At 72.1% G+C, this 54876-nt stretch carries 56 protein-coding genes and 1 pseudogene (2 of these 57 running past the window's edge); 28 read left to right on the top strand and 29 right to left on the bottom strand.

The window, feature by feature from the left end:
• Positions 1 to 174, top strand: partial view of an ABC transporter ATP-binding protein gene (locus tag FB470_RS12010; RefSeq protein WP_306991106.1) — the final stretch only. It extends 1554 nt beyond the left edge of the window; only the last 174 of its 1728 coding nucleotides appear in the window; its start codon lies off the left edge, out of view; it ends in the stop codon at positions 172 to 174.
• A 36-nt stretch (positions 175 to 210) separates the two neighbouring features.
• On the opposite strand, the gene purQ is transcribed toward FB470_RS12010, so the two are convergent.
• From purQ to FB470_RS12025, 3 genes are all read right to left on the bottom strand, one after another.
• Positions 211 to 882 carry a phosphoribosylformylglycinamidine synthase subunit PurQ gene (gene purQ / locus FB470_RS12015; RefSeq protein WP_306991108.1) on the bottom strand — a complete coding sequence of 224 codons (672 nt, stop codon included), beginning with the start codon at positions 880 to 882 and terminating at the stop codon, positions 211 to 213.
• Positions 879 to 1115 carry a phosphoribosylformylglycinamidine synthase subunit PurS gene (gene purS / locus FB470_RS12020; protein ID WP_020421402.1) on the bottom strand — a complete coding sequence of 79 codons (237 nt, stop codon included), beginning with the start codon at positions 1113 to 1115 and terminating at the stop codon, positions 879 to 881. Before purS ends, purQ begins: the two co-directional genes overlap by 4 nt.
• A 96-nt stretch (positions 1116 to 1211) precedes the next feature.
• Positions 1212 to 2531: an MFS transporter gene (locus FB470_RS12025; protein ID WP_306991112.1), complete on the bottom strand. Its 1320-nt coding sequence runs from the start codon at positions 2529 to 2531 to the stop codon at positions 1212 to 1214.
• 165 nt (positions 2532 to 2696) lie between these two features.
• Between FB470_RS12025 and FB470_RS12030 the strand changes: the two genes are divergently transcribed.
• Together FB470_RS12030 and FB470_RS12035 are read left to right on the top strand one after the other, a co-directional pair.
• Complete coding sequence (locus FB470_RS12030) at positions 2697 to 3665, top strand: U32 family peptidase (RefSeq protein ID WP_306991114.1); 969 nt, start codon at positions 2697 to 2699, stop codon at positions 3663 to 3665.
• Entirely contained in the window at positions 3665 to 4987 is a 1323-nt protein-coding gene (locus FB470_RS12035) for an aldehyde dehydrogenase (NADP(+)) (protein ID WP_306991116.1), read from the top strand. Before FB470_RS12030 ends, FB470_RS12035 begins: the two co-directional genes overlap by 1 nt.
• On the opposite strand, the gene FB470_RS12040 is transcribed toward FB470_RS12035, so the two are convergent.
• The 3 genes from FB470_RS12040 to FB470_RS12050 all read right to left on the bottom strand — a co-directional run bounded on the left by FB470_RS12040 (position 4984) and on the right by FB470_RS12050 (position 7779).
• Positions 4984 to 5760 carry an IclR family transcriptional regulator gene (locus FB470_RS12040; protein WP_306991117.1) on the bottom strand — a complete coding sequence of 259 codons (777 nt, stop codon included), beginning with the start codon at positions 5758 to 5760 and terminating at the stop codon, positions 4984 to 4986. The two genes, FB470_RS12035 and FB470_RS12040, sit on opposite strands and share 4 nt — an antisense overlap.
• Positions 5761 to 5797: 37 nt before the next feature.
• Positions 5798 to 6229 (bottom strand): L,D-transpeptidase, encoded by a 432-nt coding sequence (locus tag FB470_RS12045; protein WP_306991118.1) that lies wholly within the window; start codon positions 6227 to 6229, stop codon positions 5798 to 5800.
• 62 nt (positions 6230 to 6291) lie between these two features.
• Positions 6292 to 7779: an aldehyde dehydrogenase family protein gene (locus tag FB470_RS12050; protein WP_306991120.1), complete on the bottom strand. Its 1488-nt coding sequence runs from the start codon at positions 7777 to 7779 to the stop codon at positions 6292 to 6294.
• Between the two features lie 208 nt (positions 7780 to 7987).
• Between FB470_RS12050 and FB470_RS12055 the strand changes: the two genes are divergently transcribed.
• Complete coding sequence (locus FB470_RS12055; RefSeq protein ID WP_306991121.1) at positions 7988 to 8626, top strand: MBL fold metallo-hydrolase; 639 nt, start codon at positions 7988 to 7990, stop codon at positions 8624 to 8626.
• Here FB470_RS12055 and FB470_RS12060 read toward each other — a convergent pair.
• Complete coding sequence (locus tag FB470_RS12060; protein ID WP_306991123.1) at positions 8545 to 9291, bottom strand: DUF2334 domain-containing protein; 747 nt, start codon at positions 9289 to 9291, stop codon at positions 8545 to 8547. The two genes, FB470_RS12055 and FB470_RS12060, sit on opposite strands and share 82 nt — an antisense overlap.
• A gap of 96 nt (positions 9292 to 9387) precedes the next feature.
• Here FB470_RS12060 and FB470_RS12065 point away from each other — a divergent pair, with 96 nt between their 5' ends.
• The gene (locus FB470_RS12065) at positions 9388 to 10305 is read left to right on the top strand and encodes an SDR family oxidoreductase (RefSeq protein WP_306991125.1); all 918 of its coding nucleotides are present in this window, start codon (positions 9388 to 9390) and stop codon (positions 10303 to 10305) included.
• On the opposite strand, the gene FB470_RS12070 is transcribed toward FB470_RS12065, so the two are convergent.
• From FB470_RS12070 to FB470_RS12090, 5 genes are read right to left on the bottom strand one after another with little or no spacing between them, the layout of a single operon-like run.
• Positions 10296 to 11261 (bottom strand): helix-turn-helix transcriptional regulator, encoded by a 966-nt coding sequence (locus FB470_RS12070; RefSeq protein WP_306991127.1) that lies wholly within the window; start codon positions 11259 to 11261, stop codon positions 10296 to 10298. The genes FB470_RS12065 and FB470_RS12070 overlap by 10 nt on opposite strands.
• Positions 11262 to 11317: 56 nt before the next feature.
• The gene (gene purB, locus FB470_RS12075) at positions 11318 to 12742 is read right to left on the bottom strand and encodes an adenylosuccinate lyase (protein ID WP_306991128.1); all 1425 of its coding nucleotides are present in this window, start codon (positions 12740 to 12742) and stop codon (positions 11318 to 11320) included.
• Positions 12739 to 13329 carry a TetR/AcrR family transcriptional regulator gene (locus tag FB470_RS12080; protein ID WP_306991130.1) on the bottom strand — a complete coding sequence of 197 codons (591 nt, stop codon included), beginning with the start codon at positions 13327 to 13329 and terminating at the stop codon, positions 12739 to 12741. Before FB470_RS12080 ends, purB begins: the two co-directional genes overlap by 4 nt.
• Positions 13330 to 13347: 18 nt before the next feature.
• Positions 13348 to 14031 carry a hypothetical protein gene (locus FB470_RS12085; RefSeq protein ID WP_306991132.1) on the bottom strand — a complete coding sequence of 228 codons (684 nt, stop codon included), beginning with the start codon at positions 14029 to 14031 and terminating at the stop codon, positions 13348 to 13350.
• Complete coding sequence (locus FB470_RS12090) at positions 14024 to 14533, bottom strand: SigE family RNA polymerase sigma factor (RefSeq protein ID WP_306991134.1); 510 nt, start codon at positions 14531 to 14533, stop codon at positions 14024 to 14026. The genes FB470_RS12085 and FB470_RS12090 overlap by 8 nt, the downstream gene beginning before the upstream one ends.
• A 126-nt stretch (positions 14534 to 14659) precedes the next feature.
• Here FB470_RS12090 and FB470_RS12095 point away from each other — a divergent pair, with 126 nt between their 5' ends.
• Positions 14660 to 15673: a threonine aldolase family protein gene (locus FB470_RS12095; protein WP_306999219.1), complete on the top strand. Its 1014-nt coding sequence runs from the start codon at positions 14660 to 14662 to the stop codon at positions 15671 to 15673.
• Entirely contained in the window at positions 15670 to 16248 is a 579-nt protein-coding gene (locus FB470_RS12100) for an HAD family hydrolase (protein WP_306991136.1), read from the top strand. Before FB470_RS12095 ends, FB470_RS12100 begins: the two co-directional genes overlap by 4 nt.
• Here FB470_RS12100 and FB470_RS12105 read toward each other — a convergent pair.
• The 8 genes from FB470_RS12105 to purD all read right to left on the bottom strand — a co-directional run bounded on the left by FB470_RS12105 (position 16245) and on the right by purD (position 23512).
• A complete protein-coding gene (locus FB470_RS12105; protein WP_306991138.1) occupies positions 16245 to 16430 on the bottom strand; it encodes a hypothetical protein in 186 nt (61 codons plus the stop codon). The genes FB470_RS12100 and FB470_RS12105 overlap by 4 nt on opposite strands.
• 95 nt (positions 16431 to 16525) lie before the next feature.
• Entirely contained in the window at positions 16526 to 17713 is a 1188-nt protein-coding gene (locus FB470_RS12110; protein WP_306991139.1) for an aminotransferase class I/II-fold pyridoxal phosphate-dependent enzyme, read from the bottom strand.
• A gap of 59 nt (positions 17714 to 17772) precedes the next feature.
• The gene (locus FB470_RS12115) at positions 17773 to 18882 is read right to left on the bottom strand and encodes a transglycosylase SLT domain-containing protein (protein ID WP_306991141.1); all 1110 of its coding nucleotides are present in this window, start codon (positions 18880 to 18882) and stop codon (positions 17773 to 17775) included.
• Positions 18882 to 19226: a hypothetical protein gene (locus FB470_RS12120; RefSeq protein ID WP_306991143.1), complete on the bottom strand. Its 345-nt coding sequence runs from the start codon at positions 19224 to 19226 to the stop codon at positions 18882 to 18884. The genes FB470_RS12115 and FB470_RS12120 overlap by 1 nt, the downstream gene beginning before the upstream one ends.
• A 67-nt stretch (positions 19227 to 19293) precedes the next feature.
• A complete protein-coding gene (locus tag FB470_RS12125; protein ID WP_306991146.1) occupies positions 19294 to 20025 on the bottom strand; it encodes an ESX secretion-associated protein EspG in 732 nt (243 codons plus the stop codon).
• Complete coding sequence (locus FB470_RS12130; protein WP_306991148.1) at positions 20022 to 21707, bottom strand: PPE domain-containing protein; 1686 nt, start codon at positions 21705 to 21707, stop codon at positions 20022 to 20024. Before FB470_RS12130 ends, FB470_RS12125 begins: the two co-directional genes overlap by 4 nt.
• Positions 21708 to 21730: 23 nt before the next feature.
• Positions 21731 to 22162 carry a hypothetical protein gene (locus tag FB470_RS12135; RefSeq protein ID WP_306991151.1) on the bottom strand — a complete coding sequence of 144 codons (432 nt, stop codon included), beginning with the start codon at positions 22160 to 22162 and terminating at the stop codon, positions 21731 to 21733.
• A 66-nt stretch (positions 22163 to 22228) separates the two neighbouring features.
• Complete coding sequence (gene purD, locus FB470_RS12140) at positions 22229 to 23512, bottom strand: phosphoribosylamine--glycine ligase (protein ID WP_306991153.1); 1284 nt, start codon at positions 23510 to 23512, stop codon at positions 22229 to 22231.
• A gap of 139 nt (positions 23513 to 23651) precedes the next feature.
• Here purD and FB470_RS12145 point away from each other — a divergent pair, with 139 nt between their 5' ends.
• From FB470_RS12145 to FB470_RS12170, 6 genes are all read left to right on the top strand, one after another.
• Positions 23652 to 24746, top strand: coding sequence for a glycerophosphodiester phosphodiesterase (locus FB470_RS12145; RefSeq protein WP_306991154.1), 1095 nt, complete (start codon positions 23652 to 23654; stop codon positions 24744 to 24746).
• 206 nt (positions 24747 to 24952) lie between these two features.
• Positions 24953 to 26488, top strand: coding sequence for a DHA2 family efflux MFS transporter permease subunit (locus tag FB470_RS12150; RefSeq protein WP_306991155.1), 1536 nt, complete (start codon positions 24953 to 24955; stop codon positions 26486 to 26488).
• 98 nt (positions 26489 to 26586) lie between these two features.
• Positions 26587 to 27006 carry a YciI family protein gene (locus tag FB470_RS12155; protein ID WP_306991156.1) on the top strand — a complete coding sequence of 140 codons (420 nt, stop codon included), beginning with the start codon at positions 26587 to 26589 and terminating at the stop codon, positions 27004 to 27006.
• A 1-nt stretch (position 27007) separates the two neighbouring features.
• A complete protein-coding gene (locus tag FB470_RS12160; protein ID WP_306991157.1) occupies positions 27008 to 28243 on the top strand; it encodes an RNA polymerase sigma factor in 1236 nt (411 codons plus the stop codon).
• A gap of 34 nt (positions 28244 to 28277) precedes the next feature.
• Positions 28278 to 28916, top strand: coding sequence for a hypothetical protein (locus FB470_RS12165; RefSeq protein WP_306991159.1), 639 nt, complete (start codon positions 28278 to 28280; stop codon positions 28914 to 28916).
• Complete coding sequence (locus FB470_RS12170; protein WP_306991161.1) at positions 28898 to 30550, top strand: Na+/H+ antiporter; 1653 nt, start codon at positions 28898 to 28900, stop codon at positions 30548 to 30550. Before FB470_RS12165 ends, FB470_RS12170 begins: the two co-directional genes overlap by 19 nt.
• Before the next feature lie 31 nt (positions 30551 to 30581).
• On the opposite strand, the gene FB470_RS12175 is transcribed toward FB470_RS12170, so the two are convergent.
• Positions 30582 to 31511: a TIGR03564 family F420-dependent LLM class oxidoreductase gene (locus FB470_RS12175; protein WP_306991163.1), complete on the bottom strand. Its 930-nt coding sequence runs from the start codon at positions 31509 to 31511 to the stop codon at positions 30582 to 30584.
• On the opposite strand from FB470_RS12175, the gene FB470_RS12180 reads away from it, so the two are divergent.
• Positions 31510 to 32145: a transposase gene (locus tag FB470_RS12180; protein WP_306991165.1), complete on the top strand. Its 636-nt coding sequence runs from the start codon at positions 31510 to 31512 to the stop codon at positions 32143 to 32145. The two genes, FB470_RS12175 and FB470_RS12180, sit on opposite strands and share 2 nt — an antisense overlap.
• Here FB470_RS12180 and FB470_RS12185 read toward each other — a convergent pair.
• Complete coding sequence (locus FB470_RS12185; protein ID WP_306991167.1) at positions 32046 to 33332, bottom strand: adenylosuccinate synthase; 1287 nt, start codon at positions 33330 to 33332, stop codon at positions 32046 to 32048. The genes FB470_RS12180 and FB470_RS12185 overlap by 100 nt on opposite strands.
• A 138-nt stretch (positions 33333 to 33470) precedes the next feature.
• On the opposite strand from FB470_RS12185, the gene FB470_RS12190 reads away from it, so the two are divergent.
• The 6 genes and pseudogenes from FB470_RS12190 to FB470_RS12215 all read left to right on the top strand — a co-directional run bounded on the left by FB470_RS12190 (position 33471) and on the right by FB470_RS12215 (position 39799).
• The gene (locus FB470_RS12190) at positions 33471 to 34055 is read left to right on the top strand and encodes a hypothetical protein (protein ID WP_306991169.1); all 585 of its coding nucleotides are present in this window, start codon (positions 33471 to 33473) and stop codon (positions 34053 to 34055) included.
• A gap of 95 nt (positions 34056 to 34150) precedes the next feature.
• Positions 34151 to 34783, top strand: a complete 633-nt coding sequence (locus FB470_RS12195; RefSeq protein WP_306991171.1) for an HNH endonuclease family protein — start codon at positions 34151 to 34153, stop codon at positions 34781 to 34783.
• A 76-nt stretch (positions 34784 to 34859) separates the two neighbouring features.
• The gene (locus FB470_RS12200; protein WP_306991172.1) at positions 34860 to 36470 is read left to right on the top strand and encodes an ABC transporter substrate-binding protein; all 1611 of its coding nucleotides are present in this window, start codon (positions 34860 to 34862) and stop codon (positions 36468 to 36470) included.
• Positions 36467 to 37415, top strand: a pseudogene (locus FB470_RS12205) (ABC transporter permease). Before FB470_RS12200 ends, FB470_RS12205 begins: the two are co-directional and overlap by 4 nt.
• The gene (locus tag FB470_RS12210; protein WP_306991174.1) at positions 37408 to 38244 is read left to right on the top strand and encodes an ABC transporter permease; all 837 of its coding nucleotides are present in this window, start codon (positions 37408 to 37410) and stop codon (positions 38242 to 38244) included. The pseudogene FB470_RS12205 and the gene FB470_RS12210 overlap by 8 nt, the downstream one beginning before the upstream one ends.
• Positions 38237 to 39799 (top strand): dipeptide ABC transporter ATP-binding protein, encoded by a 1563-nt coding sequence (locus FB470_RS12215; RefSeq protein WP_306991176.1) that lies wholly within the window; start codon positions 38237 to 38239, stop codon positions 39797 to 39799. The genes FB470_RS12210 and FB470_RS12215 overlap by 8 nt, the downstream gene beginning before the upstream one ends.
• Before the next feature lie 899 nt (positions 39800 to 40698).
• Here FB470_RS12215 and FB470_RS12220 read toward each other — a convergent pair.
• Positions 40699 to 42537: an FAD/NAD(P)-binding protein gene (locus FB470_RS12220; protein ID WP_306991178.1), complete on the bottom strand. Its 1839-nt coding sequence runs from the start codon at positions 42535 to 42537 to the stop codon at positions 40699 to 40701.
• Positions 42538 to 42594: 57 nt separating this feature from the next.
• Complete coding sequence (locus FB470_RS12225) at positions 42595 to 43245, bottom strand: TetR/AcrR family transcriptional regulator (protein WP_306991180.1); 651 nt, start codon at positions 43243 to 43245, stop codon at positions 42595 to 42597.
• 67 nt (positions 43246 to 43312) lie between these two features.
• Here FB470_RS12225 and FB470_RS12230 point away from each other — a divergent pair, with 67 nt between their 5' ends.
• Positions 43313 to 44521: a lipase family protein gene (locus tag FB470_RS12230; RefSeq protein ID WP_306991182.1), complete on the top strand. Its 1209-nt coding sequence runs from the start codon at positions 43313 to 43315 to the stop codon at positions 44519 to 44521.
• A gap of 73 nt (positions 44522 to 44594) precedes the next feature.
• Here the strand turns inward: FB470_RS12230 and FB470_RS12235 are convergent, their stop codons facing one another.
• Entirely contained in the window at positions 44595 to 45002 is a 408-nt protein-coding gene (locus tag FB470_RS12235) for a DUF3151 domain-containing protein (protein WP_306991184.1), read from the bottom strand.
• Between the two features lie 222 nt (positions 45003 to 45224).
• Between FB470_RS12235 and FB470_RS12240 the strand changes: the two genes are divergently transcribed.
• Complete coding sequence (locus FB470_RS12240) at positions 45225 to 46403, top strand: hypothetical protein (protein ID WP_306991186.1); 1179 nt, start codon at positions 45225 to 45227, stop codon at positions 46401 to 46403.
• Here FB470_RS12240 and fbaA read toward each other — a convergent pair.
• Both fbaA and FB470_RS12250 read right to left on the bottom strand, forming a co-directional pair.
• Positions 46396 to 47427: a class II fructose-bisphosphate aldolase gene (gene fbaA, locus FB470_RS12245; RefSeq protein ID WP_306991188.1), complete on the bottom strand. Its 1032-nt coding sequence runs from the start codon at positions 47425 to 47427 to the stop codon at positions 46396 to 46398. The two genes, FB470_RS12240 and fbaA, sit on opposite strands and share 8 nt — an antisense overlap.
• 158 nt (positions 47428 to 47585) lie before the next feature.
• Positions 47586 to 48413 (bottom strand): LLM class F420-dependent oxidoreductase, encoded by an 828-nt coding sequence (locus tag FB470_RS12250; protein ID WP_306991190.1) that lies wholly within the window; start codon positions 48411 to 48413, stop codon positions 47586 to 47588.
• Between the two features lie 50 nt (positions 48414 to 48463).
• On the opposite strand from FB470_RS12250, the gene FB470_RS12255 reads away from it, so the two are divergent.
• The 3 genes from FB470_RS12255 to FB470_RS12265 all read left to right on the top strand — a co-directional run bounded on the left by FB470_RS12255 (position 48464) and on the right by FB470_RS12265 (position 51895).
• On the top strand, positions 48464 to 49396 hold the full coding sequence (locus tag FB470_RS12255; RefSeq protein ID WP_306991191.1) for an aldo/keto reductase: 933 nt from the start codon (positions 48464 to 48466) through the stop codon (positions 49394 to 49396).
• Between the two features lie 1158 nt (positions 49397 to 50554).
• Entirely contained in the window at positions 50555 to 51433 is an 879-nt protein-coding gene (locus FB470_RS12260) for an SDR family oxidoreductase (RefSeq protein ID WP_306991192.1), read from the top strand.
• 9 nt (positions 51434 to 51442) lie between these two features.
• The gene (locus tag FB470_RS12265) at positions 51443 to 51895 is read left to right on the top strand and encodes a pyridoxamine 5'-phosphate oxidase family protein (protein ID WP_306991194.1); all 453 of its coding nucleotides are present in this window, start codon (positions 51443 to 51445) and stop codon (positions 51893 to 51895) included.
• Here the strand turns inward: FB470_RS12265 and FB470_RS12270 are convergent.
• Positions 51889 to 52164, bottom strand: a complete 276-nt coding sequence (locus FB470_RS12270; protein WP_306991196.1) for a YciI family protein — start codon at positions 52162 to 52164, stop codon at positions 51889 to 51891. The two genes, FB470_RS12265 and FB470_RS12270, sit on opposite strands and share 7 nt — an antisense overlap.
• A gap of 119 nt (positions 52165 to 52283) precedes the next feature.
• Here FB470_RS12270 and FB470_RS12275 point away from each other — a divergent pair, with 119 nt between their 5' ends.
• Together FB470_RS12275 and nagA are read left to right on the top strand one after the other, a co-directional pair.
• On the top strand, positions 52284 to 52856 hold the full coding sequence (locus FB470_RS12275; protein ID WP_306991198.1) for a SigE family RNA polymerase sigma factor: 573 nt from the start codon (positions 52284 to 52286) through the stop codon (positions 52854 to 52856).
• Between the two features lie 40 nt (positions 52857 to 52896).
• Positions 52897 to 54021: an N-acetylglucosamine-6-phosphate deacetylase gene (gene nagA, locus FB470_RS12280; RefSeq protein WP_306999221.1), complete on the top strand. Its 1125-nt coding sequence runs from the start codon at positions 52897 to 52899 to the stop codon at positions 54019 to 54021.
• Here the strand turns inward: nagA and FB470_RS12285 are convergent, their stop codons facing one another.
• Complete coding sequence (locus tag FB470_RS12285) at positions 54022 to 54696, bottom strand: SAVMC3_10250 family protein (protein WP_306991199.1); 675 nt, start codon at positions 54694 to 54696, stop codon at positions 54022 to 54024.
• A gap of 62 nt (positions 54697 to 54758) precedes the next feature.
• On the opposite strand from FB470_RS12285, the gene FB470_RS12290 reads away from it, so the two are divergent.
• Positions 54759 to 54876 carry the 5' end (the start) of a hypothetical protein gene (locus tag FB470_RS12290; protein ID WP_306991201.1) on the top strand. Its footprint extends 191 nt past the window's final position, so the window shows 118 of its 309 coding nt (coding positions 1-118); the start codon lies at positions 54759 to 54761; its stop codon lies off the right edge, out of view.

Raw genomic sequence — 54876 nt, forward strand, 5'->3', positions numbered from 1 at the left:
GTGCTCGAGGGCCGGACGGTGATCGCGATCGCGCACCGGCTGCACACCGCGGCGTCCGCCGACCGGGTCGCGGTGCTGGAGTCCGGGCGGATCACCGAGCTGGGCACGCACGCCGAACTGCTCGCCGCGAACGGTCCCTACTCGCGGCTGGTCACCGCGGCGCAGGTGGGGTGACGGTCCTCCGGGGTGCCCCCGGAGGACCCGCGAAGGTCAGGCGCTGACCAGGCTGTCCACCACGCTGAAGAACAGGCCCAGCCCGTCGTCGCTCGGGCCGGTCAGCGCGTCGATCGCGTGCTCGGGGTGCGGCATCAGGCCCACGACGCGGCCGTTGGCGCTGCAGATGCCGGCGATGTCGTCGCGCGAGCCGTTCGGGTTCTCGCCGACGTAGCGGAACACCACGCGGCCCTCGCCCTCCAGCTCGTCCAAAGTGGACTGGTCGGCGACGTAGCCGCCCTCACCGGACTTCAGCGGGATCAGCACCTCGGCGCCGGCCTCGAAGCGGGTCGTCCACGCCGTGGTGTTGTTCTCCACGCGCAGCCACTGGTCGCGGCACACGAAGTGCAGCTTCTTGTTCCGCACCAGCGCGCCCGGCAGCAGCCCGGCCTCGCACAGGATCTGGAAGCCGTTGCAGATGCCGAGCACCGGCATCCCGCCCTTGGCCGCGTCGATGACCGACGACATGACCGGGGCGAAGCGGGCGATCGCGCCGCAGCGCAGGTAGTCGCCGTAGGAGAAGCCGCCGGGCACGATCACCGCGTCGACGCCGTGCAGGTCTTCGTCGGCGTGCCACAGCGACACCGCCTCGGCGTCGGCGTAGCGGGCGGCGCGGATCGCGTCGACGTCGTCGAGCGTGCCGGGGAAGGTGATGACACCGATCTTCACGAGAGCCTCCGCACGGTCCATTCCTCGATCACCGGGTTGGCGAGGAAGCCCTCGGCGATCTTGGCGAGCGTCTCGTCGTCGACCGAGTCGTCGACCTCGAGCTCGAAGTGCTTGCCCTGGCGCACCGAGGTGACCCCGGTGAAGCCGAGCCGCGGCAGCGCCCCGGCGACGGCCTGACCTTGCGGGTCGAGGATCTCGGGCTTGGGCATGACGTCAACCACCACACGGGCCACGGCGGGTCGCTCCAGTAATCGCAGGTAGGCGGTACCCCCCGAGTCTAGCTGTGATGCGCGGCCACCCCGTCGAGGGTGGTGACGGGTGTGACCTGGCTACCTCTGGTGCGTGACCGGTGCCGGTGACTGCGCGGTGGCTGCCCGGCGGCGCAGCACCCGGCGCAGTCCGTACGTGCCGGCCAGGCCGAGCACGGACACCGCGATCAGGAAGTACAGCCCGGTGACGGCCGAGCCGGTGGCGTCGACGATCGCCGCGATGCCCATCGGGCCGAAGCCGCCGCCGAGGTTGCCGATGCCGTTGATCGCCGCGATCCCGGCGGCCGCGGTCGCCCCGGCGAGGAACTTCGGCACCAGGCCCCACATCACCGGCTGGGCCGCGTAGCCGCCCACCGAGGCGACGCACAGGCCGACCATCTGCAGCCACGGCGCGGCCGCGGTGGCGGCGAGCAGGAACCCGGCGATGGACAACACGAGCATCAGCGCGAGCCAGCCGAACGGCGCCTCGCGCCGGTTCGCCAGCCGCGGCACCACGAGGAGACCGGCCATGACGCAGACGTACGGGATCGCCGACACGGCACCGACGCCGAACCCGGACAGGTCGCCGAAGCCTTTGACGATCGTCGGCAGCCAGAACGCCAGACCGTAGGTGGCCAGCGGGAAGCACAGGAAGAACAGGGCCATCGACAGCACCCGCCGGTCCTTGAGCACGGCCCACGGGCTGTGCGGCTGGGTGCCCGCGGCCTCGGCCTCGCGGCGCAGCTCGCCGGTCAGCCACGTGCGCTCGTCGTCGGTCAGCCAACGGGCGGTCTCGGGCGTCTTCGGCAGGACCCACAGCACGACCGGCGTGAGCAGCACGGCCGGCACCCCGGTCGCCACGAAGATCCACTGCCAGCCCTCCAGGCCGAGGACGCCGTGCAGGTCGCCCAGCGCGCCCATCGCCGGGTTGCCGATGATGAACGACACCGGCCCGGCCAGCATGAACAGCCCGATCGCCCGGCTGCGGGAGCTCTCCGGGAACCAGCGGGTCAGGTAGTAGATGACGCCGGGGAAGAACCCGGCCTCGGCCGCGCCGAGCGCGAAGCGGGCCAGGTAGAACTGCCAGGTCGTGGACACCAGCGCGGTCGCGATCGTGACCAGGCCCCAGGTGAGCATGATCCGCGCGATCCAGCGGTTCGCGCCGTAGCGGTGCAGCGCGAGGTTGCTCGGCACCTCCAGCAGCGCGTAGGCGACGAAGAAGAACACCTGGCCGAGCGTGTAGACGGTGGCCGACAGCCCGAGCTCGGACTGCAGGGTCAGCTTCGCGAACCCGACGTTCGACCGGTCGACGTAGGCGATCACGTACAGCAGCCCGAGGAAGGGCAGCAGGCGCAGGGTGATCTTGCGCAGGGCGATCTTGCGGAGGGTGGCTTGGGGCACGGGTGAACTCCGTTGTCCTGTCCGAGATTTCGGAAACCGTTCGGCCCTCCGAACCTAAAGTCGACCTTCGGGCGGTGTCAACCGTCTTGACCACGCTCCGGCGAGTCCCTAACGTCGTCCGGGATTACGACAGACGTCCGAAATTTCGAACAACGGTGGTGAACCGTGGACAGAACCCGCGACTTCCTGCGCACCCTGGGCCTGCCGCCCGGCGACCCCGCCGAGCTGCCGTCGAGCACCAAGCGGTTCCCCGACGGCGCCCAGTACCGGGTGGAGATCCCGAGCGTCGAGGGACCGGAGGCGCTGGAAGCCGTCTACTCCGAGGCCGACGCGCGTGGTGTCGTCGTGCACCGGGTGTCGCAGGGCAGCGGCGGGATGCTGCTCACGCGGGCCGAGCTCGGTGCGATGGCCGGGTTCGCGCGCAGCCGCGGCGTCGAGGTGAGCCTGTTCGCCCGGCCGGTCGCCGCGTGGGACACCGGTGCCGCGGCGGTCGCGTCCGGCGGCGGTCCCTTCGCCGCGCAGGCACGCGGCGCCGAGCAGCTGGTCCACGTGCTGGAGGACATCCGGCGCACCGCCGAGGCCGGCATCCGCAGTGTGCTGATCACCGACCTGGGGGTGCTGACCGTCGCCGACCGGATGCGCGCCGCCGGTGAGCTGCCGGTGGATCTGCGGTTCAAGATCAGCGTGCAGATGGGCCTGGCCAACCCCGCGTCGATCCGGCTGGCCGAGCAGGCCGGCGCCACGACCTACAACGTGCCCACCGACCTGACCCTCGCGCAGCTCGCGGCGATCCGGGCGGCCGTCGACCTGCCGCTGGACGTCTACGTCGAGGCGCCCGACGACCTCGGCGGGTTCGTCCGGCACTTCGAGATCGCCGAGATCGTGCGCGTCGCCGCGCCGGTCTACCTCAAGTTCGGGCTGCGCAACGCGCCGAACATCTACCCCAGCGGCACGCACCTCACGCCGACCGCCGTCGCGCTGGTGCGCGAGCGGGTCCGCCGCGCTGAAATCGGCCTCGAGCTGCTGCACCGCCACGCGCCGGAATCCGTAGGCTCGACGCTGCCGGTCGCGGATCTCGCGGTGCCCGCCCCGCCGACCGTCTCCGCCTCGTCGACCGCCAAGGAGCTGACCTGATGTCGTTGGACGACACACTCGACGCCGCCGCACGAGTGGCCCGTTCGTGGGCCCGCGCTGACCGGGCCACCGCGCTGGAGAAGATCGCGGACGGGATCGACGCGGCCGCCGACGAGCTGGTGCCGCTGGCGCACGAGGAAACCCACATCCCGGAGGTCCGGTTGCGCGGCGAGGTCGTGCGCACCACGTTCCAGCTCCGGTTGCTGGCCAAGGAGGCCCGGCCGCGCACGGTGGTCGACGAGGCGGATCCGGCGTGGCCGCCCGCGCCGCGGCCGAAGCTGGTGCTGGCGCGCCGCCCGATCGGCCCGGTGCTGGTGTTCGCGGCGTCCAACTTCCCGTTCGCGTTCTCGGTCGCGGGTGGTGACACGGCTTCGGCGCTCGCCGCGGGGTGCCCGGTCGTGCTCAAGGCGCACCCGGGTCACCCGCGGCTGTCCGACGCGACGGGCGAGATCGTGCGGGCCGCGCTGCCCGAGGGCGTGTTCGCCGTCATCCACAGCGAGGAGGACGGGCGCGCCGCGCTGACCGACCCGCGGATCAGGGCCGCGGCCTTCACCGGATCGCCGGTGGCCGGGCGCGCCCTGTTCGACCTGGCCACCTCGCGCCCGGACCCGATCCCGTTCTACGGCGAGCTGGGCAGCGTGAACCCGGTGTTCGTGACCGAGGCGGCCGCGAAGGCGCGCGGTGCGGAGATCGCGGCCGGGTACGTGGACTCGTTCACGATGGGCGCGGGCCAGCTGTGCACCAAGCCGGGGTTGTTCGTGGTCCCGGCCGGTTCCGGGCTGGGTGAGCTGGCGGCGGAGCGGGCGCGTGAGGTGGCCGCCGCGCCGCTGCTCAACGACCGGATCGCGTCCGGCTACGCGAACGCGCTGGGCAAGCTCGTCGGGCACGACGAGGTGCGCACGCTGGTCGACGGCGGTGCGGCGCCGTCGCTGCTGGCCACGACGGCCGCCGCGGTGCTGGAGCACCGGGAGGCGCTGGAGACCGAATGCTTCGGGCCGGCGTCGCTGGTCGTCGAGTACTCGTCGGAATCCGAAATGCTGGACGTCGCGCGGACGCTCGACGGGCAGCTGACCGGGACGGTGCAGGCCGAGGACGACGACCCGGTCGCGGCGGAGCTGGTGGACGAGCTGGCCGAGCACGTCGGGCGCGTGGTGTGGAACGGCTGGCCGACCGGCGTGGCCGTGACCCACGCGATGCACCACGGCGGCCCCTACCCGGCGACCACCTCGCCGCTGCACACGTCGGTCGGCACGGCCGCGATCGAGCGGTTCCTGCGCCCGGTCGCGTTCCAGAACGTGCCGGACCAGGTGCTGCCCGCCTAGCTCAGGTCGGGGGCGCGGCCGCCGAGCCGTCCGGACAGTTCGGCCGCGCCCTCGCGGACCAGCTTCTCCCACTGCTTCCAGGCTTCGGCGGTGTGCCGCGAGGTCGGGATCGAGATGCTCATCGCGGCCACCCACTCGCCGCGCGAGTCGACGACCGGTGCGGCCACGCAGCCGGCGTCCGGGTTGGACTCACTGCGCTCGTGGGCGACGCCCATGACGCGGACCGCGTCCAGCTGCGCCAGCAGTTCCGGGCGCGCGGTGACGCTGTGCTCGGTCAGTCCGACGAGCTTGTGGCCCTTGAGCCGGCGGTTGACCTCGTCCCGGGACAGTCCGGCGAGCAGGACCTTCCCCACCGCCGTGCAGTTGGCCGGCAACCGGCGCCCGACCGCGGAGATCAACCGCACCGAGTGGGTCGAGTCGATTTTGGACACGTAGACGACCTCGAGCCCGTCGAGCACCGCGACGTGCACGGTCTCGCCGCACTGCGCCGCGACCTGCCGGGCCACCGCGTCCGCCTCGACGCCGAACTCCAGGCGCTGCTGGTACCGCGCGCCCAGTTCGAGGACCTTCGGCCCGAGCCGGAACACGGTCTCGTCACCGGCCTGGCGGTCCAGGTACCTGCGGGCGACGAGCGTGGTCAGCAGCTCGTGCGTGGTCGAGCGCGGCAGGTCGAGGCGTTCCGCGATCTCGGCCGCGGACAGGCGGACCTGCTCGTCGAGGAACAGTTCGAGGATGTCCGCGGCCCGGAGTACGGCCGGTACGAGGCGGGGCATGACCGCACCATACCCCGGCCCGTCCGAAATACCGGACTCAGTTCACTACCTCGACCACGTCGCCCGTACGCAGGGTCTGGTAGAAGGCCACGGCGTCGGAGTGTGACAGGTGCACGCACCCGTGCGACTGCTCGCGCAGGCTGCCCTCGTGGAACGCCACGCCGGTGGTCGTGAAGAACACCGAGTACGGCATCCGGGCGTCGAATTCCTTGCTGTAGTGGTCGGCGTCCCGGTACTGCACCCTGAACCGGCCGGTGGGCGTCTCGTGGCCCGCCTTACCCACGGTGACCGGCACCGGCCCGCGGGTCACCTGACCGTTGTTGGTGAGCCAGGCCTGGTGGGTCGACAGCCGCAGGCACGCCTTCGCCTGCGCGCTGCACGGTGTTGCCGCTGCTTGCGCGGCGGGAGCGGCGATCCCGATCGTGCCCAGGATTGCCGCCCCGGCCGCGATACCGATGATCTTTCGCATACGTTCGGTTACCCGCTGGCGATGCGATCACACGGTACGGCGAAGATTTACCCGGAGCGGTGTCAGCGCTTCCGCCCGTACAACCCGGTCACGATCTTGCTCACCAGCTTGTCGGTCTTCTCGGTGCGGGCGAACGTCGTCAGCTTGATCGGCACCGCGAACCGCTGGCGGGCGACGGCCTTCGGGCGCGCGAACTCGCGCAGGCCCTCCGGCCCGTGGATGCGCCCGAAGCCCGAGTCGCCCACGCCGCCGAACGGCAGCGACGCGGTCCCGGCGAACGAGAACGGCGCGTTGATCGAGATCATGCCGGCCTTGAGCCGTTGGGCCAGTCGTGCGGCGTTGCGGCGTGAAAACACCGTCGAGCCGAGCCCGTAGGTGGTCGCGTTGGCCTTCTCGACCGCCTCGTCCATGTCGCGCACCTTGGCGATCGTCATGGTCGGGCCGAAGGTCTCCTCGCGCACCGCGGCCGAGTCCTCCGGCACGTCGACCAGCACGGTCGGCTCGACGAACCGGTCACCGACCGCGTCGGCGCCGCCGGTCAGCGCCCGTCCGCCGCGGGCCAGCGCGTCGGAGATGTGCCTGCGGACGACGTCCAGCTGCGAGGGCATGGTCATCGGGCCGTACTGCCTGCCGGGCTTCACCTCGCGGGTCAGCGACACCACCCGGTCGACGAACTTGTCGTAGACCTGCTCGTGCACGTAGACCCGCTCCACGCCGATGCACGTCTGCCCGGAGTTGGAGAAGGCGCCCCACACCGCGGCGTCGGCGGCCGCGTCGAGGTCGGCGTCGGCGTCGACGATCAGCGGGTCCTTGCCACCCGCCTCGATGACGACCGGCGTGAGCGTCTCGGCCGCCGCGGCCATGATCTTCTTGCCGGTCGCGGTCGACCCGGTGAACGCGATCTTGTCGACACCCGCGCCGACCAGCGCCGCGCCGGTCGCGCCGAAGCCGGTGACCAGCTGCAGCACCGGGTACTCGGGCACGACCTCGGCGAAGGTGTCGACGAGCCACTTGCCCACGCCGGGGGTGTACTCGCTCGGCTTGAACACGATCGCGTTGCCCGCGGCGAGCGCGTAGGTGATCGACCCCATCGGCGTGTACACCGGGTAGTTCCACGGCCCGATCACGCCGACCACGCCCAGCGGCTGGTACTCGACGCTCGCCGTGTGGTTGGACAGCAGCGGACCGGTCGGGCGGCGCTTGCGGCCGAGGACCTTGCGGGCGTTGCGGGCGGCCCACGCGACGTGCTCGACGGCGAGGACGACCTCCAGCTGCGCGTCCGCGGCGGGTTTACCGGTCTCGCGGCTCACGACCTCGCACAGCTCGGGCATGCGGTGGGTCAGGATCCCGTTCCAGCGGCGCAGGCGGTCGGCGCGGCCCTCGAAGCCGAGCCCGGCCCACCACTGCGCGGCGGTGCGCGCGGCGGCGACGGCGGCCCGCACGTCCTCCGCGGTGTGCACGGGGTAGGTGCCGACGACCTCGTCGGTGGCCGGGTTCAGCGAGTCGAACGTGTCATGGACGGCGGCCGGCTTGGGCTCCACGGCGGTCATCGTTGGCCTCCTCGCTACTGGTCAGTAGCACCAGCATGGCACACGCCGTGGCCGAGCTCACCACCCCGAGCGTGGGGCGCCGGCCACAACGCGGTCCGGCAGGTGGACACCCGGTTCCGGGCAGGGGGTGCGATACCGCCGCGGCGATCTTGGCGACGCCATTCTCGCAGGCCTACGCTGGGAGCGAACCCACGCGGAGGAGCGAAAGATGCGAATCGTCCACTTCGGACACGCCTGTGTCCTGCTGGAGACGGGGAACGCGCGGATCCTGCTCGATCCCGGCGCGTTCTCGGAAGGCTTCGAGGGCGAGCGCGAGCTGGACGCCGTCCTGATCACGCACCAGCACTACGACCACATCGACAGCGAAAAGCTGCCCAAACTGCTCGAAGCGAACCCGGACGCCCAGCTGATCGTGGACCCCGGTTCGGAAGAGACCGTGCAGAAGCTCGGCCTGGAGTACCGGGTCGTCCACCCCGGCGACGGTTTCGAGATCGGCGGCGCGGCGATCAACGTCGTGGGCGGGCAGCACGCCGTGATCCACGCCGAGATCCCGGTCATCCCCAACGTCGGCTACATCGTCGACCACGGCGCCTTCTACCACCCGGGCGACTCGTTCTTCGTGCCCCAGCAGAAGATCGACGTGCTCGGCCTGCCGACCGGCGCGCCGTGGCTCAAGGCCGGGGAGGCGGTCGACTACCTGCGGGCCGTCGCGCCGCGGGTCGCCGTGCCGATCCACGAGGCGGTGCTCGCGAGCCCGGCCATGCACTACGGCCTGTTCACCAACCTCGCACCGGAGGGCACAGAGGTGCGCGTGCCGACGCGCGGCGAGGACGTCAAGCTCCCGTAGGTCGTGCCGAAGGCCCGGTTTTCCAGCGCGACGTCGACGGCGTCGAGGAACGCGTGCCGGAGGCCGGGCCGGGCCAGGTCGGCGGCGTCGATCCCGAGCCGCACCAGACCGCCGCGCCGCGCGGCCCGCGCCGAGGCGAGCACGAGCGCGAACGCCCGCACCGTCTCCGTGCGGTGGTTGTGGGCGGCGAACGTCTGCACCCGCGACCGGTGGACCGTGTGCGTGCGCAGGTCGTGCACCGCGACGAGGTCGGCGACCAGCGCGAAGTGCTCGCGCGCCGCGGCGAGCGTGCCGGGTGAGGCCAGCCACCGGGGCGGCGCGAAGCCGTCGACGGACAGGCCGAGCTTGTCCAGGTCGGCCTTCGCGGCGATCATCCGCAGCCGCGCCTCGTGCGCGGGCAGCGCGGCGAACTCGGCCTTGCGGCCCAGGCCGACGCGGCGGTGGCCGGGCGGGATGCGGTGGTCGTAACCGTGCAGCAGGAGGCCGTCGCCGCGGCGGGTGCGTTCCCGGACCCACGCGGCCGTGGCCGCCGTTCCTTCGGTGCGCGGCGCGAACAGCAGGGACAGGGGGACGTTCCGGCGATCCAGTTCGGCCGCGAGGTCGGCGCAGCGGTGCAGCGTCCGGGGACCGATGCCGGACAGCGAGACCAGCAGGCGGGCGTCCATGTCACCCAGCGCACCAGATCGTCATGACGAGCCCCTTACCCGCGGGTGACGGCAACCATGACGGGATCTGACAGGGTTCACCGACACGGTGGACGCATGAGCAACGAACTGAGTGGGAAGGTGGCCCTCGTCGGGGGCGGCACGCGCGGGGCGAGCCGGGCGATCGCGGTCGAGCTGGGGCGCCGGGGCGCGTTCGTGTACGTCACCGGGCGGACCTCCGGGGGGCACCGGTCCGAGGTGAACCGGCCGGAGACGATCGAGGGGACGCTGGAGCGGATCACCGGCGCGGGTGGCCGGGGCGCGGCGATCCGGGTCGACCACCTCGACCCCGACCAGGTCAAGGCGCTGGCCGAGCGGGTCGACCGGGAGCAGGGGCGGCTGGACATCCTGGTCGACGGCGTCTGGGGCGGCGACGAGTACATCGGCTGGGGCAAGGCGGTGTGGGAGCTGCCGCTGGAACACGCGCTGCGGTCGATCCGGCTGGGCATCGACGCGCACCTCGTCACCAGCCACTTCCTGCTGCCGCTGGTGATCCGCAACCGCGGCGGGCTGGTCGTGGAGATGACCGACGGCACCGAGGAGTACAACACGAAGTTCCGCGAGGGCACGTCGATCGGGTTCTACGTGGCCAAGGCCGCCTCGCACAGCATCGTCAAGGCCGAGGCGCACGACCTCGCCCCGCACGGGGCGACGGCGGTGGCGCTGACGCCGGGGTGGTTGCGGTCGGAGGCGATGCTCGAGCACTTCGGCGTGACCGAGGAGACCTGGCGGGACGCGCTGGTGAAGGAACCGCACTTCGGCATTTCGGAGTCGCCGGTGTTCGTCGGGCGGGCGGTGGCGTCGCTGGCAGCGGACCCCGACCACGCGCGGTTCTCGGGGCGGACGCTGAACAGCGGGCAGCTGGCGAAGATCTACGAGTTCGACGATGTGGACGGCAGCCGGCCGGACGCGTGGCGCTACATCGACGAGGTGGTCGAAGCCGGCAAGCCCGCGGACCCGTCCGGCTACCGGTGACGATCGGCCATCCGCCGTGCGGCGTCGGCGAACGCCGCCCGCACGGCGGGTGGCTCCAGGACCTCGACGTGCACGCCGAGCCCGAGCAGCATGCTCGCCGCGATGTCGGGCTGTTCCAGGCCGAGTTCGACCTCGACCCAGCCGTCGTCGTCCGGCGGGCCGGCGGCGTCCAGCGCGGCCAGCGCCAGGTCGGGGTCGGCGACCTGGGGCAGCATCCGGACGCCCCACCTGCTCAGCCGGAGTTTCACCGGGTGCCGGTGCACCGAGCGCTCGAACTCGGCGGACGACTTCTGCCACCAGCTCGCCAGGTCGAAGTCGGTGGGGCGCTCGAACCGGTCGTCGCGCAGGTCGACGGTCCGGATCTTGCTGACGCGGTAGGTCCGCGTGGCGTCACCGGTGCGCGCCACGAGGTACCAGACGCCGGCCTTGAGGACGAGGCCGAGCGGCTCGAGGGTCCGTTCGACGGTCTGGTCGCCGCGCTGGTAGGTGATGCCGGCGCGACGCTGCTCCCAGACCGCCCGGGCGATGTCGGCGAGGTGCTCGGCGTCCTCCTCGGAGCGGAACCAGCCGGGCGCGTCGAGGTGGAAGCGCTGGGCGAGGTGCTGGGCCTGGTCGCGCAGCGGGGCGGGCAGTGTCGCGGACACCTTGGCGTGCGCGGCGGAAACCGCGGTGCCGAGTCCCAGTTCGGCGAGCGCGCGGGGCACCCCCATCGCGAAGATCGCCACCGCTTCCCGCGAGGTGAGCCCGTCCAGCCGGGTCCGCCAGCCGTCGACGAGGCGGACGCCGCCGTAGCGCCCGGTCTCAGTCCACAGTGGAACCCCGGCGGCCTGCAGCGCGGCGATGTCGCGGTGCATGGTCCGCTCCGACACGCCGAGCGCCTCGGCCAACTCCGGCACGGTCGCGCTGCGCCTGCTCTGCAGGGTGAACAGCAGGGCGACCAGACGTTCCGCGCGCATACCGGCATGATGCCGGAGCTACCGGACGGCGCACCTGCCGGCAGCCCGGCGAGCGGTCAGAGGATCGGCTGCGGCGCGTAGTCCGACGCCTCGGGGAAGCGGGCCAGGACGTCCTCCACGCGCTCCACCACGGAGGCCACCTGCGCGGGCGCCACGCCGGTGAACGAGATCCGGTCGGCCAGCAGGCGGTCGAGGTCCTCGCGGTCCAGCGGCAGCCGATCGTCGGCGGCGAGCCGGTCCAGGACGTCGTTGTCGGCGCCCTTCTCCCGCATCGCCAGCGCCACCGCGACCGCGTGCTCCTTGATCGCCTCGTGCGCGGTCTCCCGGCCGACCCCGCCGCGCACCGAGGCCATCAGGACCTTCGTCGTGGCCAGGAACGGCAGGTAGCGCTCCAGCTCGCGGGCGATGACCGCGGGGAAGGCGCCGAACTCGTCCAGCACCGTGAGGAACGTCTCCAGCAGACCGTCCAGCGCGAAGAACGCGTCCGGCAGCGCGACCCGGCGCACCACCGAGTCGGACACGTCGCCCTCGTTCCACTGGTCACCCGCGAGCTCACCGATCATCGAGAGGTACCCGCGCAGCACGACGGCCAGCCCGTTGACCCGCTCGCACGAGCGCGTGTTCATCTTGTGCGGCATCGCCGACGAGCCCACCTGGCCGGGCTTGAACCCCTCGGTGACCAGCTCGTGCCCGGCCATCAGCCGGATCGTCTTCGCCAGGCTGGACGGCGCCGCGGCCAGCTGGACCAGCGCGGAGAGCACGTCGAAGTCCAGCGAGCGCGGGTAGACCTGGCCGACGCTGGTGAACGTGCGGGCGAACCCGAGGTGCTCGGCGATGCGGTGCTCCAGCTCACCGAGCTTCGACTCGGCGCCGAGCAGGTCCAGCATGTCCTGCGCGGTCCCGACCGGGCCCTTGATGCCGCGCAGCGGGTACCGGCCGATCAGGTCGTCCAGCCGCTCGAACGCGACCAGCAGCTCGTCGGCCGCGGTCGCGAACCGCTTGCCCAGGGTGGTCGCCTGCGCCGCCACGTTGTGCGAGCGGCCCGCCATCACCAGCTCGGCGTGCTCGGCGGCGAGCGCGGCCAGCCGGGCCAGCACCGTCACCACCCGCGAGCGCAGCAGCTCCAGCGACCGGCGGACCTGCAGCTGCTCGACGTTCTCGGTGAGGTCGCGCGAAGTCATGCCCTTGTGCACGTGCTCGTGGCCGGCCAGGGCGTTGAACTCCTCGATCCGCGCCTTCACGTCGTGCCGGGTGACGCGCTCCCGCTCCGCGATACTGGCCAGGTCGACCTGGTCCAGCACGCGCTCGTAGTCCTCGACGACCCCGTCCGGCACCTCGACGCCCAGCTCCCGCTGCGCGCGCAGCACCGCGATCCACAGCTCGCGCTCGAGCTTCACCTTGTTCTCCAGCGACCACAGGGACACCAGCTCCGGCGAGGCGTAGCGGCCGGCGAGGACGTTCGGGATCTGCGGTTTCGTCACGACCCAAGCTTAGAGAGGGCTGTCGCGAGCCTGGCCCGCGCCACCGCCCGCGGATCCGGGTCGACCTCGATCAAGGCGTTGACCACGGCACCGTCGACGAGCGCGACCAGTTCGTCCAGCCGGTCGCGGTCGATCGCCAGCCCGGACCTCGCGAAGATCTCGGTCAGCAGCTCGCGCAGCTCCTCGCCGAGCGCCCGCATCAACGGCCGCAGGTACGGTCGCCGCCCGGTCGCCACCAGCCGCTCGTACCGCAGCAGTACCGCCTCGTAGCCGGGGTCCTCGCCGAGCAGCTGGTCGAGCACCAGCTCCACCACGCTGTCGGTGCCGCGGTGCTCGGTCGGCAGCCCGTCCAGCTGGGCCCGGCCGCGCGCCAGCTCGGCGCGGCCGTGGTGCTCGGCGGCGGCGCTGATGAGGTCGTCCAGTGAGTCGAAGTAGTAGGTCGTCGACGCCAGGGGCAGGCCGGCCCGCTCGGCGACGGCGCGGTGGCGGATCGCGTCGAAACCGCCCTCGACCAGCAGCTCGGCGGCGGCTTCGACGAGAGCCGCCCGCCTGCGCTCACCCTTCGGCGTGCTCGCTCCGGACGTCATGGCGGCCCATTTTGCCAGCTAGAACCTCGCGGCGAGCGCGGTGGCGATCTTCGCGACGTCGTCGGAGAGCGGCGCCGCGCTGCCCGCCCCGGGCACGCTCAGCACGATGACCGTCCCGCCGGCCGCGGTCAGCCGCTGGTCGGCCACGGAGCCGTCGGCGAGCCTGGCGAGCTGCACGCTCGCCCCGCGCGGCAGCACGGTGGCCGACACCGTCCCGGTCCGGCCGCCCTCGGCGACCCCGTAGGCCGCCGACCGCGAACCCGGCGTGCACACCTCGCCGGCACGCGGCCCGGTGATGCCGGTGGCCGGGAGCTCGCCAGCGAGGGCGGTGGCGAGCTCCCGGTCCACCTTGTCGCACCCGGGGGTGCTGTCGGCCCGCGGGCCGTTCTCCCCGGACCCCACTCCTCCCTGCATGGCGGAGGGGCCGGGAAGGCCTGACGCGGACGGGAGACGTGCCGGGCCCGAGGCCGGTTGCTCCTGCCCGAGGACTTGATTCGATTGAGTGGTCCGCGACTGGACAAACCCGGCGATTCCGGCGCCGAGCAGGGCGAACACCACGCACAGTGACGCCGCGGCGATCGTCATCCGGCGCCGGATGGCGACCCGTGCGGAGCGCTCCCGCACGTCCCGCACGTCGAACCCGGCGGGCGGCGGTTCGCCCGGCGCGGACCGGAACAACTCCCTCAGCTCGTGCTCATCCACCGGCTTCCACCTCCTCGCCCAGTGCCTTCCGCAGGTGCGCCAGCCCGCGCGCGGTCTGGCTCTTCACGTTCCCCTCGCTGCAGCCGAGCGCTTTCGCGACGGCGGCGACGTCGAGTCCCTCGAAGTACCGCAGCACCAGCACCGCCCGCTGCTTCGGCGGCACCGTGCGCAGCCCGGCCAGCAGGTCCGCCCTGGTCGCGACCTGCTCGTCCAGCCGGGCGCCCGCCGGTTCGGGCTCGGGCAGCCGCTCCACCTGCCGCTCCCTCCGCCACGGCCGTCTCGACTCGTCGATCGACGCGCGGACCAGCGTCCGGCGCACGTACGCGTCGGTCGCGGCCCGGTCCCGGATGCGGTTCCACTTCCGGTGCAGCGCCACGAACGCCGTCTGCGCGAGGTCGTCCGCGCGATGCCAGTCACCACACAGCAGGTACGCGGTGCGGCGCACGGAGTCCCGCCTGGCCGCGAAGTACTCCGCGAAGTCCCGCTCGTCCCCGTCGTCCACGCGCCAAGACTCTCCGCTCGCCGGTCCCGCCGTAAAGACGGAAGCACTCCAGTGGAGGGTTGCACCTTCTTGAAGATCATCTGAACGGTGTGATGTGATCTGACTGTGACCTCAGCAGCCACCCAGTTGATCGACTTCCGCTCTGACACCGTCACTCGTCCGGATGAGCAGATGCGCAGAGCAATGGCGTCCGCTGAGGTCGGCGACAACGTGATCGACGTCGACCCGACGGTCCGCGAGCTCGAGGAGCGCGCGGCCGCGGTCCTCGGCATGCCCGCCGCCCTGTGGACCCCCAGCGGCACGATGGCCAACCTCATCGCCCTGTCGGTGCACCTCAAGCGCGGCGACCGGTTCCTCGCCCCGAAGAACGCGCACGTCCTGAACAACGAGCTGGGCTCGGCGGCCTGGCTCGCCGGCGGGATGCCGGAGGCGCTCGAGCACGACGGCGGTCCCGGCCGCCCCAAGCCGGAGACGGTCGCCGCGGCGACCGGCGCGCGCGGCGGCCCGTACTACACGCTGCGCACCACGCTGCTCTGCCTGGAGAACACCCACAACGCGGCCGGTGGCGCGGTCATCCCGCCGCACGAGCACGCGCAGCTGCTGTCCACCGCCCGGCAGGCCGGCCTGCAGGTCCACCTCGACGGCGCGCGCGTCTGGCACGCGGCCGTCGCGCTCGGTCTGCCGCCCGCCGCGCTGACCGTCGGTGTCGACAGCGTGTCGGCGTGCTTCAGCAAGGGGCTCGGCGCGCCGGCCGGTTCGGTCGTCGCGGGCAGCCGGGAGTTCGTCGAGCGCGCGCGCCGGATGCGGCAGATGCTCGGTGGCGGCATGCGTCAGATCGGCGTGCTGGCCGCGGCCTGCCTGGTCGCGCTGGACCGGGTCCCCGACCTCGCCGAGGAGCACGACAAGGCCCGGCGGCTCGCGGACGGGCTGCGCGAGCTCGGCTGGTCGGCCGACACCCCGGAGACCAACATCGTGCTGGCACCGGTCGCGGACATCTCGGTGACGCTGGAGTCGCTGCAGGCGCAGGGCGTGCTCGCGCTGCCGATGGCCGGGAAGGTGCGGTTCGTGCTGCACCGGGACGTCTCGGCCGCGGACGTGGACGAGGCGCTGCGCCGGATCAAGGCCGGCGGCCACCCGTGACCGGCTGGGTCGTGTTCGACTACGGCGAGGTGATCTGCGGCCGGACGACCGCGCTGCCCGCGCTCGCCGGGACGCTCGGGGTGCCGCTCGAGGAGTTCGAGCCGCAGTACTGGCGCCTGCGCGACGCCTACGACCGCGGCTGCACGGACCTGGAGTACTGGGGCGCGCTCGGCGACGCGCTCGGGGTGCCGGTCGACGAGTCCACTTCGGACCGGCTCACCGAGATCGATGTCCGCGGCTGGTCGGAGGTGCGCCCGGCGTCGCTGGAGCTGCTGGCCGGGTTGAGCGAGGCCGGCGTGCCGCTGGCGCTGCTGTCCAACGCGCCGTCCTCGTTCGCCCGCTTCGCCGAGCGGCAGGACTGGGTGCGGCACTTCCGCGTCCGGGTGTTCTCCGGGGACGTGGGTGTCGCCAAACCGGACGCCGAGATCTTCGAACTGCTCGTCGCCCGCCTCGGTGTCCCGGCGGGCGACTGCGTGTTCTTCGACGACCGCCAGTCCAATGTGGACGGCGCGCGGGCGGTGGGCCTGCGGGCGCACCTGTGGGACGGCCCCGAGGCGGCGCGCGCCCTGCTCTAGGGGCGCAGCTGCTTGCGGTCCTTGTTGTTCTTGATCGCGTTGTAGGCGGCGGCGCCGAGGAAGCCGACGCCACCGATGACGGCGATCCACAGCACGGCCTTGAACACGAACCCGATCACCGAGCCGATCACCATGAACGCGAGCCAGGCGACGATCAGCGCGCCGACGATCTTCCAGAACATGGCATCCCTCCGGTTGTGCCACCGCGGGCCCGTTCGGCCCGCTACGAGCAGCCTCGCACGGCTGGCGGCGGGGACGCCCGTGTTCTGGTCAACGTTCAGGGAAAACTGGGGGTTCCCCCGGAGAGCCAGCTCCCGAGCCGCCGGACGCCCTCGGTGACGTCGGCCTCCGAGCCGGCGAAGGAGAACCGGACGAACTTCCCACCGTCGACCGGGTCGAAGTCGATCCCCGGCGTGATCGCCACACCCGTGTCGGCCAGCAGCCGCTGGCACCAGCTCAGGCTGTCGCTCGTGTGCGCGGAGACGTCGACGTAGGCGTAGAACGCGCCGTCGACCGGCGCGATCCGGTCCAGCCCGATGCCCGCGAGCCCGTCGAGCAGCAGGTCCCGGTTGCGGCGGTAGTGCTCGACGTGCCCGTCCAGCTCGGCGTAGGACTCCGGCTCGAACGCCGCGACGGCCGCGTGCTGGGCCAGCGCGGGCGCGCAGATGTTGAGGTTGCCGGTCAGCACGTCGACCGCGCGGTGCAGGCGCTTCGGGGCGAGCATCCAGCCCAGCCGCCAGCCGGTCATCGCGAAGTACTTGCTGAACGAGCCGAGCACGATCGACTCGGTCGTCGACTGCCACGCGCAGCCGAGCTGCGTGCCGTAGGAGATGCCGTGGTAGATCTCGTCGCTGATCAGCTGCACCCCGCGGGCCGAGCACCAGCCGGCGATGGCGGCCAGCTCGCCCGGCGGCAGCGCCGTGCCCGCCGGGTTCGTCGGGCTCGCCACGATCAGGCCGTCGATCGGGCCCAGCTCGTCGAGCAGGTCGACGGTCGGCTGGAACCGGGTGCGCTCGCCGGTGGCGAACTCCACGACCTCGCAGCCCAGGGCGGACAACAGGTTGCGGTAGGCCGGGTAACCGGGCCGCGCCATCGCGACGCGGGCGCCGGCGTCGAACGCGGACAGGAACGACAGCATGAACCCGCCGGAGGAGCCGGTGGTGACGATGACGTCCTCCGGGCTGACCGTCATGCCGTAGCGGCGGTCGTAGTGCCCGGCGATCGCCTCGCGCAGCTCGGGGATGCCGAGCTGGACGGTGTAGCCGAGGTTCTGTTCGGTGAGCGCCCGCGCGGCCGCCTCCAGGACCGGTTTCGGCGCGCCCGCGCTCGGCTGCCCGGCGGCGAGCGACACGACGTCACCGTGCGTCCGCTGCCGCGCGGCGGCGGCCGAGAGCACCTCCATCACGTGGAAGGGCGCGACGTCGGCGCGCGCGGCCGGACCGGGGAAAGCTGCTGAGGCGACCATGGCCCCCAGGGTAAGTGGGCTCAGCCGGCCGGCAGCCGGAGGTGCACGACCGGCCCGCGTCAGTAGCCCTGGTAGGCGCCACCGTGGGCCATGGACTTCAGGCCGGGGTGGCCCTCGAACCCGCCGTACCTGCTGAACGTGTACCGCACCCCGGCGATGATGTTGTCCACCGGGTTGTAGATGTCATCGTGTCCGGGCAGTTTGTACGCGTTGAACGTCGAATCGATGCACTGCATCAACCCCTTCGACGGGTGCCCCGCCTTCGCGTTCGAATCCCACAGGTTGATCGCGTTCGGATCGCCGCCCGACTCCTTCTCGACGATCGTCCAGATCTTGTCGATGTCGGCTTCCGTGACCGGGACTCCCTGCGCCTGCAGGATGCGGATCGCCTCTTCGATCCACTGCCGCACGTTGCCCGGTGGCGGCGTGCTCGGCGGGCCGCCGCTCGGGCCCATTCCCCCGCCGCCACCACCGCCGCCGCCACTGCCACCACCGCCGCCGCGGAGTCCGCCCGTGCTCTGCATCGCCTTCGGTGTGCGGTTCAGCGGAGGCACGGACGCGTAGCCGCCCTGGACGTCCTTCTTCACCAGGTCCATGACCCGGCTGATCTGGTCGTTCGCGCCGTTGAGCAGTCCTTGGATCTGGTCGCGCGCGCCGGTCGCGATGCCGCTCGTCTTCTGCGCGTTGGCGGCCATGATCTCGGCGGATGTCGGGGAGGGCATGGTCGCGCCCTCCTTGCCCTCGGCGACCTCGCGTTCCTTCGCCTCGGCGGCGTTCGCCCTGGTCACGGCGTCGCGGTTGGCGGCCTCGATGTCCGTCCGCGCCTGCTGCTCGATCCCGTCGATCCGGCCCTTCACGTCGGCCAGCGACGTCTGCAGGTTCGACATCTCTCGCGCGACCTCGTCGAGGTGGTCGTTGACCCTCCGGCCCGCGTCGCCGATCTGCTTGACGTAGGCGAAGAACGCGTCGGCCGCGGGCCCGCTCCACGTGCCGCCGCCGAGGGCCGCGGTCGCGTTGCGCAGCGCCGTCGAGTGGTCCGCCGAGTCCTTCGACGCCTGCGTGAACTGGTCCACGACGGCCTGGATCCCGGCCGGGTTCAGCTTTTCGACCTGCTGCGCGCGGGTCTGCACGTCGTTCCATTCGGGCGGCATGCCGGGTGCGGCGACCATCAGACCTGCAGGCTTCCGTCCTTGACGGTGACGCTGTCCCGCGCCGCGTCGTCGGTTTCGCGCAGGGCCCGCGCCGCGTCGCGCAGGGCGCTGCCGGTCGACGTCATCAGCTCGGCGGCCGCGTCGAACTCCTTGTGCACGCCGTCGCGGAGCGTGCCCAGCGCGTGCACCATCCCGTCCGACGGGTGCTCGCGCGGGTCGAGTTCGTCCGGGTGCTTGATCGCACCGAACGGGTTCTCCCCGGTCACGCCGGTCACCTTGTCCTTGGCTCGCTTGAAGTGCTCGTGGATGGCCTCGACCTGACCGGCCACGTACTCCAACGAGTCGGGATCGCTTTCAGGCACGTCGCTCACTGTAGGACGCTCGTCGCGTCGCGTACGCGGTTTCCGGCAAGTTCCACCATCAGGTGACTCACACCTCGTCGAGCAGCTCCGCGACCCGGCTGACCAGCAGCTGGTTGTCCGCCGGCGCGACGGTCGCCCAGTCGTGCCCGCCGACCTGCAGCAGGTACCGGCCCGCATCGGTGTCGTAGAACGCGACGACCCGGCCCGCCCGGCGGCCGTTCCGCTCGGTGCCGAACTGCCCGCGCGTGGTCATCCCGACGAGCATCCCGGCCAGTTCCTGCGCCTCCCACAGCTCGACGCCGCGATCCTCCAACGCCGTGACCAGCGACTTCGGGTCGCCCTTGGCGTCCGCGTCGGCGGCGCGGAGGGTGCTGTGCGGCAGGCTCACCGAGTGCCCGACCCCGGCGGCCAGCTCACCGGCCACGGACACCGCCGACTCCGCCAGCGCCTGGGGGCGTGCCGGGATCAGCCACACCTCACCCGAGTCCACCACCGCAAGCAGCGCCTGGCTCCCGTTGCTCGCGGCGAGCCCGCGGATCTCCCGGTCCGTCCACACCCACACGTCGACCGAGGCCTGCGGATTCGCCAGCAGTGTCACCATGTCGACGATCTCGCCCACGGCCCGCCGCCCGCGTGCGAGCCCGCGGTCGGCGAGCATCTCCCAGGCGCGGTCGACCAGGTGCCGGCGTTCGGTGTGCGTCCGGCCGGCGCTGGGCACGCGCAGCGCGGGATGGGCGCTGGGCAGCCGGAGGCTGTGCCACAGGACGTCGAACTCCAGTGTGGTGAGGACGGTGCTCATCGATCGCCGATGGTGTCCGGGGAGACGTCCCGCCGGTCGGCGAACAGGTCGTTGTCGTCGACGCCGAAGCGGCGGACGGAGTCCTCCTCGCCGTCCCGCGGGGCGGCGGGTTCGAGGATGGCGCGGGTGGTGGCCGAGTCCGGGGTGTGCCCGCCGCGGCGGGTCAGGCGGGCTTCCTCCTCCTCGGGCAGGTCGCCCAGGGGGATCTGGTGGATGCGGTTGCCGGCGTTGTTCCGGCCGATGCGGCTGTGCCGTTCGTCCTCACCGGCGAGCGCACCACCGGCACCGGCGGCCCCGAGCGCGGGCGCGGCCTCGGCGAGACCGTTGAGCCCCGAGGCGCCCCGCACGGCCGCGAAGCCCGGCCCGACCGCGGTGGGCGTGGTGGTCGCCGGTGGCCCGGAGCCGGCGGAGCGCCCCTTGCCCAGGGCCTCCTCCGCGCCGGTGGGCACTCCACGGGGTGCGCCCTCCGCGCTCGCGCCGCCTGCTGCCGGGCGGCCGGGGCCACCGCCGGGGGAGCCGGGCGCAGCGCCGCCTGCCGGGCCGCTGCCGGGAGCACCGGCCGCGCCGCCGGGGGCGACTGCCGGGAAGCGGCTTGCCCCGGCCGGTCCGGCACCGCCCAGGGCCGCGTCACCGGCGAGTGCGGGCGAGCCGGGCCCGCCGCCCCGCACGCCCCAGCCCGGCCGGCTGCCCGCCCGGGCACGGTCCGCCCCGCCGCTGCCGCCCGGCGCGGAGCCGCCCGGCCCCGAACGGCCTGCCCCAGCCGGGCCACCGCCACCCGACTCGACCGCGCCGCCCCAGCCGGCCGCGGAACCGGGGCCGCCGGAACCACCCGCGCCGGCGGCACCGCCCGAACCGGTCGTGCCGCCCGGTGCCCACCCGGCCGCACCGCCGGGGGCGGCCGCCGCGGCCGCGCCGGTCACCCCGGCACCACCCGTCGTCCCCGCGGGGGTGCCCAGCGGTGGCGTGACCGGGCCGGCCGGCGCCACGGCGGGCCGCACGTCCTTCGTCCCCTGGGCCACCGTCGTCGGGGTGTCCGGGACCGACGGGACCGGCCCGACGGCGGGCACCACCCCGCTTCCGGGCGCCGACAACACCTCCACCCGCTCCGGAGTCTCCAATGTGGACGCCGAGCCGAGGTAGCTGCCGCTGTCGTGGGCGTAGGCGTTGAGCGCGTCCACCGCCTGTGCCCTGGCCTCCTCGGCGGTCCGCACGTCGGCCGCGTGGTCGGTCTCGAACCCGAACAGGCTGAACGCCGTGTCAGCGAAGCTGTAGCCGCCCGCCTTGCGCAGGTCCTCCGGCGCGGGCAGCTTGTTCCGGGTCCGGGTGAACGCCTCGGCCTGCTGGAACATCATCTGCGCGGCCTGCTCGACCTTCGACGTGGCCGCACCGGAGTACCCGGCCTGCTGCGCCACGACGGACGAAGCCTGCCCGGCCGCGCGGCTCTGCCACTCCACGCCGAGCGCCTTGAGCTGGGTGCGCAGCGCCTCCTCCGTGTCGGCGAGCGCACCGGAGATCGACTTCAGCGCCTCGACCGCCCCGGTGATGCCGTCCGGGCCCGCGCCGTCGCGGAACTTCTCCACGACCTGCGCCAGCTGCTCGGGCTGGTAGCCGTCGAACCGCTGGTCCCGCAGCTTCGCGACGAGCGTCGGGATGTCGTACTTGCTGCTGTCGAAAGTGGCCACGCCACACCTCACTTCAGCGTTTCCTAGGCGGGCCCGGCACCGCGGTTCCCCGGCCCGCGGTTCCCCAGTGCCGCGACCTTCTCCTCCTCGCCGGTCTGGTAGGCCCCCGCGGCCTGCCGGAGCTGCGCGGCGAGGTCCCGGAGGTTGCGGATGTACTCCTGCACCCGCGTCGCGTACGACGCGTCGCCGCGGGCCACCAGGCGGTTCCACGCGTCGACCGCGGTGGTGCTGATGACGTCCTGCGCGGGCGCGCTGATGTCGAGGCCGGTCAGCTGCTCGCGGACCCGGTCGTCGAGCGCGTCCGCCTGCTCGTTGACGACCCGGGCGACCAGCAGGAGCTTGTCCGGGTCCACCCGGAGGTCCTGCGCGCCGGGCACCGCCGGAACGGTCGCGCCGAGCGCGCCGAGGGTGGCCTCGACGCCCTGGCCGGGGCCCCGCAGGTCGTCCTCTGCCATCTTGCGCACCCCCGGTTCACGGACGGTAGCCGACCAGTTCCGGGGAGAAGGCTACCAACCCCGGTGTCAGCTCGGGTTGTGATCGACGGAAGCGCCCGGCACGGTGATCTCGCCCCGCGCGGCCTTGAGCGCGATGTCGGTGCGGTGGTGCGAACCGGACAGGTGGACCTTCCCGACCCGCTCGTAGGCCTGCGCGCGCGCCGCGTCGAGGTCCTCGCCCACACCGACCACCGCGAGCACCCGGCCACCGTGGGAGACCACGGCCCCGTCGTCGCGGCGGCGGGTTCCGGCGTGCAGCACGCCCTCGGCCTCGGCGCCGGTGATGACGTCCCCGGCGCGCGGCACGCCCGGGTAGCCGTCGGCGGCGATCACGACGGTGACCGCGGAACCGGGGTGCCACTCCAGCGGCGGCTGCTCGGCGAGGGTGCCGGTGGCGGTCGCGTGCAGCAGCCGGACCAGCGGGGTCGCCAGCAGCGCGAGCACGGCCTGCGTCTCCGGGTCGCCGAAGCGGCAGTTGAACTCGATGACCTGCGGCCCGTCGGAGGTGATCGCGAGACCCGCGTAGAGCAGGCCGGAGAACTCGGCGTCGCGCGCGGCGAGCTCGTCGACGACCGGCTGGACGACGTCGCGCACGATGTCGTCGACCAGGCCCTCCGGCGCCCACGGCAGCGGGGTGTAGGCGCCCATGCCGCCGGTGTTCGGGCCGGTGTCGCCGTCACCGACGCGCTTGAAGTCCTGCGCGGGCAGAAGCGGCACCACGGTGCGGCCGTCGACCAGGCAGAACAGCGACACCTCGGGTCCGTCGAGGAACGACTCGAGCAGCACCGGGTGGCCGCCGTCGAGCAGCTTCATGGCGTGCGCGCGGGCCGTGTCGAAGTCGCGCGTGACGACCACGCCCTTGCCCGCGGCCAGCCCGTCGTCCTTGACCACCCAGGTCGGGCCGAAGCGGCCCAGCGCCTCGTCGAGCTTGGCCGGGTTGTCCACGATCTCGCTGCGCGCCGTCGGTACCTTCGCGGCCGACATGACGTCCTTGGCGAACGCCTTCGAGCCCTCGATGCGCGCCGCCGCGGCGGACGGGCCGAAGCAGGCGATGCCGGCCTTGCGGACCGCGTCGGCGGCACCGGCGACCAGCGGCACCTCGGGGCCGATCACCACGAGGTCGGCCCGCCAGCTCCGGGCCAGCTCGGCGACCGCCGCCGGGTCCGCCACGTCGACGCCGAGCTGCTCGGCCAGGGCCGCCGTGCCGGCGTTGCCGGGCGCGCACGCGAGCGCGGTGACGGCCGGGTCGTGCGACGCGGCGAGGAGCAGGGCATGTTCGCGGGCGCCAGACCCGATCACAAGGACACGCACAGGTCCTCAGAGTAGACCGCGGCGCACGGCACGCCCCGTTCACCCGCCCGCCAGCCCCCGGACCACCCCCGGTCCGGTTGCCGTAGTGCTCGCCGGTGAGAGTGGCCGGGAGATCCCTTTCGTCCCCCAGGAGGTCGATGTGCGGAGAAGACTCGCCGCCGTGGCGCTGTCCGGCCTGTTCCTGGTCGGCACCGCCGGTGTCACCAGCGCGAGCCAAGCCGCCCCGCGTGAACAGGAGCGTGCCGGAGCAGTGGTCGTCGGACACCGGGGCGCGCCGGGCTACCGGCCGGAGCACACGCTGTCCTCCTACGAGCTGGCCTACCGCCAGGGCGCCGACTGGGTCGACGTCGACCTCGTGCCCACCAAGGACGGGCAGCTGGTGGCGCGGCACGAGAACGAGATCGGTGGCACGACCGACGTCGCGGCGCACCCGGAGTTCGCGAACCGCCGGACCACCAAGGTGATCGACGGGGTCACCCTCACCGGCTGGTTCACCGAGGACTTCACGCTCGCCGAGCTGAAGACCCTGCGGGCGACCGAGCGCATCCCGGACATCCGCCCGCACAACACGATCTACAACGGCCGCTGGCAGATCGCGACCTACCAGGAGGTGCTGGACCTGACCCGGCGCCTCGGCCGCGAGCTGCACCGCACGCTGGGCACCTACCCGGAGGTCAAGCACTCCACCTACTTCGCCTCGATCGGCAACCCGACGGAGCCGAAGCTGGTCGACCTCCTCAACCGCAACGGGCTGAACAAGCGCGACGCGCCGGTGGTGATCCAGTCGTTCGAGGTGTCCAACCTCAAGGCGCTGAGCAAGCGGGTCAAGGTGCCGCTGGTGCAGCTGACCTCGGCGAGCGGCGCGCCCGCGGACTTCGTGGCCGTCGGCGACAAGCGCACCTACGCCGACCTGGTCACGCCCGCCGGGCTGAAGGAGATCTCCACCTACGCGGACTACCTGAGCCCGGAGAAGAACCAGATCATCCCCCGCACCGCGACGGGAGCGCTGGGCACGCCGACGTCCCTGGTCGAGGACGCCCACGACGCCGGCCTGAAGGTCGTGCCGTACACGTTCCGCAACGAGAACAGCTTCCTGCCGGCGAACCTGCGGTCCTCGAGCGACCCCACGGCGTGGGGCGACATCTTCGCCGAGCTGGACGCGTTCCTCGCCACCGGGATCGACGGCCTGTTCGCCGACCAGCCGGACACCGCGCTGGTGGCGGTCACGTCCTAACCGGACGGTGACGGACACGGCTCGTGCGGCCACGGGCCGTGTCCGCGTTCATGCGCTGTGCGCGAACGCGCCCAAAAGACTTGGCGTCATGGGTGATCGCCCGGCTAGTCTCGATGTGGACTGAGGGGGATTTGCGGCTTTCGTTCGGGGTTTTCCTCCTGCGGTCAATCCATGCGACTTTCCGACCTGGGACGGACAACCACCTCATGACCACCACTTCGGAGCCAAGACCGGCGGACAACGACAAGCTCGACGGTGCCGTGTTGCGGGTCGCCGCCGTCGTCGTGCTCGGCGCCGTGATGGCCATCCTCGACACCACCGTCGTCAACGTCGCGCTGCAGGCGCTGACGCTGGAGTTCCAGACCTCGTTCGACACCATCCAGTGGACCGCCACCGGCTACATGCTGGCGCTGGCCACGGTCATCCCGGTCACCGGCTGGGCGTGCGACCGCTTCGGCACCAAGCGGCTCTACATGCTGGCGATCGCGTTCTTCCTCGTCGGCTCGGCGCTGGCCGGCGCGGCGTGGAACATCGAGTCGCTGATCGTGTTCCGGGTCGTTCAGGGCCTGGGCGGCGGCATGCTGATGCCGGCCGGCATGACGATCCTGACCAAGACCGCGGGCCCGCACCGCGTCGGCCGCGTGATGGCGGTGCTCGGCGTGCCGATGCTGCTCGGCCCGATCGGCGGCCCGATCCTGGGCGGCTGGCTGGTCGATTCGGTGAGCTGGCGCTGGATCTTCTACATCAACGTGCCCATCGGCGTGCTCGCGATCCTGCTGGCGTGGCGGCTGCTGCCGAAGGACCAGCCGCGCCCGGCGGAGAAGTTCGACTTCCCCGGCATGCTGTTGCTCTCGCCCGGCCTGGCCGCGCTGATCTACGGCGTCGCGAACATCCCGCACCACGGCGGTGTCGGCGCGACCAGCGTGTGGCTGCCGGGGCTCGCCGGCATCGCCGGCATCGCCGCGTTCATCGTGCGCTCCCTCAAGATCGACAACGCGCTGATCGACCTGTCGTTGTTCCGCAACCGCACGTTCAGCATCGCCATGGGCACGATCACCCTGTTCATGATCGCCTTCATGGGTTCGATGCTGATCCTGCCGACGTACTTCGTGCTGGTGCGCGGCGAGAGCGCGCTGCAGGCCGGCCTGCTGCTCGCGCCGCAGGGCTTCGGCGCGATGCTCACCATGCCGCTCGCGGGCAAGCTCGTCGACCGGATCGGCGCGGGCAAGGTCGTGCTGCCCGGGCTGGCGCTGATCATCCCGAGCGTCGCGGTGTTCACCCAGGTCGGCGCCGACACGTCGTACCCGCTGCTGCTGGCCGCCCTGTTCGTGATGGGGCTGGGCATGGGCATGACGATGATGCCGATCAGCACGGCGGCCCTGCAGACGCTGACGCAGCGCAAGGTCGCCCGGGCGTCGTCGGCGATGAACATCGTGCAGCAGACCGCGGGCGCCATCGGTGCGGCGCTCGTGTCGATCATCCTGGCCGGCCTGCTCGCCGGAAAGTTCGGCGTGCCGACCAGCCAGGGCCAGCTCGCCGCGACGGCCGCGGTGCTGAACCCGGCCACGCACGACGCGGCGGCGGTGTCGGCGGGCGACGCCTTCGCCTCGACGTTCACCTGGACGCTGATCCTGGTGGCGGTGTGCCTGGTCCCGGCCCTGTTCCTGCCGAAGAAGCCGGTCCTGCCGGCGACGGAGGACGACGAGGGCGACACCGTGCCGCCCGCCGTGATGGTGCACTGAGAAATTCCTCCGGGGATCTGTCGATCCGCCGTCCGTCCCGTTCGACCCAGGGGTGAGAGGGTCCGGACGGGACCCGCACGAGCCAGGGAGACACGACCATGAAGTACATGCTGATCATGCGCGCGACCGACGAGGCCTACGCGAACATGCAGAACGCCGACTTCACCGAGATGCTGGAGACCATCGGCAGGTTCAACGACGAGCTGATCCGGGCCGGCGTCCTGCTCGCCGCGGAGGGGCTCGCCGACGCCGAGGAGGGCGTGGTCGTCGACTACTCGTCGGAGACCCCGGTGGTCACCGACGGCCCCTACGGCGAGACGAAGGAACTGTTCGGCGGGTTCTACATCCTCAACGTCGCCTCGAAGGAGGAGGCGATCGAGTGGGCCAAGCGGTTGCCCGCGGCCGGGCCGGGGTTCAAGACCGAGATCCGCCGGGTGACCACGATCGACGAGTTCCCGCAGGACAACGAGTGGATCCAGAAGGAGCGGGCCTGGCGCGAGGCGAACGGTCAGCTCTGAGATGGGTGAACCGGCCGGCCGGGAGGCGGTCGCCGCCGTGTGGCGGATCGAGTCGGCGCGGATCGTCGGTGCGCTCGCGCGCTACACCGGCGATTTCGCGCTGGCCGAGGACCTGGCGCAGGAGGCGCTGGCCGAAGCGCTGGTGACGTGGCCGCGTGACGGCGTGCCCCGCAACCCGGCCGGCTGGCTGCTCACCGTCGGCCGGCGGCGGGCGATCGACGCGTTCCGCCGCCGGTCGGTGCAGGACGAGAAGTACGCCGTCGTCGCCACCGGCGACACGGTGGTCGAGGAGTGGGACCCGGACCAGATCGACGACGACGTGCTGGCGTTGATGTTCATCTCGTGCCACCCGGTGCTGTCGCGGGAGGCGCGGGTGGCGCTGACGTTGCGCGTGGTCGGCGGCCTGACCAGCGACGAGATCGCAAAGGCCTTCCTGGTGCCCACGGCCACCGTGCAGGCGCGGATCACCCGGGCGAAGAAGGCGCTCGCCGCGGCGCGGGTGCCGTTCGAGGTCCCGCCACCCGAGGAGCGGCCCGCGCGCCTGGGGTCGGTGCTGAACGTGATCTACCTGATCTTCACCGAGGGGTCCACGGCCAGCTCGGGCGCGGACCTGATCCGGTTCGACGTGGCCGGCGAGGCGCAGCGCCTGGCGCGGGTGCTGGCCCGGTTGATGCCGGACGAGCCCGAGGTGCACGGCCTGCTGGCGCTGCTGGAGCTGACCGCCGCGCGGTTCCCGGCGCGGACCGGTCCCGACGGCGAGCCGGTGTTGCTGGAGCACCAGGACCGCCGCCGCTGGGACCGGGCCGCGATCCGGCGCGGCCGGGCGGCGTTGGCGCGCGCCGCGCGGGCCGGCCGCGGCCTCGGTGCCTACGGCCTGCAGGCGGCGATCGCGGAATGCCACGCCATCGCCGGTTCCGTGGACGACACGAACTGGCCCCGGATCGTGCTGATCTACGAGGCCCTCGGCCGGCTCGCGCCGTCGCCGGTGGTGGAGCTCAACCGCGCGGTGGCGGTGTCGATGGCCGAAGGCCCGGCGGCCGCGTTGCCGCTGGTGGACGAACTGGTGGCCGCCGGGGCGTTGTCGACGTCGCACCTGCTGCCCAGCGTCCGCGGCGAGCTGCTGGCCCGGCTCGGCCGCGACGGGGAGGCCCGCGCCGAGTGGGTGCGCGCGATGGAGCTGTGCGGGAACGAGCGGGAGCGCGCGCTGCTGGCCCGCAAGGTGGCCGGCCTGCGCTGAGTTCCGCCCGCTCGCCCCTGCCGAGCGTGCGCCCGTGTTCCGCCTGGTCTGCCCGGTCGCCGGTGGCGGGCGTGTGCGCGTGTTCCGCCTGGTCTGCTCGCTCGCCGGTGTCGAGCGTGTGCCCGTGTTCCGCCTGGTCTGCTCGCTTGCCGGTGTCGAGCGTGCGCGCGTGTTCCGCCTGGTCTGCTCGCTTGCCGGTGTCGAGCGTGAGCCTGTGTTCCGCCTGGTCTGCTCGCTCGCGGGTGCCGGGCGTGAGCCTGTGTTCCGCCTGGTCTGCCCGGTCGCGGGTGCCGGGCGTGAGCCTGTGTTCCGCCTGGTCTGCCCGGTCGCGGGTGCCGGGCGTGAGCCTGTGTTCCGCCTGGTCTGCCCGGTCGCGGGTGCCGGGCGTGAGCCTGTGTTCCGCCTGGTCTGCCCGGTCGCGGGTGCCGGGCGTGAGCCTGTGTTCCGCCTGGTCTGCCCGGTCGCGGGTGCCGGGCGTGAGCCTGTGTTCCGCCTGGTCTGCCCGGTCGCCGGTGTCGAGCGTGAGCCCGTGTTCCGCCTGGTCGCCGGTGTCGAGCGTGCGCCCGTGTTCCGCCCGGGCTGCTCGCTCGCCGCTGCCGACCGTGAGCCCGCGCTCACCGGGTGGGGAGTGCGGCGCTGGGTAAGGATTCAGGCATGGAGCTCCTGTCCCTGATGGGCGTGCTCGCGGGCGCGCTCGGTCTCACCGCGGTCGCGCGGCGGTTCAACCTGTCGGCGCCCCTGCTGGTCGTCGTGGCGGCGCTGGCCGTCTCGTTCATCCCGGGGGTGCCCAGACTGCAGCTGGAGCCGGAACTCGTCCTGACCCTGGTCCTGCCGCCGCTGCTCTACTCGACGGCGCGGGAGAGCTCGTTCGCGCAGTTCAAGGCCGCCGCCCGGCCGATCATCGGGCTCGGCGTCGTGCTCGTCGTCGTCACCGCGCTCGTCGTCGGGTTCGTGGTGCACCTCCTGCTGCCCGACCTGCCGCTCGCATCGGCGTTCGTGCTCGGTGCCGTCGTCTCGCCGCCGGACGCGGTCACCGCGGCCGCGATCGGCCGGCGGCAACGGTTGCCGCGCCGCCTGATGACCGTCCTCACCGGAGAGAGCCTCGTCAACGACGCCGCCGCGCTGACCCTGTACAAGATCGGTCTCGCCGCGGTCCTCGGCGCGACCGGGTCGCTCGGCCACGGCTTCCTCGTGTTCGTCGTCGCCGCGGTGCTCGGGATCGGGGTCGGCCTCGCCGCCGGCATGCTCGTCGCGTTCATCCGGCGCCGGCTCGACGACCCGCTGATGGAGTCGGTGTTCGGCATCATCGTGCCGTTCGCGGTCTACGTGACTGCGGAGCACCTGCACCCGTTCTCGCACGACTTCAGCGGTTCCGGCGTTCTCGCGGTCGTCGCGGCCGGCCTGTACCTCGGCGACCGCTCCCTCTACGCCGGCCCGGCCACCCGCGTGCAGGACTCGTCGATCTGGGCGTCCTTCGACGTGCTGCTCGAAGCGCTCGTCTTCGCGCTCATGGGGTTGCAGCTGCCGTTCGTCCTGGAAAGCGCGAACGCCAACGCGCGCGGCAACGGGGAGCTGTTCTTCGGCGCGATGGTCGTGCTCGTGGTGGCCATCGCGGTCCGGATCCCGTACGTGTTCCTCAACGCCTACCTGCCGCAGGCTCTCCGGATGTTCGGCCGCGAACGGGACCGGCCGCCGGCGCGGAACCTGCTCGTGCTGTCGTGGGCCGGGATGCGCGGGGTGGTGACGCTCGCCGCCGCCGCCGGTGTGCCCCTGGTGACCAACACGGGCCAGCCGTTCCCCGGACGCGACGAGATCCAGCTGTTCGCGTTCGTCGTCGCCATCGGCACCGTGCTGGTCCAAGGGCTCACCCTGCCCGTGCTGATCCGCAAACTCGGCGTGCACGACAAGGACGACGCCGAACGGGACGCCGAGGAGGAGATGGCCGCCCGCGAGACCGCGATGCACGCCGCGCTGGAACGCCTCGACGAGCTGACCCCCGAGCTGATCGAGAAGCTCGGCATCCCGCGCGAGAGGGCCGAGCGCCTCGGCAACCGGTTGCGGGCACTGGTCGAGACCCGCTACCGCGGCGCCGTCGCGGCGATCTCGCTCAGCGCGGAGGAACGCGAGTCCAGCCCGCACGCCGCGTTCGTCCAGGCCCGCCGCGAACTCCTGCTCGTGCAGCGCGAAACGATGCTGGCGCAACGCGCCGAGGGCAAACTCGACGACGAGGTGCTGCGCAAGGTCCTGCGGGAGCTGGACCTGGAGGAACTGGCCCTGTCCGACACCCTCACCGCACGCCTGTCCTGACCGGCGCCGGCCGGCTGCACCGACGGCCTGGTCACCGCCCGGCGTGCGCTCCCGAGCTGAGCTCGCCCAGCAGCTTCCAGGTGCGGCGCTGGTCGTCGGCGCTGCCCAGGTCGGTCTGGGTGAACACCACCTCGGTGGCCCCGGCGTCGAAGTAGCGGCGCACGGCGGCCGCCACGGTCTCCTCGTCGCCGATCACCGCCAGCTCTCCGGCCCGCGACGCGCCCTCCAGTCCGATGACGCGCTGGTAGGAGGGGATGCGCTCGTAGAACGCCAGCTGCTCGACGGCGTTCGCGCGCACCCGCTCGACGTCGGACGTGACCACGCCGGCGACGAACGCGATCACCCGCGGTGGGGCGTCCGCGGCCGCGGTGATGGCCGGGACGATCTCGGTGTCGAGCACCTTCGGCCCGGCCAGGAACGGCAACGTCCCGTCGGCCAGTTCGCCGGTGGCCCGCAGCGCCTGCGGGCCCATCGCGGCGACGAGCAGCGGGACCGGCGGCTGCGCGCCCGCCACGGTGGTCGGCCGGGGTGGTGCGGCGGTGAGGACCTCGCCGTGGAAGTCGGCGGTGCCGGTGGAGAACAGCTCCCGCAGCACGGTCAGGAACTCGCGCAGCCGGGCGATCGGCCGCTCGTAGGTCAGGCCGAAGCTGCCTTCGAGCAGGTCCTTCGCGCCGAGCGCGAGGCCGAGCTGGAACCGGCCGTGCGTGGCGGCCTGCGCGGTCTGCGCCTGGCTGGAGATCAGCAGCGGGTGCCGTCCGAAGATCGGGATCGCCGACGTGCCGACCGTCAGGTCGGGCACCTCACGGCCGACCACCGTGGCCAGCGCCGCCGCGTCGTAGTCGAACCGCTGCCCGAACCACACCGACCGCACCCCGTCGGCCGCCACCTGTTTCGCCTCGGCGACGATCGCGTCGACGTAGTTGGTCTCGTCCGCCGTGGCCAGCGCCACTCCGATGCTCATGATCACCGGCAACGGCGGCCGGAGCGGGCGGATTCCCCGTCCCACGTCGTGGGAACCGCCCGGGCCGTCCGGCACGCCGACCGAGCCGCCTGACCATGCGATCGGTCGCTCCCGCGGCGGCTGGGCACCGAAGTGCACCACCTTGTCGACGGAAGCGGCCGGCCGCTGGTGGATCTGGTCGGTCCCGGGCAGGCCGGCGACGCGCCGATGTTCCCGCACCCGGCCCGACCGCGTCCGTGGCGATGAGGCCTACTACTCGAGGGCGATCCGCAGGCATTGCGCGCGTCGCATCACCGCGGTGATCGCTGAACCTGCCGGCCAGATCGGGCACCGCAAGCGCCGCGGCTCCCGCGGCGGCGGGCCACCGGCATTCGGCTCGGCGGACCACCGCGGCCGCAACGTCGTCGAACGCCGCTTCAACCTGCTCGAACACTGGCGCGGCCTGGCCACTCGCTACGACCAACTCGCCATCGTCCACCATTCCGCGGTCGTCCACGCCGTGGCCACCTGGACCAAGGCGTTGTCAGACGCGCCCTACAGGAACTCGTGCCGCACGATGGTCTGCTCGCGGCCCGGGCCGACGCCGATCGCGGAGATCCGGGCCTGCGACAGCTCCTCGAGCCGCTCCACGTAGGCCCGGGCGTTCGCCGGCAGCTCCTCGAACGTGCGGCAGTGCGAGATGTCCTCCCACCAGCCGGGCATCTCCTCGTAGATCGGCACGGCGTGGTGCACGTCGGTCTGCGTCATCGGCATGTCCTCGGTGCGGAAGCCGTCCACCTCGTACCCGACGCAGATCGGCACGCGCTCCAGCCCGGACAGCACGTCCAGCTTCGTGAGGAAGTAGTCGGTGATCCCGTTGACCCGCGCCGCGTACCGGGCGATCACCGCGTCGAACCAGCCGGTGCGCCGGGAGCGGCCGGTGGTGACGCCGAACTCGCCGCCGGCCTTGCGCAGGTGCTCGCCCATCGCGTCGTTCAGCTCGGTCGGGAACGGCCCCGACCCGACGCGCGTGGTGTAGGCCTTGAGGATGCCCAGCACCGTGGTGATGCGGCCCGGCCCGATGCCGGACCCGGCGCTCGCGCCGCCCGCGGTCGGGTTCGACGACGTCACGAACGGGTAGGTGCCGTGGTCGACGTCGAGCAGCGTGCCCTGCGAGCCCTCGAGCAGGACCGTCTCGCCCTTCTCCAGGGCCTTGTTCAGCTGCAGGCGGGTGTCGGCGATGCGGTGCGCGAACTTCTCGCCCGCGGCCAGCACCTCGTCGGCCACCTGGTCGGCGTCCAGCGCCTTGCGGTTGTAGACCTTGACCAGCACCTGGTTCTTGAACTCCAGGGCCGCCTCGACCTTCTGCCGGAAGATCTTCTCGTCGAGCAGGTCCTGCACGCGCACGCCGACGCGGGCGATCTTGTCCTGGTAGCACGGGCCGATGCCGCGGCCGGTGGTGCCGATCTTGCGGCTGCCGAGGTAACGCTCGGTGACCTTATCGATCGCCACGTGGTAGGGCATGATCAGGTGCGCGTCGGCGGAGAGCAGCAGGCGGCCGGTGTCGACGCCGCGCTTCTCCAGACCGTCCAGCTCGTCGAGCAGCACGCCGGGGTCGACGACCACGCCGTTGCCGATCACGTTGGTCACGCCCGGCGTGAGGATCCCGGACGGGATGAGGTGCAGGGCGAAGTTCTCGCCGTTCGGCAGCACGACCGTGTGACCGGCGTTGTTTCCGCCCTGGTAGCGGACGACCCACTGGACACGGTCGCCGAGCAGGTCGGTGGCCTTGCCCTTGCCTTCGTCGCCCCACTGGGCACCGATGAGCACGATGGCCGGCATGTGACACTCCAGGTATTCGGCAACAGGAAATTCAGCGCAGGCAAATGCCGGTGCATGAGCGTAACGGAGGACCCGGTGGCGCGGGGAACGGTGCTGGCTTGCGGGTCTGGTTCGTCACTTGTTCGCAACGAGCCGGAGGTGCGGGAAGTGCCCGCCCGGCCCGGCCGGAACGACGTGGATCCCCTGCTCGAGGGCCCTTCCGGGGAGCCGTTGATCGTTGTCGGCACGGACGCGGACCTGGCCGCGGTCGTGGTGCGGATCATGCGGAAGAACCGGTTGGGGGACATCCCGGTCGGTTACGTGCCGGCCGACCCGGCCTCGCCGGCGGCGCGGCTGTGGGGCCTGCCCGCGGACCCGGGGGAGGCGCTGGCGCTCGCCCGCGACGGCGAGCCGCGGCCACGGACGCTGGTGCGCGACGACAGCGGTGGGGTCCTGATCGGGGAAGCGGCACTCGGTCCGGTGACGGGCGAGGCCTACTGTGACGACACGGTCGCGTTGCGTGGCTCGGCACGCTCGTTCGTGGTCCGGCCCGCCGCCGAAGGGGTGGCGGTGCGAGTGGTCCGCGGGCTGTTCCGGCGGGCCGTGGAGGTGTCCGGCCGGGCCTGCCAGCTCGGGTGTCACCCGGTGGATGTCGTGCAGAACGGCGTGCCCCACCCGCGGCCCGTGACGCGCTGGACCTGGTACCGGCACACGGAGGACCTGCTCGCGATCACGAACGGTTAACCTACCGTCGTCGGTAAATCACCCACAGGTGTTGCTTTGGCCATCTTCATGGCCGACCTTCGGAGGGTCCTCACCGATCACCCGGAGGCGGCCCCATGCGCATCGCCCGAAACCCGCTGATCGTCGTCGGCCTGTCCGCCCTGCTCACCACCGGCATCGCGGCCGGCACCGCGGCCGCCGAACCGCCGAACATCCCGTCCGAGTCCACCGCCCGCACCGAGCTGGCGGCGCTGACCGTCAAGGCCGACGGCAGCTCCACCGGCTACTCGCGCGACAAGTTCCCCCACTGGGACGACCAGGGCGGCAGCTGCAACACCCGCGAGGTCGTGCTCAAGCGCGACGGCACGAACGTCGTCACCGACTCCAGCTGCGCGGCGACCTCCGGCACCTGGACGAGCCCCTACGACGGCGCCACCTGGACCGCCGCTTCCGACCTCGACATCGACCACGTCGTCCCGCTCGCCGCGGCGTGGCGGACCGGCGCGTCGGCCTGGACCACCGCCAAGCGCGAGGCGTTCGCCAACGACCTGACCGACCCGCAGTTGATCGCCGTCACCGACAACGTCAACCAGGCCAAGGGCGACAAGGCGCCGGACGAGTGGAAGCCGCCGCTGCAGAGCTACTGGTGCACCTACGCGAAGATGTGGATCGACGTGAAGTACGAGTGGCAGCTCTCCATCGACAGCGCGGAGAAGGCGGCGCTGACCGAGATGCTGGATCGCTGCTGAGTCAAGGGTTTCGTGGTTTCGCCCAGGGGCTGGGAAGCACGGTCCGAACGCCGGGAATGTGCCTAGCGTTGATCACGTGTCTCCCAGCCTCCCCGCGAAAACCCTTCCTCTCGCCGCTGCCGCCGCCGTGCTCGTGGCCGGATGCTCCGCCGGCTCGACGGCGGCGGACGTGGGGCCGCCGCAGCCCGGCGGCACGCTGACGATCGCCGTCGGGTCGAACCCGGACTGCCTCGACCCGCAGCAGACCGGGACGAACGCGAGCCTCAACGTGGGCCGCCAGCTCGTCGACTCCCTCACCGACCAGGACCCGGCCACCGGCGAGATCAAGCCGTGGCTGGCCGACCGCTGGGAGAGCAACGCCGACTCGACCAGCTTCACCTTCCACCTGCGCTCCGGGGCCACGTTCTCCGACGGCACGCCCGTCGACGCGGCCGCCGTGAAGACCAGCTTCGACGGGGTCAAGGCGCTGGGCGCGAAATCGCTGCTGGGCCTGGGTTACCTGGCCTCCTACACCGGCGCGACCGTGGTCGACCCGCAGACCGTGCGGCTCGACTTCGCCGTGCCCAGCGCGCAGTTCCTGCAGGCCAGCTCGACGATGTCGCTGGGCATCCTGGCTCCCGCGGCGTTCGCGAAGACGCCGGACCAGCGCTGCCAGGGCGACGGGTTGATCGGCTCCGGCCCGTTCGTCTTCGCGAGCTTCAAGCAGAACGCCGACATCGTCGTCGCCAAGCGCCGCGGCTACGACTGGGGGTCGTCGCTGTGGCAGCACCGCGGCGAGGCCTACCTCGACGAGATCGACTACAAGATCGTGCCCGAGCCGGGCGTGCGCACCGGCAGCCTGTTGTCCGGTCAGCTCAGCGCGACCACCGAGGTGCAGCCGGTCGACGAGGCGCAGTTCCAGGGCGGCGGGTTCGGCGAGCAGACCCGCCCGAACCCGGGGCTGGTGTTCAACCTGCACGCCAACACTTCGCGGGGTGTCCTGGCCGACGAGAAGGTGCGCCAGGCGGTCACGAAGGGCGTGAACCGGCAGGAGGTGGTCGACACCGTCCTGTCGCCCAACTACAAGCCCGCCACGAGCATCCTGGCCTCGACCACCCCGCTGCACGCCGACCTGTCCGCGCAGCTGGCCCACGACCCGGCCGGTGCGGCGCAGCTGCTGGAGTCCGACGGATGGGTCGCCGGCCCGGACGGGATCCGGGTGCGCGACGGGCAGCGACTGACCGCGAAGGTCGTGTACGCGCCGGTGTTCAACCAGAGCCAGAGCGTGCTGGAGCTGGTCCAGCAGCAGCTGCGCAAGATCGGCTTCGACCTGGTACTCGAACCGCACACCAGCGCGGAAACCCTGCAGATCCAGCAGTCCCACGACTACGACTTCCTCTGGTACAACGTCACCCGCGCCGATCCGGACATCCTGCGCAACAACTTCTCCACCAAGGCCGGCAACCGCAGCCTGCTGCAGCCGGGCAACCCCCTCGACGTCGCGCTGGACGCGCAGGCGGCGACGGTCGATCCGGTGGCGCGCAAGCAGCCCGCGGAGGAGGCCCAGCGGCTCATCGTCGAACACGCCTACGCGATCCCGGTGTTCGAGCTGACCCAGGTCGTGGCGGTCGGGCCGAACGCGCACGCGATCAACTTCGAGGCCTCGTCGCGGCTGCAGCTGTTCGACACCTGGGTGTCCCGCTCATGAGGCGCTACCTGCTGCACCGCGCCGGGCAGGCGGTGATCGTGCCTGTGGGCGGCGTTCACGGTGTCGTTCGTGATCCTCTACCTGCTGCCGGGCGACGCCGTGCTCGCCAAGCTCGGCGGCGCGGACGCCGGTACCGCGCTCACCGCCGAGCAGGTGGCGCGTGCGCAGGCCGAGTACGGTCTCGACGACCCGTGGCCGGTGCAGTACGGAAAGCGCTTGCTCGCCGCGCTGCACGGGGACTTCGGCCGGTCCATCACGACGGGCGACAGCGCCACCCACATGGTGCTGACCGCGCTGCCGCCGACGCTCGCGGTGGCCGGTCTCGGGCTGGTGCTGGCGGTCCTGCTGGGCGGCGGCGCCGCGCTGGCCGGGACGTACACGCGGCACCGGTGGCTGGGCAACCTGCTGCTCTCGCTACCGGCGCTGGGCATTTCGCTGCCGGTGTTCTGGGTGGGCCTGGTGCTGATCCAGATCTTCTCGTTCCAGCTGCGGGTGCTGCCGGCGCTGGGCAACCAGGGCGTCCAGTCGCTGATCCTGCCCGCGATCACCCTCGCCCTGCCTGCCGGCGCGATCATCGGGCAGGTGCTGGCCAAGAGCCTGCGCACGCAGCTCGCCGAGCCGTACGTGGAGATCGTCCGGGCCCGCGGCGCCGGCCGTGTCCGGGTCCACTTCGGACACGCGCTGCGCAACGCGGCCATCCCGGCGCTGACCATGCTCGGCGTCGTGACGGGTCAGCTGCTGGCCGGGTCGGTGGTGACGGAGACGGTGTTCTCCCGCGACGGCGTCGGCCGGGTCACCACCGCCGCGGTCACCGGGCAGGACATCCCCGTGGTGCAGGCGGTGATCGTGCTCGCCGCGTTCTTCTTCGTGGCGATCAACCTGGTCGTCGACCTGCTCTACCCGTTGCTCGATCCGCGCGTCCGCCGGGAGGCCGCCCGTGTCTGACGTCCTCGCCGTGCGCGCCCGCGCGGGTTCCGCGCTGCGGCGGCCCGGGCTGGTGCTGTCCGTGTTGCTGCTCGCGCTGGTCGTCGCGTGGGCGCTGGTTCCGTCGGCGTTCACGCGGTACGACCCGCTGGCCGGTGTGCCACGGGAGAAGCTGCGGGCGCCGTCGGCGGCGCACCTGTTCGGCACCGACGAGACCGGCCGGGACGTGTTCGCGCGTGTCGTGCACGGAGCCGGGTTGTCGTTGCGGGCGACGGTGCTGGCGGTGCTGATCGCGCTGGTCGTGGGTTCGGTGCTCGGCCTGATCGCCGGGGCGCGGGGCGGCCGGCTCGACTCGCTGCTCATGCGCGTGATGGACGTGCTGCTTGCGATCCCGCCGATCCTGCTGTCGCTGGCGCTGGTCACCGCGCTCGGGTTCGGTACCACCAAGGTCGCGGTCGCGGTCGGGGTGGCGAACGTGGCGAACTTCGCGCGGCTGATGCGCGCGGAGGTGATCCGCGTGCGCAGCGGGGTGTACGTCGAGGCGGCGCGGGCGAGCGGCGTTCGGTGGTTCGGCGTGCTGGCGCGGCACATCCTGCCCAACGCGTCCGGGCCGGTGGTGGTGCTGGCGGTGCTGACGTTCGGCACGGCGGTGCTGGAGATCTCGGCGCTCAGCTTCCTCGGCTACGGCGCGACGCCGCCGTCGCCGGAGTGGGGGTCGCTGGTGTCCGCGGGCCGCGCGTACCTGGCGAGCGCGTGGTGGATGACGACATTGCCCGGTCTGGTGATCGCCGCGGTGGTGCTGTCGGCGAACCGGTTGTCGAAAGCTCTGGACGGAGAACGGGATGGCTGACCTGCTGGTGATCCGGGATCTCGCGGTGTCGTACCGGACGCGGTCCGGGCCGGTGCCCGCGGTGCGGTCGGTCGACCTGGCGATCCGAAGTGGACAGACACTCGCTGTTGTCGGCGAATCCGGTTCGGGGAAATCGACGACAGCGCACGCGGTGATCGGGTTGCTGCCGCGCGGTGGGCGGATCGAGGCGGGGTCGATCACGTTCGACGGCCGCGAGCTGACGGCGTTGTCCGAGAAGGCGTGGCGGACCGTTCGCGGCCGGGAGATCGCGCTGATCCCGCAGGACCCGACGGTGTCGTTGAACCCGGTGAAGCGGATCGGTGAGCAGGTCGGGGAGGCGCTGGTGGTCCACGGGCTGGCGACACGGCGGAGCGCGGGTGCGGAGGCCGTGGAGTTGCTGGCGCGGGCGGGGATCGCGCGGCCGGAGTTGCGGGCGCGGCAGTACCCGCACGAGCTGTCCGGCGGGTTGCGGCAGCGGGCACTGATCGCGGCGGCGCTGGCCGGGAAGCCGCGGTTGATCATCGCGGACGAGCCGACCAGCGCGCTGGACGTGACGGTGCAGCGGCGGATCCTGGATCACCTTGCGGAGCTGGTGGCCGAGGAGAACCTGGCGCTGCTGTTGATCACCCACGACCTGGGAGTGGCAGCGGACCGAGCGGACGAGATCGCGGTGATGTCGGAGGGGCGGCTGGTGGAGCGGGCGCCGAGCGCGGAACTGCTGGCGGCGCCGTCGCAGGACTACACGCGACGGTTGCTGGCGGCGGCGCCGAGCCTGTCGACCGAGCCGTTGCGGTCGCGCCGGCCGCCGGGGCCGGCGTTGGTGGCGGTTTCGGGCCTGCGCAAGGACTTCGGTGGCGTGCGGGCCGTGGACGACGTGTCGTTCGAAATCCCCCGCGGCCAGACGCTGGCGCTGGTCGGCGAATCCGGTTCCGGCAAGTCGACGACGGCGCGGATGGTGCTGCGGCTGACGGACCCGTCCGCGGGGTCGGTGGTGTTCGACGGCGTCGACGTGACCGGGGTGCGCGGTGCGGAGCTGCGCACGCTGCGGCGCCGGATGCAGCTGGTGTATCAGAACCCGTACGCGTCGCTGAACCCGAAGCTGACGGTGGGCCAGATCGTGTCCGAGCCGCTGCGGGCCTTCCGCGCTCCGGGTGATGCGGTGTCGTTGCTGGACCAGGTGGCGTTGCCGGCGTCGATGTCGAGGCGCAAGCCGGCGGAGTTGTCCGGCGGGCAACGTCAACGCGTGGCGATCGCGAGGGCCTTGGCGCTGCGCCCGGACCTGGTGGTGCTGGACGAGCCGGTGTCGGCGTTGGATGTGTCGGTGCAGGCCCAGATCCTGGATCTGCTGGTACGCCTGCAGGACGAGCTGGGTTTGACCTACCTGTTCATCTCCCACGACCTCGCCGTGGTGCGGCAGGTGGCCGACCAGGTTGCCGTCATGCGAGCCGGTTCGGTGGTGGAGAAGGGGCCGGTGGACGAGGTGTTGCAGCGGCCCCGGGAGGCGTACACAAAGGACCTGCTGTCCGCGATCCCGGGCCGGGTGGAGGTCGGCTAGGCCGAGTTCGGGCCGGTAGCAGTGTGCTCCGGGGTACCGCTGTGCGGCCCTGGTCGGTGGCTTGCCGTGCCGGGGACGTTGCTGATCGGCCGGCACGGCGTGCCTGCCCGCGGTGGGGCCGGGTGCCGCTGCGGCCCCGCAGGCTGCATTCCACGCAGATGGAACCGCTCGTGACCGCCGGGGCCGCGGCGGGTCGCGGTCCGGTGGCCCACGGTTCTACCGGCCCCGGCAGGCAGCGTCCCGGCCGTGGGCCGTCTGTGGCGTGGTGGATGCTGGTTGGCGCTGGCTCGGTTCGCAACCGGGACGTTGACACACCCCGGGCCGGCGGGCAGGCCGCCGATTGCTGGTACCAGGTCGGCGGCCTGCCGCATTCGACGCAGATGGAGCCTCTCGGTGACGGTCGGGCCGCGGCGGGTCGCGGTCCGGTGGCCCGCGGCCCTACCGGCCCCGGCACGCAGCGTCCCGGCCGTGGCCCGTCTGTGGCGTGGTGGATGCTGGTTAGCGCTGGCTCGGTCGCAACCGGGACGTTGACACACCCCGGGCCGGCGGGCAGGCCGCCGACTGTCGGTACCCGGTCGGCGGCCTCGCGCGTCCGGCACGCCCGCCTCGTCCTCGCCGCCTCGCGTCCGCCAGCCCCCCGCCCGCTCCGCGCCTCGCATCGGGTAACAGCCGTGCCGCCGGCGGGCCGCCCGTGGAACGCAACGCCGGCCGCCGCCCGCTGACCGCGGCCGCCGCCCGCGCGCCTGTCGAACGCCGGCCGCCGCCCGTGGAACGCCGGCCGCCGCCCGCGCGCCTGTCGAACGCCGCCAGCCACCAACCCGCCACCCACCGCCGACTCCAACCGCCCGCCAACCCACCACCCACCGCCGGCCCCCAACCGACCGCCACCGGCGCAAAACTCAGCCCACCAACCGCAGGATTTCCCGCGCCGCGGCGTCGTTTTGGCGGAAGGAGGGGCCGTTGGTGCCGGGGCGGGTGAAGGCGGCCGCCGAGCGGGCGCTCGTGTGCGGGCCCAGCGCGAAGCGCCGGGACTGCGGCCGCCCGTCGGCGTCGAGCAGCCGCCCGTCCGAGACGCGCGTCGAGATCCGGCCCGAGGGCAGGTCCCGCACGTATTCCTCGGCCAGCTCGCCCGCATGACGCAACTGCGCCAGCAACCCGTCCGAAGCCCGCGAGACGCTCGGCGCGGGCAGGCGCGCCTCGATCAGCGTCCGGGCCGTCACCGAGCCCGGGAAGCTCCCCGAGTAAGCCGCGAAACCGTCCGCTGTCAACGAAATCCGCACGTCGGCCCCCAGGAACGACACCACCCCGGCCTGGTGCAACGCCAGCAACTCGTGCAACCGCCGCGGCGGGGGGCCGCTCGCGTAGTACGAGAAGAACCCGTGCCACCAACCATCCACATCGGACGCATCCAGCGCGCCGGACGCCATCAGCGCAGGCATCTGCTGGTACACCGACAACAACGCCATGAACGCCCCGAGATCCGCGCTCCACGAAGCGTCCGCGCGCCGCGCCAGGTCCGCTTCCACATAGGACCGCAGGTACTTCCCGAACTCCTCCGCCGTCTCGAACCGCAGGCCCGCGAGCGGCCGGTCGAGGCGCTCCAGGTCGAGCCGGTCCTCCTCCGCCGGGACCGCCCGCGCCACCAGCGCCCGCATCTCCGCGCTATCCCACTCGAACGAGGCGAAGCACGCCGCGAAATCGTCGAAAGCCATGCGCACCCGCGACGGGTGCCCGGTGAACAGCTCGCTGTAGTACCCCCACGCGAGCTCCTTCGCCACGTGCGGCCACACGTCGGCGCGGAAATCGAGCCGGCGGTCCCGCGCCAGCAGCTCGTCCACCCGCGCCCGGTCGAAGAACCGCGGCAACCGCAGCGGCGCACCGCGCAACCGGTACCCGGGCTTCGCGTGGTAGGGCACGCCGCGCCGGGAACCGATGTGCAGCACCGGTTCCGCCCCGCTCGGGTGGTAGACCAGCCCGCCCTCGCGCTCCTCGAACCGCCCGCCGCGACCCTCCGTCAGCAACAGCATCAGGTCGACGAACGCCAGCCCGAACCCGCGCACCAGCACCGGCTCACCGGGTGCGACGTGCTGGTAGTCGACGTCGGCGGTGTAGCCGGCCGGGTAGTAGGCGAGCCCCCGGGCGGCCGCGAACTCGGCCAGCTCCCGCTCGTCCGAACCCGGTTCGGCATCGAGGTGACCGACGGTCAGCACCACCGCGTCCACGTCCAGCGGTTCGTCCACCCCCGCCAGCCACACGCGCGTCTCGTCGATCCGCGTCGCCCGCGTGCGGTGCTCCACCACCGAAATCCCCGGCGGCAACTCCGACAGCACGTGCCGGTACACCCAGTCCAGGTACGCGCTCGCCAGCCGCCGCGTCGGGAACGACGTGCCGCGCAACGCGGTCAGCTCACCCCACAGATCCTCCGGCACGTCGTAGTCGATCCGCCCGGATCGCACGTCGCGCGCCCACTCCCACAGCGACGGCCCCGGCCGCACCGGGCCGTCCGTCGTCACGCTGTCGTCGGTGAACATCGTGACGTCCTCGGCCATCGAGTTCATCCGCAGCAACGGTGACTGCTCGTAGCGCCAGATCCGCCCGGCGCCCGGCGGGAACGGGTCGATCAGGTGGACCACCAGCCCCGCGGGCCCCAGCAGTTCGGCCGCGTTGGCCGACAATCGTTCCAGCACGCCGACCCCACGCGGCCCCGCCCCCACGATCGCGAGTTGCGACGCCACCATGCCTTCGACGCTACGGAATTCCGGCCGCCACGGGCCGGGTTCCCGGATCGTGGACGCCTACCGGACGCGCGCGATGACCTCCGGCGCCTGGCTGTACAGGCGCAGCACGCCACCGATCGTGAACTCCGTGAGCAGGTCGATGAGCGCGTCGCGGTCCGGCGCGTCCCCGTTCCAGTTGAGCCGGACCAGTGACTCGACCATCGCGAAGTACATGGTGACCAGCGCGGTGTCGGCGCGCCCCGGTTCGACGCCGAACGCGGCCCACCGCTGGCCGCTCGCCTCGGTGTAGACCCGGGCGAGCCGCTTCCGGAGCCGGGACAACGCGTGGTTGCCGGAACGCTCGGCCTCCTGGAACAGCGGCAGCGCGTCCGGGTGACCGGCGACGAAGTCGAACAGGTTCGCGTAGTTCTTGCGCGCCCAGCTCTTCAGGTCCAGTTCGGCGTCGCTCGCGCCGACCGCGGCGATGGCCGCGTAGGCCTGCTCCTCCGCCTGCTCGATCACGGCCGCGAACAGCGCGTTCTTGTCGCCGTACAGCTCGTAGACAGCCTGCCGGGTCAGCCCCGCCTCGCGGGCGATCTGTTCGATCGTGGCGCCCTGCAGGCCGTTCGTGGCGAACACGTGGCCGGCCGCGGCGAGCACGAGCGTCCGCTGCTCGGCCACCGGGAGCTTCCGGGGCCTGCCCGGCCCACGCTTTCGGGGCATTGACATGCCTGCCACCTCACCACCACTCTTTTTCCGACAAACCTGTCGGAAAATAGCTCACCGGGGAGCGTTCATGCGCCTTTCGCATCGCCGGCCCGCGGCGATCCTGACGGCGGCGGTCATCGCCCTGTCGATGACGGCCGTGCCCGCCGGCGCAACCACCTCCTCTGCCGACTTCTACGCTCCGCCTGCCACCCTGCCAGGTGACAACGGCGCCATCATCCGTCACGAGCCGAGCCAGTTCTTCCTCGACCCGGCGAAGCTGCTCCCGGCCCCCGCTCACGTTGAGCGGATCATGTACCGCAGCACGGACACGCACGGTGATCCCGTCGCGGTCACCGGAACCGTCCTGACCCCGACGACGCCGTGGCCCGGCGCGGGCGAGCGCCCGATCGTCAGCTACGCCCCCGGCACGCAGGGCCTGGGCGACCAGTGTGCGCCGTCGAAGGCCCTGGCCGCCGGTCAGGAGTACGAGGGCCCGTTCATCGCCGGCCTGCTCGCGCGCGGTTACGCCGTCGTCGTCACCGACTACGAGGGCCTGGGCACCCCGGGCGTGCACACCTACGTCAACCGCAAGGCCGAAGGGCACGCCGTGCTGGACGCGATCCGCGCCGCGCAGCAGCTGCCCGGCCTGCCGTCCGACGGCCCCGTGGCCATCGCCGGCTACTCGCAGGGCGGTGGCGCGTCCGCCGCGGCGGCCGAGTTGCAGCCGGCCTATGCGCCGGAGCTGGACCTCAAGGGCGCCTACGCCGGCGCGGTCCCGGCCGACCTGGCCGCGGTCGGCAAGAGCCTGGACGGCGCCTACGCGGTCGGGTTCCTGATGTTCGCGGTGGCGAGCGTGAACTACGCCTACCCCGAACTGCACATCACCGACGTCCTCAACGACCGGGGAAAGGCGCTCGAAGCGCGGGTCGAGAACGAGTGCACCGTCGAAGCGGTCGTCGGTCACGCCTTCACGCGCACCGCGGACCTGACCGTGGACGGCAGGCCGATCAGCGCCTACCTGGCCGAGGAGCCGTACGCGTCGGTGGTCGAGGAGCAGCGGATCGGGACGCTCGAGCCGGCGGTGCCGGTGTACGTCGTGCACAGCGCGCTCGACGACATCGTGCCCTACGAACAGGGCCGCGCGATGGTGCGGAACTGGTGTGGCGAGGGCGCCACCGTGCAGTTCGACACCCTGGCGGTGCCGACCCACGTCGGTGGCGCCGTCGCCGGTTACCCGGCCGCCTTCGCGTGGCTGGAGGGCCGGTTCGCGGGCGAGCAGGCACCGAGCAACTGTTGAAGGTCGATCAGCGGCGCGCAGCGCCACCGTCGCGGGTGGCGGCGGGCGACGGGAGGGTCACGATGGTGCGGATCTACTGGAGGCCGGTCGCGGCCGCGGCGGCCGGGTCGGAGTCGGTGATGAACTTCCGGCACCGCTCGTACTCCTCGGTCTCCCCGATGCGCTGGGCGGCCTTCGCGAGGGCGGCCAGGGCGCGCAGGAAGCCCTGGTTCGGGCGGTGGTCCCAGGGCACCGGGCCGAAGCCCTTCCACCCGGCGCGGCGGAGCTGATCCAGGCCGCGGTGGTAGCCGGTGCGGGCGAAGGCGTAGGCCGGGACGAACTCGTTCGCCTCCAGCGCCCGCTCGGCCAGGGCGGCCCAGGCCTCGCTGAAGTCGGGGTGCTCGGCGGCCACGTCGGCCGGGTCGGTGCCGGCGTCCATCGCGGCCTGCGCGTCCACGCGCTCGGGCAGGCGGGTGGCGTCGGGTTCCAGCAGGTTCGTCATGGTTCCCAGTATCGGCGGACTACGCGAACAGGCTCGCGAGGACCCCGCTGCCGAGGAGCACGAGGGCGGCGACCAGGACCGCGGCGACGAGACGTTTGGGCATCACGGGCGGACACGATGCCCGGCGGCCGCGGCCGGCGCAAGGAGGTCACGCCGGTCGGGTGAACCCTGGTTTTCGGACATCTCGCTCCGTGGCCGGGGCCGGCAGTGGATGATGTTCGCATGACGAAGGCGATCGAGGGGGCCGCCGAGGGGTTCGCCGTGCCGCGCGGGCCCATCGGCAAGACCAAGCTGTTCTTCGCCACGCACTGGGAGCGGGGCGTGCCGGGGCGGCCGGCACCGGAATGGGTGCTGCGGTTCGCCTACGGCATGTGGCTGGTCGCGTTCACCTTCAAGGTGCTCGGCTCGTCGTGGGACATGTCGTGGCACTTCAAGTTCATCCGCGACGACTTCGCCCCGCCGCACCTGATCAACACGGTCGGCACCGGGATCGTCATCGTCCTCGTCGCGATCCACAGCTACACCGGCCTCGGCTGCGACAAGCGGTCGCTGCGGCTCATGCAGGCCGGGCTGGCGATGTTCCTGATCGCCGCGCCGCTGGACGTCATCAACCACCGCATCAGCGGCCTCGACCTGACCGCGTGGAGCCCCACGCACATGCTGCTCTACGTCGGCACCGGCGTGATGCTGGCCGGGGTCATCGACGGCTGGACGAAGTCCGCGCCGCCCGGCCGGGTCCGCACCCTGGTGCTGACCGGGCTGTGGGTGTTCTTCCTGGAGAACACGTTCTTCCCGAACGGCCAGCAGGAGTACGGCATCATCAGCCTGCGGGCGTGGGAGCGCGGCGCGCCGGAGGCGGAACCGTCGCTGCTGAACTTCGCGGCCGAGCAGATCGGGCACCCGGTCGACCGGGTCGCGGTGCTGCACTTCGCGATGCCGATCGCGGACTGGGTCTACCCGCTGTGGGGCGTCGGGGTGTCGGCGCTGGTCCTGGCGCTGGCGCGGCACACGATCGGCCGGGCCTGGGCGGCGACGGCGGTGGCCGGCGCGTACGTGGCCTACCGCGCGATCATCTGGCCGTTGCTGGTGGTGGGCACGTTCCCCGCCTCGGCGATCCCGTTCTACCTGCTCGCGGTGGGGCTCGCGGTGGACCTGGCGTTCCGGGTCGGACGGTCGCACCGCGTGCTCACACCGCTGACCGGCGGGCTGCTGGTGACCGCGTTCGGGTACGGCGCGCTGTGGCTGCAGTCGCAGCTGCGGCCGTGGTTGCTGGGCGACGCGCACACCGAATCCGCGCCGCCGTTCGCCTACTGGCCGGCGCTCGTGGTGCTCGCCGGACTGCCCGTCCTCTGGTGGGTCCTCACGCGCGTGAGGACCCACCGCGAGGTCGCGGTCAGCTGATCTTGGTGCCAGCCGACTTGAGGTGCTCGGCCGCCTCGACGACGCGCTTGGCCATCGACTGCTCGGCCTGCTTGAGGTAGCTGCGCGGGTCGTAGGTCTTCTTGTTGCCGACCTCGCCGTCGATCTTCAGGACGCCGTCGTAGTTCTTGAAGAAGTGGTCGGCGATCGGACGGGAGAAGGCGTACTGGGTGTCGGTGTCGATGTTCATCTTCACCACGCCGTAGGACACCGCCTCGTGGATCTCCTCGAGCAGCGAGCCCGAGCCGCCGTGGAAGACCAGCTCGAACGGCTTGCTGCCCTCGGCCAGGCCCAGCTTCTCGGCGGCGACCTGCTGGCCGCGCTTGAGCACGTCCGGGCGCAGCTTCACGGCACCCGGCTTGTAGGCGCCGTGCACGTTGCCGAAGGTCGCGGCGAGGAGGTAGCGGCCCTTCTCGCCGGTGCCCAGCGCGTCGACCGTCTTCACGAAGTCGCCCTCGGCGGTGTACAGCTTCTCGTTGATCTCGTTCGAGACGCCGTCCTCCTCACCACCGACGACGCCGATCTCGACCTCGAGGATGATCTTCGCGGCGGCCGCTTTGGCGAGCAGTTCGGCGGCGATCTCCAGGTTCTCGTCCAGGTCGATCGCCGAGCCGTCCCACATGTGCGACTGGAACAGCGGGTTCTGGCCGTTGTTGACCCGCTCCTGGGACAGCGCGATCAGCGGGCGGACGAAGCCGTCCAGCTTGTCCTTCGGGCAGTGGTCGGTGTGCAGGGCGATGTTGACCGGGTACTTCTCGGCGACGACGTGCGCGAACTCGGCGAGCGCGGTCGCGCCGGTCACCATGTCCTTGACCCGGGTGCCGGAGGCGAACTCGGCGCCACCGGTCGAGATCTGGATGATCCCGTCGCTCTCCGCGTCGGCGAACCCGCGCAGGGCGGCGTTGAGGGTCTCCGACGAGGTCACGTTGATCGCCGGGTACGCGAACTCGCCCGCCTTGGCCCGGTCCAGCATCTCCGCGTAGACCTCGGGGGTGGCGATGGGCATCGTGGGTCCTCCTAGCTGTGGTTCGCCTTCCTTGCCCGAATCGTACGAGGTCGGCGGTGGGAGGACAGTGGCCCGGCTCTCGGCGGCCCAGGTCGGGAACGATCAAGTGACCAACGACGCCCCGCCCCGGCCGGGACCGGGGCGGAGCGGCTCGGTAGTCAGGACAGCAGGGCCTCGCTGACGGCGCGGTAGCCGGGCAGCGGGTCGTCGCCGAGGACCTGGATGCAGACGTGGTCCGCGCCGGCGTCGAGGTGGGCGGTGATGCCGCGCGCGATCGAGTCGATGTCGCCGTGCAGGGCGAGGGCGTCGATCAGCGCGTCGCTGCCGCCGTTGTCCAGGTCGGCCTCGGTCCAGCCGTGGCGGAGCAGGTTGTTGCGGTAGTTCACCAGGCCGAGGTAGGGGCGCTGGATGGTCGGGCGGGCGATGGCACGGGCCCTCTCCGGGTCGGTCTCCAGCACGACCTTCTGCTCGGGGGCCAGCAGCACGCCCTCACCGAGGACCTTGCGCGCCTCCCGGGTGTGGTCGGGGGTCGTCAGGTACGGGTGGGCGCCCGCGGTGCGCTCGGCGGAGAGCTTCAGCACCTTCGGGCCCAGCGCGGCCAGCGCCCGCGCCTCGACCGGTACGCCCGCTTCGTCCAGGCCGTCGAGGTAGTCGACGATCTTGTCGTAGGGCTTCTGGTACTCCTGGGTCGCCTCCGGGTGGCCGATGCCGACGCCGAGCAGGAAGCGGCCCGGGTGCTTGCCCTCGATGCGGTGCCAGGAGGCGCCGACGGTGGCCGCGTCGTCCTTCCACATGTTGACGATCCCGGTGGCCACCTTGATGGTGCTGGTCGCGTCCAGCAGCTCGTCGACGATGTCGAGTCGCCCGTCCGGGGACCCGCCGATCCAGATGGCGCCGTAGCCGAGACGTTCGACTTCGCGCGCCAGGTCCCCGTCCAGCTGGTGGTGGCCTCGCCAGATGCCGATCTTTCCGAGTTCGATAGCCATGTCCGTCCCAACTCCGGCGGGGGTGCGCGGCATTCCTCTACGTTGGGCTCATGGCGAAAATCGGCAACAGCGAGCTCGAGGTGTACCCGCTCAACCTCGGCGGCAACGTGTTCGGCTGGACCGCCGACGAGCAGGAGTCCTTCGCCGTGCTCGATGCGTACGCGGCCGCCGGCGGGAACTTCATCGACACCGCGGACGTGTACATGGCGCGCATTCCGGGCAACTCGGGCGGCGAGTCGGAGACGATCATCGGGAACTGGCTGGCCCGGCGTGGTCGTCGCGAGGACGTGGTGATCGCCACGAAGGTGGGCAGCTGGGCCAAGCGGCCGGGGGTGAGCGCGAAGAACATCCGCGAGGCGGCGGAGGACTCGCTGCGCCGGCTGCGGACGGACCACATCGATCTGTACTACGCCCATCGGGACGTGGCGGACGTGCCGCTGGAGGAGACGCTGGAGGCGTTCGACTCGTTGGTGCGGGCCGGGAAGGTGCGGTACCTGGGGGCGTCGAACTACAGCGCCGAGCGGCTGGCCGAGGCTCTGTCCATTTCGGACCGCGAGGGGTTTGCCCGGTACGTGGCGGTGCAGCCGCACTACAACCTCGTGGAGCGCGGGTACGAGCAGGAGCTGGCCCCGCTCGTCGCCAAGGAGGGGTTGTCGACCCTGCCGTACTACGCATTGGCGCGGGGTTTCCTGACGGGGAAGTACCGCTCGCGCGAGGCCCGTGGGGGCAGCCCACGCGCCGAGGGGGCGGTCGCGTACCTGGACCACCGGGGCGAGCGGGTGCTTTCGGCGCTGGACGACATTGCCGCCGCGCACGGGGTCTCACCCGCCTCGGTGGCGCTCGCATGGCTCGCCGCCCAGCCGACGGTCGCCGCACCCATCGCGAGTGCCCGGAACGTGGAGCAGTTGGCGGACCTGCTGGCCTCCGTGGAGCTGCACCTGACCGCCGAGGAACTCTCCGCCCTGGATGACGCTTCCCGGTAGGGGGTCGTCGGTTGGGGCGTGCTTGTCGGTAGGGCGATGCTTCGTGGTGGGGGCGAGGCTTCCCCGTAGGGCGTGCTTCCAGTTAGGGGCGAGGCTTCCCGGTAGGGCGGGTTTGTCGGGGGGCGTGCTTCTCGTGGGGCGAGGCTTCCCGGTGGGGTCGAGGCTGCTCGGTGGGGTGATGCTTCGTGATAGGGGCGATGCTTCTCGGTAGGGGCGACGGTTCTCATCGGGGGCGCGGCTCCCGGTATGGGATTTCGTCGGCTCCGCCGGGGCGGCGTTGGTTGTCGCTTGTGCCGTTGGTCCATTCGCGTGCCGGGGCGGTTGCGCCATTCGCATTCCGGGGTGGGTGATCCTTTCGCGTGGTCACGAAGGGCCCGTTCGTGACTGGACACGTCCAGTCAGGTGCTCACGAGATGCCCGCTCGACCCGGCGCGACAGGTCCAATCGCGTGCTCATGAGGTGCCCGCTCGCGCCCCAGCAGGTGTCCGTTCGCGGCACCGTCAGAGTTCCACTCGGGTGCTCACGAGGTGCCCGTTCGCGCCCACACACAGGGCTCGTTCGTGCCACCGCGAAAGTTCCACTCGCGCGACTACCAGGAGGCCATTCGACCCCCGCGAGGTGCCCTCCGCCGCAACCACGGAGCGCCCGTTCATGCGAGTACGAGGTGTCCGTTGGCGCAACAGTGCCCGCCGGCGCAACGATCGTGCGTTCACGAGGTGCCCGCCCGCGCGACCGTGAAGGGCCCGTTCGGGCGAGCGCGAGGTGTTCGTTGGCGCCACCGCCTAGGGCTCGTTCGTGCGAGCGCGAGGTGTCCGCCGGCGCGACGATCGTGCGTTCACGAGGTGCCCGCTCGCGCGACCGTGAAGGGTCCGTTCATGCGAGCGCGAGGTGTTCGTTGGCGCCACCGCCTAGGGCTCGTTCGTGCGAGCGCGAGGTGTCCGCCGGCGCAACGATCGTGCATTCACGAGGTGCCCGCTGGCGCGACCACGAACGGGCCCGTTCGAGCGACGAACGGTGCGCCCACTCGCACTCCCACGAAAGCCCACTGGCACCCCCAACGAACCCCAGCCCTCGCCCCACTCTCAAGCCCCCACACCCCGCGAATTCACCCCTACTGAAGAGTAGCTTACTCCCGGTAGGTTGAGGTAGGGTCCCTCCATGGCCAACGTAAAAGGCAAGGTCGTGCTCATCACCGGGGCTGCGCGCGGCATTGGCGCCGGGCTCGCCGAGCGGCTCGCGGCCCGTGGTGCCAAGGTTGCCCTCGTCGGGCTGGAAGCCGACGAGCAGCGGAAGGTCGCCGAGCGCATCGGTGACTCCGCGCGGGCCTGGGAAGCCGACGTCACCGACTGGGACGCCCTCGAAAAAGCCACGGCGGGCGTCGTCGAGCACTTCGGTGGCATTGACATCGTCATAGCGAACGCGGGCATCGCCACGACCGGTTTCGTCCGGTCCGTCGACCCCGCCGCGTTCGAAAAGGTCATCGAGGTCGACCTGCTCGGCGTGTGGCGCACCTTCCGCGTCACGCTGCCCCACGTCATCGAGCGCAAGGGCTACCTGCTGGCCATCTCCTCCCTCGCCGCGATCACCCACGCCCCCGGCATGGCCAACTACGCCGCGGCCAAGGCGGGCGTCGAGGCGTTCTGCAACAGCCTGCGCGCCGAGGTGGCCCACCTGGGCGTCAAGGTCGGCGTCGCCCACCCCACCTGGATCCGCACGGACCTGGTCGAGAGCGCCGACGCCCACCCGGTGTTCGGCAAGCTCCGCGCCGGCATGCCGGGCCTCCTCGGCAAGACCTACCCGCTCGACGTGGCCCTCGACCAGATCGAGGAGGGCGTCCTCAAGCGGGCCCGCGTCATCCACGTCCCCAAGTGGGTCGGCCTGCTCAAGGCCATCCGCTCGGTGCTGCCGCCCATCGTCGAACTCGGGGCCCGCACCCGCGTCCCCGCCGCCGACAAGGCCGCGCTCGAGGACATCAAGGCACGCGGTGCGCGCGAGGCCGCCATCACCGGGCATGGTGGACGGGCAGCGACTCACTGAGGAGGCCCCATGTCCCGCCGTGACCTGATCAAGATGACCCCGGGCGAAGTGCTCGCGTTCTTCGCCGAACAGAAGGTCATCAACGTCGCCACGATCAACCCCAACGGGCGCCCGCACCTCGCCCCGCTCTGGTACGTGCCCCGGGGCGACGGGGTGGCGACCTGGACCTACCGCAAGTCGCAGAAGGTCGCCAACCTGCGCCGGCTCCCGCAGGCCACCGTGCTCATCGAGACCGGCGACACCTACGACAAGCTGCGCGGCGTCCAGTTCGAGGCCGACGTCGAAATCGTCGAGGACACCCCGGCCGTCGCCGAGATCGGCTCCGCCATGGCGGAGCGCTACGGCGGCGGCTCGCTCGGCGCGGACGTCGTCGCCGCGCAGGCGGCGAAACGCGTCGGACTGGTGTTCACGCCGACGAAGATCGTCAGCTGGGACCACTCCAAGCTCGGCGGCGCCTACTGAACCCAGGCGCCCAGCGTCGGGTTGAACTCGCGCACCGTGAAGCTCTCGAGCGCGCCCTCGACGACGTACGGGTCGGCGTCCAGGATCTCCTGCAGGGCGTCGGCGTCCGCGGCCTGGATGAGGAACGCGCCGCCGGAGTCGTCGGCGAACGGCCCGGCCACCGCGAGCGTGCCGTCCGCGGCCAGCTTCGCGAGGTACTCGCGGTGCCGGGGCCGGACCGCCGCGTACTTCTCCTGGTTGTAGACCGTCTGCACCAGGAACCAGGCCATCGCCACCTCCGTTTGAGTACCTGCTCCGCACGCTACCGGGTGAAGTGAATCAACCGATACGCTGGTTCACACGTGTACAGCACGTGGACAACGGTCGGGCCGAAGACAGGCGGGAGTACATGCCGGAGGGCAGCGCGGAGCGCAGCGTCGAACGCACGCTCGGGCATTTGCGCACCATGGACGGGGTCGCGCCCGCATCGGCCCAGCCGGCCGGACCGCTCACCCTGGAGGATCTCTACAAGATCCACCGGATGCGCCTGGTGCGGCTGGCGATCCTCCTGGTCGACGAGCCGGCCACGGCCGAAGACGTCGTGCAGGAGGCGTTCACCGGCCTGTACCGCAACTGGAGCAAGCTCCGCGACGCCGCCTCCGCGGTCGCGTACCTGCGCACCGCCGTGGTCAACGGCTCGCGCAGCGTGCTGCGGCGGCGCAAGACCGCGCGCGAGTACGTCCCGCCCCACGCGGTCAACGCCCGTTCCGCGGAGAGCCTGGCGATGCTGTCCAGCGAGCACCAGTCGGTGGTCAACGCCCTGTCGAAGCTGCCGCCGCGGCAACGCGAGGTGCTCGTCCTGCGCTACTACGGCGGTCTCTCGGAGGCGGAGATCTCCGAGGTCGCGGGCATTTCGAAGGGCACCGTGAAGTCCACCGCGAGCCGGGCGCTGGAGGCTCTCCAGAAGGCCATGAGTGCTTAAGCTGGTTTAGACCAATATGCTGGAGCCTGTGACGGGTTTCGTGCTGACGGGTGGCAGGCTGGCGCTCCCCGAGGGGCTGGTCGAGGACGGGTGGCTCGCGGTCTCCGGCGGGTCGATCGCGGGGATCGGGACCGGGACCCCGCCGCCGGGCGAGCGGATCGACGTCGGCGGCTGCTACGTGGTGCCCGGGTTCGTCGACGTGCACTGCCACGGCGGTGGCGGCGGGTCGTTCTCCAGCGGCGACGCGAAGGAGATCGCCACCGCGATCAAGGCGCACCGCCGGCACGGCACCACCACGATGCTGGCGAGCCTGGTGTCCGACCCGGTGCGCACGCTCGTCGACCAGATGGCGGTGCTGCGCGAGCTGGTCGACGACGGCGAACTGGCGGGTATCCACCTGGAGGGCCCGTTCATCGCCTCCGCGCGCTGCGGCGCCCACGATCCCGCCGTGCTGCGCGAACCCGACGCGGCGACGGTCGACGCCCTGCTGCGCGCCGGGCGCGGCGCCGTCCGGATGGTCACCCTCGCGCCGGAGCTGACCGGTGGTGTGCGGGCGGTGCGGCAACTCGCCGAGTCCGGTGTGATCGCGGCCATCGGGCACACCGACGGCACCGAGGAGCAGATCCGCCCGGCGATCGACGCGGGCGCGACCGTCGCGACGCACCTGTTCAACGGGATGCGGCCGCTGCACCACCGTGAACCGGGCCCGATCGGCGTGCTGCTGGACGACGAGCGCATCACCGTCGAGCTGATCTGCGACCTGGTCCACGTCCACCCGACCGTCCTGCGGCTGGCCGCCCGCTACGCCGGACGCGGACGCACGACCCTCGTCACGGACGCCATGTCGGCCACCGACGCCGCCGACGGCCGCTACCACCTGGGCAGGCTGGAGGTCGACGTCCGGGACGGCGTCGCCACGCTCGCCGACACCGGCTCGCTCGCCGGGAGCACCCTGACGATGGACGCCGCGTTCCGGAACCTGGTCAAGGGTGCCGGCCTGCCGATCCCGGACGCGGTGCGCGCGACGTCGGGGCGCCCGGCCGAACTCCTCGGCCTGGACGACCGGCTCGGCTCGCTGCGCACCGGGCTGGCCGCCGACCTGGTGGTGCTGGACGCCGACCTCCGCCCGGCCCGCGTGCTACGGAGGGGCGCCTGGATCGCCTGATCAGTCCGGCGGCGCGACGTGCTCGACGTAGAGCGGCGTCGCGGCGAGGATGGTGCACTCGTCCACCGGCACCACCGCGGTGATCCGCGCGTAGCCGGCGGCCCAGGCGGCGGTGAACCGCGGCTGGAGGCGGTCCGCCAGTGCGTCCAGGCTGTCCACCATGCGCGCGAGGAACCGCGGGTGCTCCGCGGCCTCCGCCCGGTCCGGTTCGTCCAGCTCCATGAGGATCTGGACGAACCGCACCCACAGCGAGTGGTGCCCCGGATCCATGTCTCGCTCCGCGCCGGGCAGCGCGCCCACCAGGTGGTCGCGCGAACCGTGCAGCAGCAGCCTCAACCGTCCGCCGGTCGGGTAGCCGTCCACGGCCTCGTCGACGTCGAGGAAGACCACCGAACCGCCGATCTCGCCGTAGGCCATCGGCGCCTCGAAGTGCACCCACTGGCCCGGCCGGAGCCCCGGCTCGGCGAACCACTTCGGCGCCCGCGGTGACGCCTCCAACCCCGCGACCGCGGCCGCCAGCCCGGGCTCGGCCGGCCGGGCGGCCTTGCCCACCTTGACCCCGCCGACCGGGGTGGTCACTTCGGCCTCCACGTCCCGCAGACCGCGAGGGCGTTTCGGCAGGTCCGGGACCAGCTGCCGGAGCTTGGCGGTGGAGACGTAGATCAGCTCGCGCATGCGGTCATCGTGCCGCAGTCCGCGCTTCCGCAGGCTGGAAGCGGGCGATTACGCTGTGCGGGGTGAGTGAGCAGACGGATCCGGAACGCCTGCTGGCCGAGGCGCTGCGGGCGCAGGCGCGCAGCGCGCCGCACCCTGGTCCGCCTCCCGGTGGGTGGCCGCAGCTCGGCCTGCTGTCCG

It is taken from the genome of Amycolatopsis thermophila (assembly GCF_030814215.1).
GTDB classification, from domain to species: Bacteria; Actinomycetota; Actinomycetes; order Mycobacteriales; family Pseudonocardiaceae; genus Amycolatopsis_E; species Amycolatopsis_E thermophila.

What these genes read in the sequence shown, in the direction of transcription:
- FB470_RS12035 (WP_306991116.1), top strand. Translation starts at nt 3,665, where the DNA reads ATGTCGTTGGACGACACACTCGACGCCGCCGCACGAGTGGCCCGTTCG.
- FB470_RS12040 (WP_306991117.1), bottom strand. Translation starts at nt 5,760, where the DNA reads ATGCCCCGCCTCGTACCGGCCGTACTCCGGGCCGCGGACATCCTCGAA.
- FB470_RS12045 (WP_306991118.1), bottom strand. Translation starts at nt 6,229, where the DNA reads ATGCGAAAGATCATCGGTATCGCGGCCGGGGCGGCAATCCTGGGCACG.
- FB470_RS12050 (WP_306991120.1), bottom strand. Translation starts at nt 7,779, where the DNA reads ATGACCGCCGTGGAGCCCAAGCCGGCCGCCGTCCATGACACGTTCGAC.
- FB470_RS12055 (WP_306991121.1), top strand. Translation starts at nt 7,988, where the DNA reads ATGCGAATCGTCCACTTCGGACACGCCTGTGTCCTGCTGGAGACGGGG.
- FB470_RS12060 (WP_306991123.1), bottom strand. Translation starts at nt 9,291, where the DNA reads ATGGACGCCCGCCTGCTGGTCTCGCTGTCCGGCATCGGTCCCCGGACG.
- FB470_RS12065 (WP_306991125.1), top strand. Translation starts at nt 9,388, where the DNA reads ATGAGCAACGAACTGAGTGGGAAGGTGGCCCTCGTCGGGGGCGGCACG.
- FB470_RS12070 (WP_306991127.1), bottom strand. Translation starts at nt 11,261, where the DNA reads ATGCGCGCGGAACGTCTGGTCGCCCTGCTGTTCACCCTGCAGAGCAGG.
- FB470_RS12080 (WP_306991130.1), bottom strand. Translation starts at nt 13,329, where the DNA reads ATGACGTCCGGAGCGAGCACGCCGAAGGGTGAGCGCAGGCGGGCGGCT.
- FB470_RS12105 (WP_306991138.1), bottom strand. Translation starts at nt 16,430, where the DNA reads ATGTTCTGGAAGATCGTCGGCGCGCTGATCGTCGCCTGGCTCGCGTTC.
- FB470_RS12110 (WP_306991139.1), bottom strand. Translation starts at nt 17,713, where the DNA reads ATGGTCGCCTCAGCAGCTTTCCCCGGTCCGGCCGCGCGCGCCGACGTC.
- FB470_RS12115 (WP_306991141.1), bottom strand. Translation starts at nt 18,882, where the DNA reads ATGGTCGCCGCACCCGGCATGCCGCCCGAATGGAACGACGTGCAGACC.
- FB470_RS12125 (WP_306991146.1), bottom strand. Translation starts at nt 20,025, where the DNA reads ATGAGCACCGTCCTCACCACACTGGAGTTCGACGTCCTGTGGCACAGC.
- FB470_RS12135 (WP_306991151.1), bottom strand. Translation starts at nt 22,162, where the DNA reads ATGGCAGAGGACGACCTGCGGGGCCCCGGCCAGGGCGTCGAGGCCACC.
- FB470_RS12150 (WP_306991155.1), top strand. Translation starts at nt 24,953, where the DNA reads ATGACCACCACTTCGGAGCCAAGACCGGCGGACAACGACAAGCTCGAC.
- FB470_RS12155 (WP_306991156.1), top strand. Translation starts at nt 26,587, where the DNA reads ATGAAGTACATGCTGATCATGCGCGCGACCGACGAGGCCTACGCGAAC.
- FB470_RS12160 (WP_306991157.1), top strand. Translation starts at nt 27,008, where the DNA reads ATGGGTGAACCGGCCGGCCGGGAGGCGGTCGCCGCCGTGTGGCGGATC.
- FB470_RS12170 (WP_306991161.1), top strand. Translation starts at nt 28,898, where the DNA reads ATGGAGCTCCTGTCCCTGATGGGCGTGCTCGCGGGCGCGCTCGGTCTC.
- FB470_RS12180 (WP_306991165.1), top strand. Translation starts at nt 31,510, where the DNA reads ATGATCACCGGCAACGGCGGCCGGAGCGGGCGGATTCCCCGTCCCACG.
- FB470_RS12175 (WP_306991163.1), bottom strand. Translation starts at nt 31,511, where the DNA reads ATGAGCATCGGAGTGGCGCTGGCCACGGCGGACGAGACCAACTACGTC.
- FB470_RS12185 (WP_306991167.1), bottom strand. Translation starts at nt 33,332, where the DNA reads ATGCCGGCCATCGTGCTCATCGGTGCCCAGTGGGGCGACGAAGGCAAG.
- FB470_RS12195 (WP_306991171.1), top strand. Translation starts at nt 34,151, where the DNA reads ATGCGCATCGCCCGAAACCCGCTGATCGTCGTCGGCCTGTCCGCCCTG.
- FB470_RS12215 (WP_306991176.1), top strand. Translation starts at nt 38,237, where the DNA reads ATGGCTGACCTGCTGGTGATCCGGGATCTCGCGGTGTCGTACCGGACG.
- FB470_RS12220 (WP_306991178.1), bottom strand. Translation starts at nt 42,537, where the DNA reads ATGGTGGCGTCGCAACTCGCGATCGTGGGGGCGGGGCCGCGTGGGGTC.
- FB470_RS12225 (WP_306991180.1), bottom strand. Translation starts at nt 43,245, where the DNA reads ATGTCAATGCCCCGAAAGCGTGGGCCGGGCAGGCCCCGGAAGCTCCCG.
- FB470_RS12230 (WP_306991182.1), top strand. Translation starts at nt 43,313, where the DNA reads ATGCGCCTTTCGCATCGCCGGCCCGCGGCGATCCTGACGGCGGCGGTC.
- FB470_RS12235 (WP_306991184.1), bottom strand. Translation starts at nt 45,002, where the DNA reads ATGACGAACCTGCTGGAACCCGACGCCACCCGCCTGCCCGAGCGCGTG.
- FB470_RS12240 (WP_306991186.1), top strand. Translation starts at nt 45,225, where the DNA reads ATGACGAAGGCGATCGAGGGGGCCGCCGAGGGGTTCGCCGTGCCGCGC.
- fbaA (WP_306991188.1), bottom strand. Translation starts at nt 47,427, where the DNA reads ATGCCCATCGCCACCCCCGAGGTCTACGCGGAGATGCTGGACCGGGCC.
- FB470_RS12250 (WP_306991190.1), bottom strand. Translation starts at nt 48,413, where the DNA reads ATGGCTATCGAACTCGGAAAGATCGGCATCTGGCGAGGCCACCACCAG.
- FB470_RS12255 (WP_306991191.1), top strand. Translation starts at nt 48,464, where the DNA reads ATGGCGAAAATCGGCAACAGCGAGCTCGAGGTGTACCCGCTCAACCTC.
- FB470_RS12260 (WP_306991192.1), top strand. Translation starts at nt 50,555, where the DNA reads ATGGCCAACGTAAAAGGCAAGGTCGTGCTCATCACCGGGGCTGCGCGC.
- FB470_RS12265 (WP_306991194.1), top strand. Translation starts at nt 51,443, where the DNA reads ATGTCCCGCCGTGACCTGATCAAGATGACCCCGGGCGAAGTGCTCGCG.
- FB470_RS12270 (WP_306991196.1), bottom strand. Translation starts at nt 52,164, where the DNA reads ATGGCCTGGTTCCTGGTGCAGACGGTCTACAACCAGGAGAAGTACGCG.
- FB470_RS12275 (WP_306991198.1), top strand. Translation starts at nt 52,284, where the DNA reads ATGCCGGAGGGCAGCGCGGAGCGCAGCGTCGAACGCACGCTCGGGCAT.
- FB470_RS12285 (WP_306991199.1), bottom strand. Translation starts at nt 54,696, where the DNA reads ATGCGCGAGCTGATCTACGTCTCCACCGCCAAGCTCCGGCAGCTGGTC.